The sequence below is a fragment of the Actinosynnema sp. NPDC049800 genome (assembly GCF_040656635.1).
Classification (GTDB): domain Bacteria; phylum Actinomycetota; class Actinomycetes; order Mycobacteriales; family Pseudonocardiaceae; genus Actinosynnema.
On the sequence record NZ_JBFAMT010000067.1, the window covers coordinates 1 to 42,474 of the forward strand.

The following is a 42,474-nucleotide window of genomic DNA, read 5'->3' on the forward strand; positions in this document are numbered from 1 at the left end:
AAGCCGGGCAGGCTTGGCGGACGCTTTTCCCGCCAGGCCTGCCCGGCTTCGGCCTGCCTGGGGTGCCCGTAAGGGCCCCATGTCAAATCGAGCCGGCCCCAACCACCACCCTGAGCGTTCAACACGCGAGGGCCGGTCAGCCGGCCAGGTCTCGCACCGTGCAGCAGAGTTCTTGGGTGCGCACGGCGTCGGCGTAGTCGCACACCAGCAGGCTCGGGTCCTGGTGCCGCACCGCGCTCAGGAACCGTTCATCCGCGATCACCAGCGGGTCGCGGCCGACGGGGAGTTCGTGGCCGCCCTCGGCGTCCTCCCACCTCAACGCCTTGCTCGACAACGTCACCTTCCGCCCCTCGCAGAAGAACTCGATCCCAGCGTCCACAGTGCCGTGCAGGACACAGGTCGCCGTGAACACCCCCACCGCCCCCGAGCCGAACGCGAGCGTCGCCGCGCTCACCGTCGCCACGTCCAACCCGGGCTGGTCCACGAGCTCCGAACGCCGCGCCACCGCGTGCACCACCTCCGCCTCCCCGAGCAGGAAACGCGCCAGGTCGAACAAGTGCGTGGCCTGCTCGACCACCTGCCCACCGCTCTCCGCCTCGACCCGCCACCACGGCGCCGGCGGCACCAGCCCGTGCCACGCGGCCCGCACCAGGTGCGGCGGCGTCTCGGCGAGCATCCGGCGCAGCTCGGGGATCACCTCCATCCCCCGCCAGTAGTAGCCGGCGCAGGCCATCACCCCCCTGTCCCGCAACCCCGCCTCCACCCGACGCGGCCCGACCACGTCCGTCCCGATCGGCTTCTCGACGTAGAACGGCACCCCGGCCTCGATGAGCGCGTGCTCGATCTCCCCGTGGGCCGCCGGCGGAACGCAGATCCACGCCGCGTCCACCTCTTCCCGGGCCAGCAACCCGGCAGTGTCCCGGTACGCCCGACCACCCCACCGCGCCGCCGCCTGCTCAACCCCGGACCGCCCGACGTGACCGACGATCTCAACCCCTAACCCGGCCAACGCCGCCGCGTGCCGACCCGCGATGTACCCGGTCCCGATCAACGCCACCTTCATCACGTCGCCTCCACCCCGCGCCAGACCTCGATCCGACTCCGCCAGTCCTCGGTGTGCCCGGGCGCGGGCGGCGGCGGGAACGCCGAAGGCAGACCCACCGCCATCAACGCCGCCCCGGTCGTCACGAGCCCGTCCCCCGCACGCCGGTAACGCCGCTCGGCGTCCAACCCCCGCAACCGGATCCGACGCGGCCCCTCCCCCACAGCCCCGCGCACCTGGTACACGAACACCACCACCTCACCCCGGTCACGGGACACGTACTGCACCGCGCACGGCCCGGTGTCCGACGGCGGCACGAGCCAGTGCTGGTCACCGTCGTGAATCGTCGGCCGCAGCCGCTTGTACTCGGCGATCAGCCCCGCCGCCCGCGCCCGCTCCTCCTCACCCCACCCCAGGATGTCGCCGGAGATCCCCAACACGCCCTGCATCGCGACGTGGAACCGGAACTCCGCCGGGCTGGTGCGGCCGGTGGTCGGCTCCGGCGCGTCGGCCACCCACCCGACCATCGCCCTCGGCGCGTAGGCACGGCTGAACCCGTACTGCACCCGCAACCGGTCCGACGGGTCGGTGTTGTCGCTGACCTGCGCCAGGTCGGCCACACCGAGGATGCCCAGATCAGCCCGCCCACCCCCGCCCGCGCACGTCTCGACCATCAGGTCGGGGAACTCCGCGCGCAACCGCCCGATCACCTCGTAGACACCCCGGACGTGACGCACCCACACCTCGCGCCGCCGCGCCACCGGCGCCTGGGGCCAGCCCACCTCCGTGTACGGCCGGTTGTGGTCCCACTTGACGAAGTCGATCCGGTGTTCGCCCAACAGCGCGCGCACCCTCTCGAACACGCCCTCCCTCACGTCGTCCCGAGCGCAGTTGAGCACGAGTTGGTTGCGGGACAACGTGGTCTCGCGGTCCGGCAGGTGCAGCACCCAGTCCGGGTGGGCGCGGTGGAGGTCGCTGTCCGGGTTGACCATCTCGGGTTCCAACCAGATCCCGAACTTCATCCCCAGCCCGTGCACCTCGTCGATCAACTCGCCCAAGCCCTCGGGGAACTTCACCGGGTCGACCACCCAGTCACCGAGCCCGGCGTGGTCGTCGGTCCGCCCCGCGAACCAGCCGTCGTCCACGACGAACAACTCGACCCCGAGCTCGGCCGCCCGCCTGGCGAGCCGGACCTGGTGACCCACCTCCACGTCGAACGACGTCGCCAGCCAGGTGTTGTAGTGCACGGGCGGCGGCGTGTCGCGGTGCCGTGCGGGCAGCACGTGGTCGCGCTGGTAGCGGTGCATCAGCCGGGCGGCCCCGTCGAGACCGCCGTCGCTGTGCCCGCACACCAGCGACGGGGTGCGGAAGCCCTCGCCCGGTTCGAGGTGCCAGGCGGAGTCGAACGGGTTCACGCCCGCGACCACGTGCAGCGCGTCGTTGCGCTCGGTCTCGAACACGATCGACCAGTTGCCGCTCCACGCCAACGCCCCGAACCAGACCGGCCCCTCCTCCCCCACCCTGCCGAGCGCGAACCAGGGGTTGGCTTCGTGGCTGGTGAACCCACGCCGGCTCTCGGCCACCACCTTGCCCGGCGTCAGCTCGCGTCGGGTCAGCTGGTACTCGTCACCCCACCGGCCGTGCAGCGTCCACGACTCGTAGCGCGCGGGAGGCAGGCCGAGCACGGCGCTGGCGATGCGCTCCACCCGCAACGGCGCCGCGCCCCGGTTCTCCACCCGCACGTCACGCACCACGACGCCGTGCTCGACCACCGCCTCGAACCGGTGCTCCACCACGAGACCCGAACCCGGGTCCTCGAACACGAGCCGCAGCACGTCGTCCTCGACGTGGTCCTCGCGCAACGACAGCCGCGACACCGACGACCCGTCCTCCCGGACCACCACCAGACCCGGCTCCTTGAACGCCCGGTCGCCGTGCACCGAGTACGCCAGCGGCACGCCGTCGAGGAAGTGGGCCTGCGACGGCCGGTTCCACGGCGTGTGCGGCAGGTACGAATCACCACCCAGACCACCGCCGTCGCCGCCCCAGTGGTCGAGCACCAACGCCCCACCGTCCGCGACGGACAGCAGCATCGCGTTCCACGCCGTGCGCACCAACCAGGCCGGTCGCCCGGCGCAGGTGGTCCGACTGATAGCAGGCATCGCTCTCCCTCGATCTCGAGAAATCGCCCGGCTTTCGACGTACCGGGCCCTCGTCGGCCTTCAGCCACGAGCCGCAGCAGCGCTCCGCCCGAGCCCCGGTCGGCGGCGCCGGCCGCGGTCAGCCCTCCGGCGCGAGCCGCGCGTCGACCGCCTCGGCCGAGAAGACCTGGTCGATCACCATGTGCCGCGCCCCGTGCACACCCGCCCGGTCGCCGAGCCGGCTCTGCACGACCGCCAAGCTGCTGGTCAACGCCGACACGGTCCGCTCGTACAGCCGCTCGCGCACCGCGATGAGGAGGTGCTCGCGGGTGAGCGCGAGGTCGCCGCCGATCACCACGACGGTCGGGTTGAGCAGCGCCACCGCCGTCGCCAGCACCTCGCCCAGCAGCAGGCCCGCGTCCCGGACCAACGTGATCGCGTCCGCGTTGCCCTCCAGCACGAGGCGCACGACGTCACGGCTGGTCCGCGCCTCGATCCCCCGTTCGGCGAGCTGACGGGCCAGCGCCGCCCCGCTCGCGTGCGCGGCCAGGCAACCGGTCGCGCCGCACCGGCACCGCGCGCCGTCCACCGGCCGGGCGATCCGGATGTGGCCGATGTCCCCGCCCTGGCCGGTCGAGCCCCGCTCGGGCCGCCCGCCGAGGATCACCCCGGCCCCGATCCCGGTGCCCACCTTCACGAACAGCAGGTTGTCCACGTCCGGGTAGTGCTCGCGGACCTCGCCCAGCCCCAGCAGGTTGGCGTCGTTGTCCACGAACGCCGGGCACCCCAGGGCGTCGGCGAGCGTCTTCGCCACCGCGGTCCCGTGCCAGCCGGGCATGATCGGCGGCTGCACGGGCCGCCCGGTCCGGAAGTGGACGGGCGCGGGCAGCCCCACGCCGACCCCGGCGAGCGTGGCCCGATCCCGGCCGGCGCTCTTCAGCAGCTCGCGGCACCGCCGGATCACGAGCTTCAGCACCACGTCGGGGTCCTGGCCGATCAGCAGGTCCTCGGTGCGCTCGCCCAGCATCCGCCCGCCCGCGTCGGTCAACGCGAACCGCGCGTGCGTCGCGCCGAGATCGGCCGCCAGCACCAGCTTGTCGCTCTCCTCGAACGACAGCACCTCGGCCGGCCGGCCCGCCGTGCCGCGCCGCTGCTCGACCGCCCGGATGTACCCGGCGGAGATGAGCTGGCTGAGCCGCAGCGCGACCGTGGAGCGCGACAGGCCGGTGAGTTCCTGCAGGTCCTTGCGGGTCTTCACCCGACCGGACCGGACCAGCGCGAGGATCTCGCCCGGTGACGCCGTGAACCCGCTGCGCCCCACCCGGGATTCCCTCCTCGCCAGAGGTGTCGGACCCGCTGCCACCACCGCGTTCAGCCCTTCTCCGCGCCGCTGGTCAGCCCTTGTGAGAGTAGCCGTTCGGTCAGGAAGAACAGCAGCACCACCGGCACCGTGATCACGACCGACCCGGCCATGAGCACGGTGGTGGGGATCTCGATGCTGCCCGACAGCTGCGCGAGCCCGAGCGAGACGGTCCAGCTGTCGCGCCGTTCGACCAGGAAGAGCAGGGCGAACAGGAACTCGTTCCAGGCGATCATGAACACGAAGATGCCGGTCGCGATCACCGACGGCAGGGCCAGCGGCAGGCTGATCCGCCGGATGACGCCGACCCGGCTCAGGCCGTCGACCAGACCCGCCTCCTCGACGCTCGCCGGGATCGTGTCGAAGTAGTTCTTGAGCATGTAGATCGCCACGGGCACGGTCTGCGCGATGTAGACCAGCACCAGTCCGACCAGCGAGCCGCGCAGCTGCATCCGGGTGAGCAGCACGAACAGCGGGATCGCCAGCACGATGCCGGGGAACAGGTACACCGCCAGGAACAGCGAGCTGACGTGCCGCCTGCCGAAGAACTCCAGCCTGCTCACCGCGTACGCGCCGGGGATCGCGATCGCCAGCGCCAGCGCCACCGACGCCGTGGCCACGACGGCGCTGTTGCCCAGCAGGCTCAGGAACCCCTGACCGCCCCGCGCCACGGGCCGCAGCACGTCGACGTACGTGGCCAGGGTCAGCTCGCCGAGGTCGGGCAGCAGCGAGTCCGGCCGCCGCACCAGGTCCTCGATCGGCCGCACCGACAGCACCAGCATGGCGTAGAACGGCAGCAGCGTGGCGATCAGGAGGCACCCGATCACCACCGGCCGCAGCACGGCGATCACCGCCCGTTCGAACCGGTCGCGGGTCATGCGCCCGCCCCTTCCCGCCGCCGCAGCAGCCACAGGTAGGCGCCCAGCAGCACGGCCAGCACCAACGCCAGCAGCACGGACTGGGCGGCCGCGGCGCCGACGTTGCGCTGCACGGTCAGCAGCTCGTACACCCGCACGCTCACCACCTCCGTGCCCGCCGCGCCGCCGGTGAGCAGGAAGACGTCGTCGAACTCGTTGAACGTCCAGATGGTCCGCAGCACCACGAGCACCGCGATCACCGGCATCAGCTGCGGCAGCACGATGTGCCGGAACCGCTGCGTCGGCGTCGCGCCGTCCACGGTCGCGGCCTCCTCCTGCTCGCTCGGCAGCGCCGACAACCTGGCCAGCAGGAACAGGAACGCGAACGGGAAGTAGCGCCAGCCCTCGAACGCGATCACGGTGAGCAGCGCCGTGGGCACCGGCACGTCGAGGCCGAACAGGGTGATCTCGCCGCGTGCCCGCGACAGGAACGCGATCGGGTCGTCCCACCCGAACAGCCGCCTGCCCCAGCCGTTGACGAAGCCGAACTCCGGGTTGAGCAGCACCCGCCAGACGAACGTGACCGCCACGACCGGCGCCACGTAAGGGATGAGCATCGCGGCGCGCACGAACGACCGGCCGGGGAACGGTCGCCGCACCGCCAGTGCCGCGACCAGCCCCAACGCCACGGCGGCGAACGTCGAGCCGGCCGTGTAGACCACCGTCGTCCGCAGGCTGTCCCACAGCACGTCCGACGCGAGCACGCGGGCGAAGTTGTCCAGCGTGAGCTTCTCGAACAGCCCCGTGCGGCCCACGTCGATCAGCCGCACGCGCTGGAACGCGATCAGCACCGACCAGGCCAGCGGCACGAGCACGACCGCGAGCACGATCAGGAGCGTCGGGGTGAGCAGCAGCAACCCGGTGCGGGCGTCGTGCCGCCTCAGCGTGCGCGCCACCGCGGGCCCGCTACTCGCCGAGTTCCCGGGCGAGGGTGGCGGCCTGCTCGCTCGCCTTGCGCGCCGCCGCGGGCGCGTCTCCACCGCCGTTCACGGCCTCGGCCAACGCCTTGGGCACGACCAGTTGCCCGGCGACCGCGCCCGCGAGTTCCGCTTTGCCCTGGGGGAAGCCCCACCGGCTGAAGCTGCGCGGGCTCTCCTGCACCACCCGCAACGTCTCCTCGTCGTAGAACTTCGACAGCGGCGCCTTGGTGTCGACGCCGACGTCGAGCGCGCGCCACGCCTCGACGTACTGCCGCGGGTTGTCCTTGGTGCCCGCGCGGACGGGCACCTTGCCCTCGGGCGCGATGGCCAGCCAGTCCCGGTACCCGTCGGTCATCAGGTGCTCGACGAGCTTCTTCGCGTCGTCCGTGGCGGCGTCCTTGAACACCGCGAACGACGCCGTCTCGCCGAAGGTGGTCGGCTCGCCGCCGTCGGGCCCGCTCAGCGCGGCCACCACGCCGGTGTTCCTCGCCAGGAACGTCGGGTCCGCCTGGCACTGCGGGCACGTGGGCAGCGCGTCGTTGCGCAGGCCGGCGAGCTCGTCGAGCAGGTACGACGACCAGATCACCATCGCCGACCGGCCCGCGAAGTACGTGGCGCGCGTGGTGTCGACGTCCTGGTTGCCCGCCACCGAGTGCCGGGTGATCAGGTCGGTGTAGAACTGGAACGCGCCGACGCACTCGGGGCTGTGCAGCGCCACCTGCCCGTCGTCCCCGACGAGCCCGCAGCCGTTGGCGAGCGCGAGGTGCTCGAACGTCTGGTGGGTGAACACGTCGGCGGGCGAGGTGGCGGCGGTGATCCCGGCGACGTCGCCCTGATCGAGCCGTTCGGCGGCCTGCCGGATCGCGTCGTAGCTGGTCGGCGGGCGCAACCCGGCCGCGGCGAACAGGTCCTTGCGGTAGAACAGGAGTTGGGCCCACCCGTCGCTGGGCACGACGAGCTGCGCGTCGCCCTCGCGGGTCAGCTCCAGCGACTGCGGCGCGAACGTGTCCGCGCCGAGGCCGTCCACGATCTGCTTGGCCGCGTCGGTGTCGAGCAGGTCGTCGGTGCGCAACCGGCTCATGATCGGCAGGGAGATCGACCCGATCACGTCGGGCAGCTCGCCGGACGCGGCGGCCGAGGTCAGCACGGTGGTGAGCTGGTTCTCGGCGATCGCGACCACCTCGGTCTCGATGCCGGTCCGCTCGGTGAACCGCGCCAGCAGGCGTTCCTGGGCGCGCACGCGGTCGGCGGTGTCCTCGATGGTCCAGAAGACCAGCGGTCCGTCCGCCCCGCCACCGGGATCGCCGCTGCCGCAGGCCGACAGCACGAGGGCGACGGGCGCCGCGGCGGCGAGCAGGCGCAGTCCACGTCGGGTCATGGTTGCTCCCTTCCGGCGGTCCGCGACCTCTCACGGGCCGGGGCCGGGTGTTCGGTGGCGCCACTGAACACCCCGGTTTGTCCCGTGACAACCGCCAATCCGGACGTGACTTCGGGCCCGCACCCGGGGTGTTGGCAAGCCGTTCGCCGATCGGGCCGCACCGGGATCGGGATGCCGCATTGTCGTTTTGACTGATGACGGGATTAATGTCGGCCATGCCGCAGTGGAAGATCGCCTGTCAGGAGCAGCTGCTCCCGGGCGCCTCGATCGAGCAGAAGTGGGAGTTCGCGCAGTCGGCGGGTTTCGCCGGCATCGCGCTGCGCACGCGGGGCGGCGAGGCGTTCGCGAGCAGACTGGCCGGGCTGGAGCGCGCGGCCGGCAACGGTGTCGTGATGCCTTCCGTGCGCCTGGACGTGCCGCCCCACGTCGGTGACGTCGATCGGCAGGTGTCCTCCATCGCGGCGCTGGGTGCGCTGGCCGTGGTGGTGCCGGTGTCCGACGCGCGCCGGGTGCCGCTGCCACGTTCGTCCACACAGGACAGCCCGGATCACGGCGCGCCGGCGCACGGCCTGCTGACCGACGGCCTGCGCCGCCTCGCCGAGCGGACCGCGCGGGAGGGCTTGTCGCTGTGCCTGCTGCCGGTCAACCGCTACGAGGGCCAGCCCGTCAACACGCTCGACCAGGCGGCGGAGCTGTGCCGCGCGGTGGGGTCCGCGCGGGTCGCGGCGGGCACGTTCCACATGAACATCGAGGAAGCCGACCCCGCCGGCGCGCTGCTGGCCGCCGGGCCGTGGCTCGGGCACGTCGAGCTCGCCGACTCCAACGGGCTCGAACCCGGCGCGGGTCACCTCGACTGGCCGTCGCTCTTCGCGGCGCTCGACGCCGCCGGGTACGAGGGGTGGGCGAGCGTCGCGTGCCGGCTGTCCGGTCCGGCCGACTCGGCGTTACCGGCGGCGGTCGGCGTGCTGCGCCAGGCGGGCGGATGAGGTGGTGACCATCGGGACGACACCGGAGCCACGCGCGCCGGACCTCGCCGACCTGCGGCGCAAGGCCGCCGCGACCCTGCTGCGGAACTGGCGCGGGTCGGCCACCGTGCCGACGAGCGCGCTCTACCCGCACCAGTGGAGCTGGGACTCGGCGTTCATCGCCATCGGCCAGGCGCACCTGAGCCCGCGGCGGGCGTTCGCGGAGCTGACCGCGTTGCACGGCGCGCAGTGGGGTGACGGGCGGGTGCCGCAGATCGTGTTCAACCCCGCCGTGCCGGAGGACGCCTACTTCCCCGGTCCGGCGTTCTGGCGACCGCTGCCGCGGCACGGGCCACCGGCCGGTGTGCCGACCACGGGCCTGGTCCAGCCGCCGGTGCACGCCGCCGCCGTGCTCGCCGTCGCCGAACGCCACCCCGGTCAGGCCACCGACGCGGCCGTCCGGCGCCTGTACCCGCGGCTCGCGCGCTCGCACGACTACCTGTTCGAGCGGCGACGCGTGGCGTCCGGGCTGGTCGGCATCGTGCACCCGTGGGAGTCGGGGCTGGACAACAGCCCGGCGTGGGACGAGCCGCTCGGCGCGGTCGACCCCGGCCTGGCCGACGACATCACGGTCCTGCGGCGCGACCTGCGCCACGCCGACGCCGGGCACCGGCCGACGGACGACGACTACGCGCGTTACATGGGCATCGTCGCCGCCTACCGCGACCGCGGTTACGCCGACGACGACCTGCTCAGCCTGCCGTTCTGCGCCGTGGACCCGTTGTTCTGCGCGGTGCTCGCCTGGTCGGAGCACGCGTTGGCGACGCTCGCCCGGCGCGTCGGCGTCGACCCGGGCCGGCACGTCGAGCGGGCGCGGGAGTTGGCGCACCAGCTCCACACCCGGCTGTTCGACCCGGTGCTGGGGTGCTACGTGGCGCTCGACGCGCGCACCGGGCGCCGGCTCGCCAAGCGCACGGTGTCCGGCCTCGTGCCGCTGCTGCTGCCCGGCGGGCACCGGTCGGCGCTGCTGGCGACGCTCACCGGGCCGGCGTTCGCGGCTCCGGGCGTGCGCGGCGTGCCCAGCTACGACCTCACCGCGCCCGACGCCGACCCGCGCCGGTACTGGCGCGGACCGACGTGGCTGAACACCACGTGGTTGTTGTGGCGGGCGCTGCTCGCGCACGGCGAGACCCGCCACGCCGAACGGCTGGCGTCCGACATGGTCGGCCTGGTCTCCGGCGCCGGGTTCCGGGAGTACTTCCACCCGGTGACCGGCGAAGGTCTCGGCTCCGACCACTTCAGCTGGACGGCGGCGCTCCTGCTGGACGTCCTCGCGCGTGAACCGGAAGGGCGGCGATGGGAACGGTAGTGCGGCTGGACGCGCCCGGATGCGTCTCGATCACGGAGGAACCCGACCCGCCGCTGCACGCGACCGGCGTCCGCCTGCGCACGCTGTACTCGGGGATCTCGGCGGGCACGGAGCTGACCCAGTACCGCGGCACCAACGCGCACCTGGTGAAGACGTGGGATCCCGACACGCGCCTGTTCGTGCCGGGTCGGCCGGCGGTCGCGTACCCGACCGTGGTGGGCTACGAGGAGGTCGGCGAGGTGGTCGAGGTCGGCGGCGAGGTCACCGCGGTCCGGCCCGGCCAGGTCGTGTGGGGCGTGTGGGGGCACCGCTCGGGCACCGTGGTGGAGGAGGGGTACGCGGCGGCACGGGTGCTCGACCCGGCGGCGGACCCGGTGCTGGGGATCTTCAGCCACATCGGCTCGGTCGCGCTCAACGTCGTGCTGGACGCCGACATCCACGTCGGCGAGACGGTCGTGGTGTTCGGCCTCGGCGTGGTGGGGCAGATCGTCGCGCAACTCGCCCGGCGCAACGGCGCGCGGGTGATCGGCGTCGACCCGCTCCCGGACCGGCTGGAGCTCGCCCGGGCGCTGGGCGCGGACGTGGCGCTGGACGCCCGCGAGGGCGGGATCGCCGAGCAGGTCCGCGCGTTGACGTCCGGTCGCGGCGCGGACGTCGCCCTGGAGGTGAGCGGCAACCCCAAGGCGCTGCACGAGGCCGTCCGCACGGTCGCCTACAACGCGCGCGTCGTCACGGGCGGCTTCCACCAGGGCGAGGCGCGCGGCCTGTTCCTCGGCGAGGAGTTCCACCACAACCGGGTCGACCTGGTCTGCTCGCAGATCTCCGGCGTCGCGCCCGGTCTCGCGCACCGGTGGGACCGCGAGCGGCTCAACGCCACCGTCATCGACCTGGCGGTGGCGCAAGACGTGCTGCTGCGGCCGTTGGTGTCGCACGTAGTGCCGTTCACCGACGCCGCGTGGGCCTACGACCTGCTCGACTCCCGGCCGGACCAGGTGACGCAGGTGGTGCTGGAGTTCCCGGCGCCGGATGGGTACGACCACCGGCGCGGCGACGCCTAGCGCCCCGCCCCCTCGGCGGTGGCGTCGGCGGGACATCGGTGGTTCCGCCTGTCCCCCACGTCCTCGCTGGCCGCGGGTGGGTCCGGTGCGCCAGATTCCGATTGCGCCGCACCAAATCCACCTACGCCACCGATGGAGAAACCCATGCGATTGCGCAGTGCGATTCTCACCGTCCTCGCCCTGGCCGGGGTGCTGACCGCGACGAGCGCCGGCCCGGTCGGCGCAGCGGCCGAAACCGGGGCGCCGCCCTCCGTCATGGGCGGGTCCGGCCCCTACTCCGCGGGCTACGAGACGACCCTGAGGTTGACCAACCACACGATCTACCGGCCCAACACCCTGCCGACGGGCGTCAAGCTGCCCATCGTCGCGTGGGGCAACGGCGCGTGCCGCGCGGACGGGACGTGGTTCCAGAACATCCTGACCGAGTGGGCCTCGCACGGCTTCCTGGTCATCGCGAACGGCCGGCCGGGCGGCAGCGGCTCCACCGACTCGGACATGCTCGTCGACTCCATCGACTGGGCGATCGCCGAGAACTCCCGGCGCACCAGCAAGTACTACGGCCGGATCGACACCACCAAGATCGCCGTGATGGGCCAGTCGTGCGGCGGCATCGAGACCTACGAGGTGGCCGCCGACCCGCGGCTGACCACGACGGTGCTGTGGAACAGCGGCATGCTCAACGACTCGCAGAACTACCTGTTGCAGCGGCTGCGCGTGCCGATCGCCTACTTCATCGGCGGACCGACCGACATCGCCTACGAGAACGCGATGGACGACTGGCGACGGCTGCCCGCCGGGCTGCCCGCGTTCATGGGCAACCTCGACGTCGGGCACTTCGGCACGTTCGACCAGCCCAACGGCGGCGAGTTCGGCCGGGTCGGCGGGCACTGGCTCAAGTGGCACCTCAAGGGCGACCAGGCGAGCAAGGCGCAGTTCGTCGGCCCGAACTGCGGCCTGTGCGCCACCGAGTGGGACGTGATGCAGAAGAACCTGGTCTGACCTGCCCGAACGCCCCGTTGCCCGCTGCGGTCGTCGCGGCGGGCAGCGGTCACGCCTGTGGTACGAACGGACCACAGCGCACAGGGCCGGGTGCGGCTACGGTCGGGGCCGTGCGGTCGAGGCGACTTCGGCCGCGTCCCCCTGTCACGCACGCGCACGCCGGCGCCGTTCGGCTTCGAGGAGATTCACCCATGCACGTCAATCGCACGCTGGTCGCTTCCGTGGGCGCGCTCGCGCTCCTGCTGTCGGCCTGCGGTGACGCCACCACGGGCACCGCCGCGCCCGCCGCCACCACCGAGGCGACGACGGAGGAGACCACGTCGAGCGCCGCGACGAAGAGCTCGGCCACCACCACCGCCGACGCGCCGGCCGGCGACGTCACCGCCCCCGGCGCCAAGCTCAAGGTCGGCGAGCGCGCGGTGGTCCCGTTCAAGTACGGCTCGGACAAGAACGGCACGGTCGCCATCACCGTCACGGCGATCGACCAGGGCGCCAACGCCGACCTGGCCGCGTTCGGCGAGAAGGCCAAGGGCATCACCCCGTTCTACATCAGGGTCACCGTGGAGAACGTCGGCGGCACCGACCTGTCCTACAGCTCGCTGAGCCTGCGTGCGCTCGGCGCGGACGGCAAGGGCACCGGCGTGATCATCAGCGGTGACACGAAGCAGTGCGAGTCGGAGACGGCGAAGAAGGACTTCACCACGGCGGGCGCGAAGTACGAGACGTGCGTGCTCCAGGGAGCCCGCGAGGGCGCGACCGTCGCGGGCGCGAGCTACGCCAACGGCGACGGCTACGAGGACTCCCCGATCACCTGGTCGAAGTGACCTCAGGTCACCGGCTCACGGGCAGCTCGCAGACGCGGTAGCCGAGCCCGGCGCGCTTGACCGGGATCCGCTCGAAGTCCGCCGCGAGCCGCAGGTCCGGCAGCCGTCGGCGCGGGGTGCGGTAGGCGGTCTCCGGCTCCGGCCACGCCCTGCGTCAGGTCGGCGGCGGGTCGGAGAGGCGCCCCGCCGCCTCGGGCAGGGGTAGCTCGGCGGGCTCCGCGGTCATGGTCGTGCTCCCGGGGCGAGGACCTGGCCGAGCAGGCTCTGCCGGAGCCGTCGCGCTTGTTTGGGCATGTTCCAGCCGAGGACGCCGACGGGTTCGCCGGCCTGCTCGTAGAGCGCGACGAACCGCCGCGCGGTGACGTCACCGTCCACGACGGACACCTCCGCGTCGACCGGCAACCGGCCGAAGACCTGGAGCTTGGCGTCGAACTGGTCGGTCCAGAAGTAGGGCACGGGTGTGTACGCGCGGTCCGCGCCCAGGATGTTGTCGGCCACGACCGCGGCCTGCTCGGCGGCGTTGGTCCGGTTCTCCAGGCGCAGCAAGGCGCCCAGGTGCTCGTGGTGCCACCGCGCCACGTCGCCGACCGCGTAGACGCCGTCCGCGGCACGGCACCTCGCGTCGCACACGACGCCGTTGTCGAGCCGGAGTCCGCTGTCGAGCAGCCAGTCGGTGTTGGGGACGGCGCCCAGCGCGACCACGACCACGTCGGCCGGCAGGACGTCGCCAGTGGCCGACCGCACGCCGGTCACGCGCCCGTCCCGCCCGGTCAGGCCGAGCACGGCGGCCCCGAGCCGCAGCCGCACGCCGTTCCCCGCGTGCAGGTCGGCGAGCAGGCCGGACGCGAGCGGTCCCAGCTGGGCGGCCAGGGGTGCGGCCTGCGGCCCGGCGAGGGTGACGTCCAGGCCGAGGCCGCGCGCCGTGGCGGCGACCTCCGCGCCGAGCACGCCGTCGCCGACGACCACGAGCCGTTCGGCGGCGAGCAGGTCGGCCCGCAACGCCACCGCGTCGTCCACGGTGCGCAGCACGTGCACACCGCCCAACCCGCCCTGGTCGGGCAGGGTCCTCGGCCGCACGCCGGTGGCGACGACCACGGCGTCGGCCCGCAGCACGGCCCCGGACGCGGTGCGGACGGCGCGCGTGGCCGGGTCCAAGGACACCGCCGGGTCGCCCGGCAGGTGCGTCGCGCCCAACTCCTCGAACAAGTCCGGGCCGCGCAGCTGGGCGCGTTCGGGCTCCCAGGCGCCGGCGAGGACCTGCTTGGACAGCGGCGGCCGATCGTACGGCGGGTGCGCCTCGTCGCCGAGCAGGGTCAACCCGCCGGTGAAACCCTTGCGGCGCAAAGCTTCCGCAGTGGCCAGGCCGGCCGCCGAGGCGCCGACGACGAGCACGTCGGACACCTCAGTCACGCCCGGTCACCCAGCAGGATCGCCGCCGCCGGGCACACGTCGGCCGCCTCGCGGACCGCGGCGTGCAGGTGCTCGGCGGGTTCGGGGTCGAGCAGCACGACCACGCCGTCCTCGTCCCGCTGGTCGAACACGTCGGGCGCGGCCAGCACGCACGAGCCCGCCCCGCAGCACTTGTCCTCGTCCACGGAGACCTTCATCGGTCGCACTCCTTCGGTTCGTCGGTCCGTCACCAGCGGACGGGCAGTTCCTGGAGCCCGCCGACGACCAGGCCGTCGACGCGCGCCAGCCCGGTCGCGGGCACGGCCAGTTCCAGCGTCGGCAGGCGGCGCAGCAGCACGTCCAGCACGGCCTGGAGCTCGGTGCGGGCCAACGACTGCCCGAGGCACGAGTGCGCGCCCGCGCCGAACGCCAGGTGCGCGTTCGGGGTGCGGGCCAGGTCGAGCCCGTCGGCGTCGGCGAAGGCGTGCTCGTCCCGGTTGGCCGCGGCCAGGTTGCACACGACGGTCGTGCCGCGCGGGATGACGGCGCCGCCGACCTCGGCGTCCTCGGTGATGTAGCGCGGGATGCCGAACCCGGGGTTGGCGTCGGCGCGCAACGCCTCCTCCACCGCCGTGCGCACCAGGGTGGGGTCGGCCAGCAGCGCCTCCCACCGCGTCCGGTCGGCCAGGAGCATCCCGACCATCTTGCCGATCATGTTGGCCGTGGTCTCGTGCCCGGCCACCAGCAGGCCCTGCGAGGTGGCCAGCAGGGCCTCGTCCGGCATGACGTGCCCGGCGTCGACCGCGGCGGCGATCAGCTCGCTGATCAGGTCGTCACCGGGGTCCGCCCTGGTCGCGGCGATGTGGGCGCTCATGTAGGCGGCGAACTCGGCCTGCGCGGCGTCGATCTCGGCCTGCGTGTAGCGGGTGAGGCTGAGCAGCGTGTTCGACCAGTAGGCGAACTTGTCCCGGTCGCTCTCCGGCACGCCGAGCATGTCGCAGATGACCCACACCGGCAGCGGGAAGCCGAGCGCCGACTTCAGGTCGGCGGGCGCGCCGTCCGCCACCATCTCGTCGATCAACCGCTCGGCCATCGCCTCGATGCCGGGCCGCAGCGCCGTCATGCGCTTGGCGGTGAACCACTTGCCGACCATGCGCCGCCACTGCTGGTGGTACTCCTCGGGCAGGGCGTTGCCCAGGCCGCTGTTGAACACGCCGCCGGACTCGTTCGCCGAGATCCGGGCCGCGTCGGGCGCGTCGAGGTTGCGGGTGAACCTCGGGTCGGACAGCACCTGCTTGACGTCGTCGTAGCGGGTCAGCAGCGACGCCCGGTCGCCGCTGGGCAGCCGGACGTGCGCGACCGGGCACCCCTGCCGCAGCTCGGCCCACTCCGCGGGCGGCTCCAGCGCGGCCGGACTCGGGATCGGGTAGTCCAGCACGTGGTCGGTGTCCCCGAGCGCCACGGCAACCGCCTCCTTCAGACTTGAGTCAATCAACTGACTTAAGACTGCCGGCGATCGGGGCGCGACGCAACGTGATGGGTCGAACGCGCAGCGGGAAGGCCTGCTACCCGCGACGTTCGGGGCCGGCGGTGTACGGGGCCGTCCACAGGCCGGTGATCGCGTCGATCAGGCCGGTCGCGGCCTCGTCCCAGGTGGACCTCGGCGTCGCGGTCCCCTCGGCGAGGGCGCGCTCGCGCTCGGCGCACACGTGCACGATCAGGTGCCGGACCATGGCGGCGCGGTCCTCGCGCACGTCGGCGGGCATGTCGGGCAGCAGGCCGATCAGGTTGTCCACCACGTGCCGCAACGAGTCCTCGGCCAGCGCCTCCTCCGCCAGGACCACCCGGAACACGGGGTCGGTCATGACCTGGGCGCTGAACCGGGCGAACCAGGTCGGGCCGCCCGCCGAGGCCAGGTAGGTGGTCACCGGGCGGACCAGGCAGGCCACCCAGTCCCGCACCTCGCGCGACCCGGCGACGGCGGCCACCGCGTCGTGGCGCAACGACTCGATGCGGGACGTGTGCCGGAGCATGATCGCCCGGACGAGGTCGGCCTTCGCGCCGAAGTGGTAGCCGACGGCGGTGTTGTTCCCCTGCCCCGCGGCGGCGCTGATCTGCCGGTTGGACACCGCGTACAGGCCCTGCTCGGCGAACAGCCGCTCCGCGGTGGTGAGGATCTGCTGCCGCGTAGCTCCGACCTGCTCCGCCCGAGGGGTCCTGCCGACGTCCGCCACCACGGTCGACACCGTACCCGGACGGACGCGACCGGACCCGTCGCCGCCGGGGGTTCGGCGCCGACGCGATCACGCGCCGACACCGGACCCCGCTCGCCGGCGCCGGTCAGGGCCGCTCCCGGCGGCTACTCGGCGTAGTGCTGGTCCGCTCCCCTGGCGCTGTGGGCGACGCTCCAGACGTAGCCGTCCGGGTCCGCGAAGGTGCCGCCGTACCCACCCCACGGCAGGGCGCCGGCAGGCTTGAGGATCGTGGCGCCCGCCTGCTCGGCCTCCGCGATGACCTCGTCGACCCGCGACTGGGCGCGGACCACGTACGTGAGGACGACCCCGCTGAAGCCGGTGCCCTCCGGGCTCGTGCCGACCTGCTCGGCCAGGCCCTCGCGCCGGTAGAAGCCGACGAGCGAGCTGCCGTCCGACTCGTAGAACACCGAGACGCCGTAGTCGTCCTTGACCTCCCAACCGAGCCCTTCCCCGTAGAACCTCTTGGACCGGTCCAGGTCCCCGACGCCGAGGAGGATCGCGGTGACGTGCGCTTGCATGCTTGTCTCCAGGTGGTTGCGCTGTGTCCGCTGCTCGGACCGGCGGGCTCGCCGCCCCGGGCCCGGCCCGGGTGTCACATCGGCGCTGCTCCGCCGGTCAACCGGTATGACAGGTCGAGAGCGGGGAGTGTGACGAATGGTCGAGCGGGACTGGCTGAGCGAGCGGTTCGCCGAGCACCAGGGCCGCCTGCGGGCGATCGCCAACCGGATGCTCGGCTCACCGGGCGAGGCCGAGGACGCGGTGCAGGAGGCGTGGCTGCGGGTCAGCCGCGCCGACACCAGCCGGGTGGAGAACCTCGGCGGGTGGCTGACCACGGTCGTCGCCCGGGTCTGCCTGAACGTGCTCGAAGCACGCCGGTCCCGGCCCGAGGACTCGGCCGGCGCGCTGCCGCCGGAGCCCGAGACGCCGCACGCGGCCGACCGGGCAGGCCCCGAGGAGGAGGCGGTGCTCGCCGATTCGGTCGGTGTCGCGCTGACGGTCGTGCTGGACACCCTGACGCCGGTCGAGCGGCTCGCGTTCGTCCTGCACGACGTCTTCGCCGTGCCGTTCGGCGAGATCGGCCCGATCATCGACCGCTCGCCGGCCGCCGCCCGGCAGCTCGCCAGCCGGGCCCGGCGCCGGGTCCAGGGCACGGCCGAGACCTCCGCCGCCGCGCGGTCGGGGAAGCGGGAGATCGTCGCCGCGTTCCTCGCCGCCTCCCGGAACGGGGACTTCGCCGCCCTGCTCGCCCTGCTCGACCCCGACGCCGTCGCGGTCGACGACCTCCGCGGGGCCGAGGCGGTGGCGGCGTTCTTCGCCGGCCGGGCCCAGGCCGCCCGCCTCGCGCTGGTCGAGGGCGAGCCGGGGGCCGTCTGGTCGCACCACGGCAGTCCGAGGGCCGTCTTCGCCTTCACCACCGAGAACGGGAAGATCACCCGCATCGCCATCGACACCGACCCGGACCGACTGCGCGACCTGGACGTCGTCTACCTGGCCACCGGCCGCGAGGAGCGGCCGTGACCGGTGTCGACCTCAGGCTCGCGTCCTTCGCCCTCGCCGTTCGCGACCTCGACGAGGCGCTCCGCTTCTACCGCGACGTGCTCGGGTTCGAGGTGCGCGACGGCGCCGGAGGGGTGCGCCGGGTCGCCGTCGGCCCGCCGTCGCAGCCGGACGTGCGGATCGTCCTGCTCGAATCGCCGGGTGACGAGCGGACCGGCGAGGGCTGCCTGGTCTTCGTGACCGACGACTGCGACGCCACCTTCGAGCACGTCGAGGCAGCGGACGCGGAGGTGCTGCAGGAACCGATCAGCAGGCCCGGCGGCGTCCGCGACTGCGCCTTCCTCGATCCGTCCGGCAACCTGCTTCGCTTCACCCAGTCGTGACGGCACCTCCCGTGGCACGTGCCCGGCTACGCTGCCGAAGTGCAGCCGGACCACCCCCTCGTGCGCGACGTCCACCCCGGGCTCGTCGACGAGTTGACCGCCCTCCTGGAGGCCGCGGGGGAACACGACCTGGCCGTCCGCGTCCGGGACGTCCGCCTGGTCTCGCGGTGCGACTGCGGTGACGACTTCTGCCAGAGCATCCGCACCGCCGACCACCCCGCGGGGCAGCCGTACGGCGAGGGGCACCGGTGCGTGCCGCTCCTGCCCGCGACCGGCATGCTGAACCTGGACGTCGTGGTGGACCGGATCATGTACATCGAGGTGCTCGACCGGCCGCCCCTCCGGGTGAGCTGACGTCCCGCTGGGAGGAGAACTCGATGGTCCCGGTTTCGGTCGTGACGGGCGCCGGTTCGGGTGTGGGGCGCGCGGTCGCCCGCGCGCTGCTCGACGCCGGTCACCGGGTCGCGCTCGCCGGACGACGTGCCGACCGGCTGGCCGAGACCGCCGACCGGTCGCCCGCCGGGCAGGTGCTGGTCGTGCCGACCGACGTCACGGTGGAGGCGTCGGTGGACGCGCTCTTCGCCACCGTGCGCGACCGGTGGGGGCGGGTCGACGTGCTGTTCAACAACGCCGGGACGAACGTGCCGCCGACGCCGTTGGAGGACTTCACCGTCGAGCAGTGGTCGACGGTGGTCGGCACGAACCTGACCGGCGCGTTCCTGTGCGCCCGCGCCGCGTTCCGGGTGATGCGCGAGCAGGACCCGCAGGGCGGCCGGATCATCAACAACGGCTCGGTCTCCGCCCACACCCCGCGCCCCGACGCCGTGGCCTACAACGCGAGCAAGCACGCCATCACCGGGCTGACCAAGTCGATCTCGCTGGAGGGCCGCCGCCACCGCATCGCCTGCGGCCAGATCGACATCGGCAACGCCGCGACGCCGTTGACCGGGCGGATGGCCGAGGGCGTCCGGCAAGCCGACGACTCGATCGCGGCCGAGCCGACCATGGACGTCGGGCACGTCGCCGACGCGGTCCGCTACATGGCCGGCCTGCCGCTGGACGCCAACGTGCAGTTCATGACGGTCATGGCGACCACGATGCCGTTCATCGGGCGCGGCTGACCCGCCCGGTCAGCCCCTCACCGCCGCGGCCACGTCCCGGATCGTGCCCGGACCGACCTGGCAGCAGCCGCCGACCAACCGCGCGCCGCCCGCCACCCAGCCGGCCACGCGCGCGGGCTCGAAGGCCGGTGCGCCGGTCCAGCTCCGGGCGGTGGCGTCCCAGCCCTGACCGCTGTTCGGGTACACCACGACGGGCTTGCCGGTGACCCGCCGCGCGATGGCCACGGCCTCGTCGACGTCGGCCGGGTCGCAGCAGTTGACGCCGACGGCGACCACCTCGGCCACGCCCCGCACGGCCTCGAACGCCTCCGCCAGCGGCTGACCGGCGCACGTCCGCGTGCCCCGCGCGCTGTAGGACAGCCACAGCGGGACGCCCGACCCGGCGACCACCCTCAGCACCGCCTCGGCCTCCTCGACGTCGGGGATCGTCTCGACCGCGAGCAGGTCCGCCCCCGCCTCGGCGAGCACCTCGACCCGGGGCCGGTGGAACGACTCCAGCGCGCCCGGCGCGAGGCCGTACCGGCCGCGGTACTCCGAGCCGTCGGCGAGCATCGCGCCGTACGGGCCGACCGACGCCGCCACCCACCGCGGTCCGTCCACTTCGGACGCGGCACGGCGGGCGAGGGTCACGCTGTCGCGCAGCAGGCCGGCCGTGTCCGCCGCGGTGAGGCCACGCCGGGCGAAGCCCTCGAACGTGGCCTGGTAGCTGGACGTGATCGCGACCTCGGCGCCGGCCCGGTAGTACGCCAGGTGCGCGGCCGTGATCGCGTCCGGGTCGGTGAGCAGCAGGCGGGCCGACCACAGCGAGTCGGACAGGTCGTGCCCGGCGGCCGTGAGCGCCGTCGACAAGCCGCCGTCCAGCACCACGACCCGGCGGGCCAGCACGTCGGACAACCGTTCCTCGGGCACGGCCACGACCCTACAGAGTTGACACTTGTCAATTTCATGACAGGTGTCATACTCGGTGCGTGGACCAGGCGGCACGCGGCACGGATCGGAGGGTCCGCCGCTCGCGGTCCGCCCTCCTGGGGGCGGCCGTGGCACTGGTCTCCGAACGCGGCACGACGAACATCCCGATCTCCGACCTCGCCGAGGCCGCGGACGTCAGCCGGCAGCTCGTGTACCAGCAGTTCGGCGACCGCGACGCGCTGCTGACGGCCGCCGCGCTCGACCTCGTGGAGAGCGGGTTGCTGCCGGACGTCACGGGGGCCGCGGACCCGTCCGACGAGCACGCCCGGGCGTTGATCGCGGCCCGGCACTTCGCGCGGCACCGGCCGTTCTACCGGGCGATGCTGACCGGACCGTGCGCCTACCGGCTGAACGTGGCGTTGAGCGGCCTGCTCAGCCCGTTCGACCGGGAGCTCGTGCGGCGGATGCCCGGCGTGCCGCAGGCGCCGGACGTGCTCGACGACCTCACCGCGTTCGTGACCGGTGGGTGGGCTGCGGTGGTCAACACGTGGGTGGTCGAGGGGCCGGAGCCGCTCGACCCGGAGGCGTTCGCCGAACGCCTGATGCAGGTGTTCTCGGTGATCACCGGGGGCGTCCGGACCGAGGAGGACGATCGGTGAACCTGAGCAGCCACCGCATCCAGCGCCTGCTGGGCCTGGACCCGCCGATCACCCGGGACCTCGTCGTCCAACGCGACCTGCGCACGCCCATGCCCGACGGCGTCGAGTTGCTCGCGGACCGCTGGGCGCCGCGGGTCGGCGGCGAGTCGTCGCCGACCGCGCTGCTCCGCGGCCCGTACGGGCGGCGTGGCGCGATCGGGACGGCCCTGGCGCGGCCGTTGGCCGAACGCGGGTTCCAGGTGCTGGTGCAGAGCGCGCGCGGCACGTTCGGCTCGGGCGGCGCGTTCGACCCGATGCGGCACGAGCGCGAGGACGGCCTGGCCACGCTGGCGTGGCTGGTGGAGCAGCCGTGGTTCGGCGGCTCGATCGTGCTGGTGGGCGCGAGCTACCTCGGGCACGTGCAGTGGGCCGTGGCCGACAGCCTGCCGCCGCAGGTCAAGGCGATGATCCCGCAGGTTGTCGAGTCGGCGTCGACGCTGGAGTTCCTGCGCGCGGACGGGTTCTCGTTGGAGGCGCCGTTCGCGTGGGCGGTCGCGGTCGCGGGCCAGGAGCGCCGCTTCGCCCGGCTGCGCAACGTGCTCCAGGGCCGCAGGACCCGCCGCGCGCTGACCACGCTCCCGCTCGGTCGCGCCGACGTGGCCGCCACTGGACGCCGCTCGGACTACTTCCAGGACGTCCTGGCCCGCGACGCGGACGACGAGCGGTGGGTCGCGATGGACCACCGGCGCCGGGTGGCGCGAACGACGGTGCCGGTCAGCTCGATCGCCGGCTGGTACGACATCTTCCTGCCCGGCCAGCTGCGCGACTTCCGGGTCCTGCGGGAAGCCGGACGTCCGGCGCGGCTCACCGTCGGGCCCTGGACGCACATGTCCCAGACCGACACCGCGATCCGGGAGGCCCTGGGGTTCGGTCTCGCCCTGGCACGCGGCGAGGAGCCGCCCGAGCGCGCTCCGGTGCGGCTGTACGTGACGGGCGAGGAAGCCTGGCGCGACTTCGACTCCTGGCCGCCGCACGGCTACGAGCCCCGGCGCTTCCACCTCCGGCCCGGCGGCGGGCTGGGCGAGCAGCCTCCCGTCGAGTCGACGCCCGACCGGTACCGGTACGACCCGGCCGACCCGACGCCTGCCGTGGGCGGTGTGCGGCTGGTGTCCGACAGCGGTCCGGTCGACAACACCGCGCTGGAGGCCCGGCCGGACGTGCTCACCTACACCACCGAGCCGCTGGCCGAGGACGTCGAGGTGATCGGCGACGTGACGGCCGAGGTCTGGTTCCGCTCCAGCCTGCCGCACGCCGACGTGTTCGTCCGGCTGTGCGACGTCGACCCGCGCGGCCGTTCGGTGAACGTCTGCGACGGCCTGGTGACCCTGTCCGGCGCGGACGCGACGACCCGCGCCGAGGTCACGCTGTGGCCGACCGCCCACCGCTTCCGGCGGGGGCACCGGGTCCGGGTGCAGGTGTCCAGCGGCGCGTTCCCCCGGTACGCCCGGAACACCGGCACCGGCGAACCGCACGCCACCGCGACCCGGCTCCTGGTCGCCGAGCAGTCCGTCCACCACGACCCGGACCACCCGTCGGCCATCGTCCTGCCCGTCCGGCGGCCGTCGGGCGATTAGCGGTCAGGCGGGCGGCAGCGGGCGGCAGCGGGCGGTCAGGCGGGCGGCGGTCAGGCGGCACGGGCGGCGACGACGAACTCCCGCATGAGCCCGTGGTCCTTGACCCCGCGGCTCGCCTCGATGCCGCTCGACACGTCCACACCCCACGGCCGGGCGCGGCGGACGGCTTCGGCGACGTTGTCCACCCCGAGGCCGCCCGCCAGCAGCCAGTCGCCGTCCGGCCGGGCGCCGTCGAGCGCGGCGAGGTCCCACTGGTGGCCGGAGCCGGCCTGGGGCGAGTCGAGCAGGAGCATCCGCTCGCCGTACGCGCCGACCCGCACGTCGGTGTCCGCCGTCAGCGCGACCGCCCGGACCAGCGGCACCCCGGCCGCCGCCACCTCGTCGAACGCCGCACGCGGGTAGTCGCCGTGCAGCTGCACCGCGCCGATACCGGTCTCCTCGGCGAGCCGCCGCACGTCCGCCGCCGCCACCCCGCGGAACACGCCGATGGACAGCACGTGCGGCGGCACCTCGCGCACCAGCCGCCGCGCGGTCTCGGGATCGACCTGCCGGACGCTCGCGCTGAGCACGAAACCGACCGCGTCGGCGCCCGCGTCCACGGCGGCGGCGACGTCGGCCGCCGTGCGCAGCCCGCACAACTTCACGTACATGCCGCAGACCTTAGCGACGAGCCTCCCGTGCCATCGGAGCCAGGCCAGGTGCCACCGCCGTCCTCACGGCGCGGGGATCAGGCCCTCGTGCCGCACCGTCCACCCGTCGGCGGGGAAGCCGGGGTTCGGCGGGCCGCCCTCCCAGCCCGCCGCCATCAGGGCGACCGCCGCCAGCAACCCGCCGTTGCCCGGCAGGTACACCGGGAGCCACTCGGACTGCCGGTTGTGCCCGTTGGCCAGGTAGCCGTTCTTCGGCGTGTCCATGAGCAGCACGTCCAGCGCGGTCCGGGGCTCGCCCAGGCGGGTCGCGGTCATGGCCATCGCCGGGTAGTCCCAGCCCCACGTGCTCGACCAGTCCCAATCGGACAGCACGTCGTGCAACGTGGCCCGCATGACCCCGTGGTCGACCACACCGGTCTCGGGCACGAGACCCAGCGCGCACAGCATCGACGGGTGGTCCTCGCGCACCGTCCACGGCGGCGTGCCGATCGCGGCGTACCGGCCGGCGCGCACGGTCGGCGGCACGAGGCCGTCCGCCACCGCCGTCCACGACGGCTCCTCCGCCAACCCCGACCACACCCGCCACCGCTGCGCCACCCGCAACGCCCACGCCCAGTACGCCAGCTCGAACGTCGGGTTCACGACCGCCGCCCGGTCGCGGTAGTACGACTCCTGGGCGGGCACGAGCGGCGGCCCGAGCGCGTAGCCACCGCCCGTGGCCACCGCGAAGTCCGCCATGAACGCCGCCGTCTCCAGCACGCACTCGCCGTAACGCGCCACCGCACCGCGATCACCCGACCGGCGCACCAGCTCGGCCAGGTGGATCAGGTGCGGCTGCTGCCACACCAGGAACGCCCCGATCGGGCTGGGGCTCTCCCGCCCGTCCGGCCCGACCTGCTTCGGCCACCGCGCGCCCCGACAACCCTGGCCACGCGCCGTGGCGCGGGCGACGCCCAGGCTGCGCGAGTACCAGCCGAGGCTCCTGGCCAGCAGCGCAGCCCTGCCCCACAACGGGAAGTGCGCGCCGTGCCACCAGTGCATCTCCAGGTGGAACCGGCCGCGCCAGCTGTTCGCCGTCAGCCCGGTCTCGGCCGGCGGCAGCGAACCCGCGCACTGGATGGCCGCGAGGTACTGCGACAGCACGATCCGCCGCTGCAACTCCGGCGCGCGTTCGTCCGCGCTGGAGTCGAGCTCGACCACGCCGCCGGACGACCAGAACCGCGGCCACCAGCGCTCGCTCGCGATCAACGCCTCGGTGAACGCCACCGGCTCGGCGCCGCCGCCGAACCGCACCCCGAGTTCCAGCACGTCGCCGTCGGTCGCCACCACGAACTCGTGCGGCCCGGTCCGCCGCACCGCCGCACCCGCGTTGGCATGGACGCGCACCGAGAACCGGGTCGAGTCGAGCCTGCGGTCGATCCGGACGCCGTCCGCGAGCACGTGCGGCACGCTGTCGTGCCGGTCGGGGCGCTCCCAGTCGGCGGCGTCGTGCCACGACTCCGAGCCGTACGGGAACGCGATCCGCACGGCCAGCCGACCGCCCGCGAGCCCCGGTGACGCGACCCGCACCCCGAGCGCGTCGAGCTCCGGGTGGCAGCACGTGGTCACCCGCACCGGCATCCCCGCCAGCAGGAACGCGCTGGTGATCGTCCCCGTCCACAGGTCGAGCCGTTGCCTCGGCTCGTGCAAGTCGACCGGATCGGGCGACGTCCCGTCGACGACCAGCCCGATCCGGGCCAGGTCCAACCGGTGCGGGTTGGCGCGCAGCCACCGCTGGCCGGGTGTGGCCGCGTCGAAGTCGGCGAGGTCGGCGTACGGCACCCGGCCGCGCGGCGTGTCGTACGAGCGGACGCTGTCGGCGAGGTCCGGCACGTGGCCGGGCGCCGGCACGCTGTGCCAGCCCCACTGCGCCATCGTGCCGAGCAGCGTGCCGCCGTCACCCGCGTACACCTGCGGGAACGTCTGCAACCCGGTCACGTCGACCGTGGCGCACAGCTCGCCGTTGCCCACCGACAGCGGCGACCGCGGGTCGACCCCGGTCACCTCCACGGCGTACCGGTCCACCAGCGCCCTGCGGTCGATCGGGGTCATCAGCCGATCGCCGCGGCGACCTCGTCCACGAACCGCCGTGCCGCGTCCGGCGGGCCGAGCCGGTCGAACAGCACGTCCGAGTTCACCCGCTGGAGGATCTGCACCGTGTCCGTGGACCCGACCGGGCCCGGCACCAGCTCCTCGGTGACCTTGCCGCCGACCTCGTCGATGAACGCCACCTCGACCTCCTGGTGCTCGTCGAGCGAACCGGCGATGCGCTCGCGGATGGCCTCGTTCGCCGGGATGCCGCGGTCCGTGCCGATGGCCGCGCCCGCCGCCGGGTCGTTGACCAGGAACGAGATCAGCTTCGCCGCCGCCTCGGGGTGCTCGGTGGCGGCGTTGACCGTGTAGAGCTGCGAGGCCTGCAACCACATGCCCGGCTGCCCGGCCGTCGACTCACCCGGCGCGCGCAGCATCACCAGCGGCTGGGCGGACGCGGTGCGCAGCGCGGTCAGCCGGTTGCTCCAGTCGAACCGCATCCCCGCGACGCCGCGGCCCATGAGGGTCTGCTCGGGCGCGGACAGGGCCGCCTGCTCGATGGTCACGGTGGCCTGCGGCGTGCTGCCTGCGTCACGCAGCCGTGTCGTCATCCGGAACCACTCCTCGACGCTGCCGGTGCTGATGCCGACCTTGCCGTCGGGAGTGTAGAGCCCTTCGCCGCGTTGCTTGGAGAAGATCTCCAACGTCTCCGGCGCGGTCGGGTCCTCCACGCCGACCGTGCCCTCCGGGGCCTTGTCGGCGAGCTCGCCCGCGATCCGCTCGAAGTCCGCCCACGTCCACTTGTCGTCGTCGGGCAGCGGCACCCCGGCGGCCTGGAAGACCGCCGGGTTGACCACGATCCCGTAGGTGTTCACGCCGGTCGGCACGCCGTACTGGACGCCGTCGAACCTGCCGTTGGCCACCGCGGGCCCGTCCAGCCCGCCCAGGTCGAGCGAGCCGCCCACCTCGGCCAGGTCGAGCAGCGCGCCGCGGCCGCCGTACTCGCGCGGGTACACGCCGCCCATCGTGATCACGTCCGGCGCGTCGTCCGCCGCGACCTGGGTGGCGATCCGGTCGAAGTAGGCGTTGAAGTCGGCGTACTCGCCCTTCACCGCGATGCCGGGGTTCGCGGCCTCGAAGGCGTCGATCGCCTTCTCCGTGGCCTGGGCGCGCTGCTCGTTGCCCCACCACGAGAACCGCAGCTCCACCGGTCCCCCGGCCTCGTCCGGGCCGGACGAGCAGCCCGCCAACGCCAGCGCCGCGACACCGACCAGGCACAGCACCAGTCTCGTCATGACCGCCTCCTCACTTGATGCCCGTCGTCGCGATCCCCTGGGTCAGGTAGCGCTGCCCGGCCAGGAAGAAGCCGAAGATCGGCACCAGCCCGACCACCGACATGGCGAACAGCGGCCCCCACGAGCTGCGGCCCTGACCGTCCACGAAGGTGCGCAGCGCCACCGGGACGGTGTGCAGGTCCTGGTCGGTCAGGAAGATCAGTTGGCTGAAGAAGTCGTTCCAGGTCCAGATGAACGTGAACACGGCCGTGGTGGCCAGCACCGGCGTGCACAGCGGCATCACGATCCGCCAGAAGATCCGCCAGTGGCCGCAGCCGTCGATGCGGGCCGCCTCGTCCAGCTCCGTCGGCAGCGACCGGATGAACTGCACCATCAGGAAGACGAAGAACGCGTCGGTGGCCAGGAACTTCGGCACGACCAGCGGCAGGTAGGTGTTGATCCAGCCCAGCTCGGAGAACAGCACGTACCGGGGCACGATCAGCACGTGGATCGGCAGCATGATCGTGGCCAGCATCATCGCGAACATGACCTTCTTGCCGCGGAACTCCAGCCGGGCGAACGCGTACGCGGCCATCGAGCACGACAGCAGGTTGCCCACCACCGAGGTCACCGCGATGATCGCGGAGTTGGTCAGGTACCGCTGGAACGGCGCACCGAGCGCGGTCCAGCCCTCGACGTAGTTGGCCAGCGAGAACTCGCTCGGCCACGGCGACGGGTCGCGGAAGATCGCGTCGGTCGGCTTGAACGAGCTGGACACCAGCCACAGCAACGGGTGCAGCATCACCACGCCGAGCACGACCAGCAGGCCGTGGCGCAGCGGCGCCGGCAGTCGGCGTTCGCTCCGGAACGGGTCAGTCACCGTAGAACACCCATCGCTTGGCCAGCAGGAAGTTCACCGCGGTCAGCGCCGCGACGATCACCAGCAACAACCAGGCCAGCGCCGAGGCGTAGCCCATCTGGAACGAGCCGAAGCCGCGTTGGTAGAGGTACAGCGTGTAGAAGAGCGTCTTGTCGGACGGACCGCCCGTGCCGCCGCTGACCACGAACGCCTGCGTGAACGCCTGGAACGCGCCGATCAGCTGCAGCACCAGGTTGAAGAAGATGATCGGGGTCAGCAACGGCACCGTGACGTGCCGGAACCTGGCCCACCGGCCCGCACCGTCCACTGTGGCCGCCTCGTAGTACATGGCCGGTATCTGGCGCAGGCCGGCCAGGAAGATCACCATCGGCGCGCCGAACGTCCACACGTTGAGCAGCACCAGGGTGCCCAGCGCGAAGTCCGGGTGCGCGATCCAGCCGACGCCGTGGACCCCGACCAGGGCCAGCAGGTCGTTGACCAGGCCGTCGGTGCCGAACATCTGCCGCCACAGGATGGCGATCGACACGCTGCCCGCCAGCAGCGACGGCAGGTAGTAGACCGAGCGGTAGAACGCCAGGCCGCGCAGGCCCCGGTCGAGCAGCAGGGCGAGGCCCAGTGCCACGGCCAGTTGCAGCGGCACGGAGACGAACACGTACCGGAACGTCACGCCGAGCGAGTTCAGCAGGCGTTCGTCGCCGACCATCCGGGTGTAGTTGGCCAGGCCCGTCCACTTCGGCGGGCGCAGCAGCGAGTAGTTCGTGAACGAGAGGTAGAGCGAGGCCAGGATCGGACCGATGGTGATCGTGACCATCCCGATGATCCACGGCGCCAGGAACGAGTAGGCCGCCCGGCCGTCGCGGCGGCGCAGGTTGCCCTTGGTCCGGGAGTCGGCCATGCGTCCTCCTCGGCGAGGTCGCGCGCCGAGGCGGCCCGGCGCCACAGTCGGGAAACCGCTTTCTTCCGCGAGGACCTGTCTACCATCCAGCGCGCATTCCCTTGCCCAGCTTCGATAATTTGCGCAATGTTCAGAAAAGGAGGCGTTGGCGTTGCGGGCTCGGCGGCTGGATCAAAATGGAGAACTTCACCACCGGCTACCCGGCCAGGGAATCGTTGCAGCGCGCGGGTTGCGGTCGGCGTTGGGCGAGGAGGGGTACCGCCGCTTCTCCGACCGGTTCCTGGACGACTTCTTCGGGCCCGAGGACGCGCGCGACCGGCTCATCGGGCGGTGCGCGGAGCAGGGCATCTACACGATCCTGGACCTGCACGCGTTGCCCGGCGCGCAGAACCAGCACTGGCACAGCGACAACCCGATGCACCGAGCGCAGTTCTGGGTGCACCGGCCCTTCCAGGACCGGGTCGTGCACCTGTGAGAGGCGATCGCCGCCCGTTACGCGAACCGGCCGGAGGTGGCGGGCTACAACCCCGTCAACGAGCCGGCCGACCCGACCGGCGAGGTGGTCGGCCCGTTCTACCGGAGGTCGGAGCGGGCGATCCGGGCGGTGGACTCGCGGCACGTGCTGTTCCTCGACGGCCACCGCTGCTCGACCGATTTCCCGGTGATCGACGAGCCCTTCGCCGACGCGGTGTACAGCGCGCACGACTACGCCCTGCCCGGGATCGCGCGGGACGGCCGGTACCCGGGCACGACGCGTGGCGAGTTCTTCGACCGGGGTGTCGTGGAGCAGACTTTCCTGCGGCGCACGGAGTTCATGCGGTGCACCGGCACACCGAGCTGGATCGGCGAGTTCGGCCCGGTACTACACCGGGGACGAGTCGATCGACGCGTCACCCGGCCCGATTGCGCCTACCTGCGCCGCGTCGCGCCGGTGTTGGCGAAGAAGGCCCGGCTGGGCGCGGACGTGTGGAGTGGCGACGACCGCGGCGTCCGCCACGTCCTCGGACCGCTCGAGGAGCTGTTCGACCGGGAGTTCCCCACCTTCGACCCGTACCCGTGGGGCCGACGGCCGTGGGTGAACACGCTGGTGCGCAACATCCTCTTCGCCGAACCCCAGGTCGACGACTTCGGCCGCTGCTTCGCCGAGACCTCTGTCCCCTGATCGTTTGCCTTGGACCCCCATCCACCTCCCTTCACCGTGACCGGCACTACTGCGGGTCGCCGCGATGCCGTCCCAATCGCGATACTGGACCCGTGACCGCGAGAGAGCCCCGCCTGGAGATCGAGTACTGCACGCAGTGCCGGTGGCTGCTGCGCGCCGGGTGGACCGCGCAAGAGCTGCTGACCACCTTCACCACCGAGCTGGGCGAGGTCGCCCTCGTCCCCGGCACGGGCGGTGTTTTCGACGTCCGGATCGACGGCGAGACCCTGTGGTCCCGCAAGGCCCAGAACGGCTTCCCCGACTTGGCCGTGCTGAAGCAGCTCGTCCGCGACCGAATCGCCCCCGACCGCAACCTCGGACACACCGACCGCCACCGGAAAGCGCCACCCCAGTAGGTCAGGGCTCGACGGGGCGGCGGCGGTGCGGTGAGTCGGCGGCGGTGCGGCAGGTCAGCGGTTGCGGTCGGCGGTTGCGATGGGTCAGCAGGTCAGGAGGTCGGCAGCTCTGCGGGCCCAAGTCCCACACCTCAGACTCGCCACCCGGTCGGCCCCACGACCGATCAGGCCGCGAGCCGGTCGGACACACCACGGTGAGACCCGCCATCCGTCATGCCCCGCCGCTCAGGCCCGCGACACAGCAGGCACACCACCGGCCCCGCCCGCGACCGAGCAGGCACATCGCCCGCCAGGCTGCCACGCGGTGAGACCCGCCACCCCGCCAGGCGCGCCACTCGTCAGGTGCGCCGCCGGTCGGCCCCACCGCCGAGCAGGCGCGCCGCCGGCCAGGACCGAACCCGCCCGGCACGCCACCGGTCGCCCGTGACCGGTCAGGCGCATGACCGGTCAGGCGCGTGAACGGTCAGGGGGTGGTAAGTAGGCGGCGACCTCGGCCAAGGCGTCCAGCGTCTCCGGTTCGAGGTGGCCGGCCGCCGGTTCGGCTTCGGCGATGGTGATGGTGCTGCCATCGGTGTCGGTGCCGTAGTGGTGGCCGGTGAACGCGATGTCGGCCAACCCGAGCAACGACGCCCCGAGCGGCCGGATGTCGCCGCTGCCATGGCGGTCCTCGATCCGCTTGAACGCCCGCACGTCACGCGCGCTCCGGAAACCGACCCAGGCCACCGACACCACCGCGTTGTTGCCGCTCCCATCCCCGACCGCGATCACCATCCGGTCCAGCGAAGTGCACGGCGTGCGGGTGAAGAACTCCCGGACCTCACCGTGTGACGCCGACAGGCACTCCACCTGCTGCCGCACCCTGTCGTCCAACCTCCGCATCCCCATCCGCTGCCACGCGCCGTCACGATCACCCCGCTTCGCCGCCCTCTGCCCGTCCACCTTGCGCGCGGCCACGCCGGGCGACCCCGCCGAACTGCCCGCGCTCGACCCCAGCAGTCCGCCCCCGCCGGCCACGCCCGCGGAACCGACCAGGCCCAGCACCAGCACCCCGGCCGCCACCACGGCCCCCGCACCCCCCTTCTTGCCGTTGATCGGCCTGACCCGGCCCTGCCCGTCGGTGTAGAAACCCGGTGCCATCACTCGCTCCCCCGCTCGGTCGGTATCCCCGATCGGCAAGCTATCGACGGGCACCGACAATTCCGGCCCCTTCTCCGACCTGGTCACCCGATCGAGCGACACAGAAAACGGGGCCCCGCGCGCGAACGCGGGGCCCCGTCCTCAGTGGAGCGTGGTTCAGCTGGTCGGGAAGTTGTCCGTCGTGCTGATCCGGCTCTTGAGCAACGCGCCGGACTCGGTGAGCACACCGCTGCTGGAGTAGTCACCGCCGTTGCACGTGCCCGGGCGCAGCGCGGCGCTGCTCTCGTTCGCGTCCGAGTACGTCCAGTTCGCGTAACCGATCTTGAGCTGGTCCAGCAGGTCCAGCCAGGCGACGGTGCTCGCCCGGTCGAACGTGCCGCCACCGGTGGCCAGCACCGTGCCGAACTCCGTCACGAAGAGCGGCAGCCGCTGCGCGGCACGGCTGACCGCGGCGCGGTAGTTGTCCTTGTGGCTCGCGGCGTAGAAGTGGAACGCGTACATGATGTTCGTGGCGTTGACCGGGTTGTTGATGACCTCGGTCTCGCTGGAGCCCTCCGACACGCCCAGCGACGACCAGGCGCGCGTGCCGACGATGACGACGGCGTCCGGGTCGGCCGCGCGGATCACCGGGATGACCTGCTCGGCGTAGCTCTTGATCGACGCCCAGCTCACGCCGTTCGGCTCGTTCGCGATCTCGTAGATCACGTTCTTCTTGCTCGCGTTGCGCTGCGCGACGGCGGCGAAGAAGGTCTTGGCCCGCTCCAGGTTGAAGTTGGGGTCACCCGGGGTGAGGATGTGGAAGTCGATCATCGCGTATATCCCGCGCGCCTCGGCCATGTCGACCAGGCTGTTGACGCGGCTGGTGAACCCGGACGGGTTGGTCTCGTAGCCCTGTTCCTGCACGTACATCGCGATGCGGAACAGGTCGGACTTCCAGTCGGTCGCCAGCGCGTTGAGCGAGTTGTTGTTGTAGCACTTGTCGAACCACTGGATGCCGTGCGTGCTCATGCCGCGCAGCTGGATCGGCCGGTTGTACTGGTTGCACAGGTTGACGCCGCAGACCCGCAGCTGGCCGTTGATCTCGACGGGGGTGCGGCCGACCGGCGGGTTCGTGGTCGACGTCGTCGTGGTGGTCGTCGTGGTCGTGCCCGTGGTCGAACCGGTGCAGGCGACGCCGTTGAGCGCGAACGACGTGGGCGTCGGGTTGCTGCCCGAGTACGCGCCGACGAACCCGAGGTCGGTCGACGCGCCGGTGGACAGCGTCCGGTTCCAGTCGACGTTGGTCGCGGTGGCCGTGGAGCCCGACTGGGTCCACGTGGCGTTCCAGCCCTGGGTGACCCGCTGGGAGCTGTTCGGGAACGCGACGGTCAGCGACCAGCCGCTGACGGGGTCGCCGAGGTTGGTGACCTTGACGCTGGCCTGGAAGCCGCCGGACCACTGGCTCGTCACGGCGTAGTCGACCTTGCAGCCCTGGGCGGCGGCCGCGGCGTTCGGCAACATCGTCGCCGCTGAGCCGAGGGCCACCGCGCAAGCGGCAAGCACTGCGGTGGAGCGCTTCACTGAGCCCCTCCTCATCTCGAAGGATGTCTGGGAGCGCTCCCAGACCCGCCGGGAACGTACACCCGGATGGGTGCGCGCGTACAGAGGGCGTCTCACACAATGACATCCCGCCGTGACGCTCCGTGTCGCCGACTCGCCGCTCGGCCACCGCCGACCAGCGGGATCAAGGCCGGGGAAGCGCCCCCCGGAGGCAGGCCACCCGGAGCGCGGTGGCGAGGTCGGCGGTGGCCGGTCGGCAGGCCAGGCGAGGGGGCAGGTCCACGGTCACCGCACCCCCTCCACCGCCTGAGCGCACCGACGGCACTCGCGGGCCGACGCCGCGACCGTGCCGTGCGCCGCGGTGGCCAGCACGCCGGCGATCGCGGTCAGCGGCCAGTCGGTCGACAGCGCCGCGGTGACGCCCAGCGCGACGGCGGCGAGCGCCATGCCCACCGCGGCGGCGGACGCCGTCCACGCCACGGCCAGCGGCAGCCGGTGCGGCGTGGGCAGCATGCGGGTGAGCGGACCGGTGGCCACCAACGCCGTCACCGCGAGCAGGCCGGCGGCGGTGGCCAGCGCGGCCAGGTGGACGGCGAGCGCGCCCAGTCGCCAGTCGCCGGCGGCGCCCACGAGCAGTTGGCACACCACGAGGACCGGCACGGTGACGGCGGCGGCGCGGGCGGTGCGGCGGGTCTGGGCGATGGTGAGCTCGCGCTGGAACGACGGCGCGATCTCGTCCGCCGCGCCGAAGTCGCGCACCGCCTGACGGGCCGCCTGGTCCTGCGGCACGCCGAAGCGGGTCTGCGCCTCCACCGCGTCGACCAGGCCGTCGCGCACCTCGCGCATCATCGCGGCCTTCGCCCGCGCCGGGCCGTGCAGGGACGCGGCCAACGCCTCCAGGTAGTCCTCGACCGGCTGCGCGGCGCTCACGTGGCGTGCCCCGTCGACGGGGTCAGGTCGAGCACGGCGCCGATCGTGGCGGTGAAGTCCCGCCACGTCGACCGCGCGTCGGCCAGGCCGCGCCGACCGGCGTCGGTGAGCTCGTAGCAGCGCCGGGGCCGGTCGGCCACGGGCTGCCAGCGGCTGCGCAGCAAACCCAGCCGTTCCAACCGGTTCAACGCCGGGTAGACGGTGCCGGTGCGCAGTTCGAGCGCACCGCCGCTGCGCCGCTGGACCGCGGTGATGACCGCGTAGCCGTGCAGCGGTCCCGGTTCGAGCACCGCGAGCAACATCGCGTCCAGGTGCCCGCGCACCGCGTCCGCCTTCATGGGTTGGCAGCCTACACACCATCTAGGTAGGTGTGGTACCTATTGGCAGCCGACGTATGTTGTCTGTCTACGTACCAAGGAGCCCTGGTGACCAAGCTGCTGCTCTCGGTCCACGTGATCGCCGCGATCCTCGCCGTCGGGCCGATCGCCGTGGCCGCCTCGCTGTTCCCCCGCTTCGCGCGCGAGTCGCCGACCGGCGTCGCCGCGTTCCTGCACCGGACGTGCCGCACCTACACCGTCGTCGGCGTCGCCGTGCCGGTCTTCGGCGTCGCCACCGGCGCGAGCCTCGGCGTGCTCGGTGACGCGTGGCTGCTGGTGTCCGTGCTGCTGACGGCGGTCGCGGCGGGCCTGCTGGCGTTGGCGATCCTGCCCGCGCAGCGGCGGGTGCTCGACGGCGCGACCGGTGCGGCGAAGCGGCTCGCCATGACGACCGGCGTGTTCAACCTGCTGTGGGCGGTCGTGGTCGTGCTGATGATCGTGCGCCCCGGCTCCACGACGGGGGCGTGACGTGCGATGGAAAAGCCCGGTGCGGTGGCCGGGTGGGCCACCGCACCGGGCTGTCCGCTACGCGATCAGCTCGCGGCGCAGGTCGGCGTGATGCCCGACGCCGAACCGGTGCCCTGGAAGCCGAACTCGGTCGACATCCCGGCCGGGACGCTGCCGTTGTAGCTGACGTTGCGCCACTGGACGGTGCCCGTGTTGCCGCTGCGATCGGCGCTCCACGCGTTGGTGACCGACACGCCGGACGGCAGGTTGGTCGTGACCGTCCACCCGTTGATCGCCGACGATCCGGCGGTGACCTTCACCGTGGCGACGAACCCACCGTTCCAGGAGTTCAGCGACACCGAAGCGGTGCAGCCACCCGGGCCGGGGATCGTGGTGGTGGTCGTCGTCGTGGTGGTCGTGGTGGTGGTGTCGGTCGTGGTCGTCGTCGTCGACGTGGGCACGGTGGTGCCGCCGCTGTTGAGGGCGTTGAGGGTGGAGGTGTAGGCGGGCTTCTTGTTGCCGGAGCCGTCGAACAGCAACGGGGTGCCCGAGGCGCGCCACGAGTCGGTGTCGCGGATGCCCCACACGGTGATGCCGGTGCAGCGGGCGACCGCGAGGCACGCCTTCACGACGCGCTCGTAGTTGGAGGCCTGCGCGGAGCCGGAGCCCTCGATGTCGAGCTCGGTGATCTGCACGTCCACGCCGAGGTTGGCGAAGTTCTGCAGCGTGGTCTGGTAGTTGCTCGGCACCGGGCTCTGGCTGTTGAAGTGCGACTGCAACCCGACGCAGTCGATCGGCACGCCGCGGGACTTGAAGTCCTGGACCATCCGGTAGACGGCCTGGGTCTTGGCGTGGGTCCAGTCGTCGGTGTTGTAGTCGTTGTAGCAGAGCTTCGCGCCCGGGTCCGCCGCCCGCGCCGCCCGGAACGAGGCCTCGATCCAGTCGTTGCCGGTGCGCTGGAGGTTGGAGTCACGACGCGCACCCGAACTACCGTCCTGGAACGCCTCGTTCACCACGTCCCACGCGTAGATCTTGCCGCGGTAGTAGGTGGCGACCTGGGTGACGTGGTTGAGCAACGCGGACCGCAGCGCACTGCCCGACATGCTCTGCATCCACCCCGGCTGCTGCGAGTGCCACGCCAGGGCGTGGCCACGCACCCGCATGCCCTGACTGCGTGCGTGGTTGACGATCCGGTCCCCGTTGGTGTAACTGAACCTGTTCTGCTGCGGCTCAGTCGCGTCCATCTTCATCTCGTTCTCGGCCGTCACCATGTTGAACTCACGGTTCAGGATCCCCATGTACGTGGAGTCGCCCATCCTGCCCGCGGCGACAGCCGTGCCGAAGTAGCGGCCCGACTCGGCCGCGGAGGCGCCGAGAGTGGTCCCGGCGCTGGCCGACGTCGCCAGGAGCACCGCGGCACCCGTGGTGGCGGTGACCAACGTCGACACGAGTGCCGCTCGCAACACTGACCTCGATGTCAGCTTCATGTTTGCACCTTCTGGGAGCACCTGCGGGTTCGGCAGGTGGTGGTTGGGTTGCTCGGGCGACCCGGACCGCCGGAGCGGGGTGATCCGGATCCGCACACTTGGCGAGGGAGGGCCCGGTGCCACGGGATTCCTCCACGCCAACGACAGTTCGTTGAGTTCGGTCCTCCAGAGCGTGCGCGGCGCAGGCCGGAACCGTCGGGGGCGGCACCCGACCGCGTCCGGCCTGAAACTTTTAGAAGTATTAACCGAAACAGATAGGTCTGGCAAGCACCGAAAATCGGCAGCCTTTCGGGCCTGCGCAGGCTCCGACCTGGCCGTCGACCAGGTCATCAGGCACCCGAACTCAGCCGAAACGGTTCACCGCAGCCCGACCTCCTGGCCCATAAACCCTGTTGAGACACCATATGGCGGCCCTCTGAACCGATACCGGCCGCCGCCATCCGACACCGGGTGCCATATTCGGCCAACTTCGAAACTGTTCGAAAGAAGATTCGCAACTTTATCGGTCCGCGTGGTCCGATTACCGGCAGTCGGATTACGCCGATCGCACCTGTGCCGACCCGTTCGGCCGCACCGCTACAGCGGCCAACCCGTGTACGCCTCGGCGAGATGCGTGGCGGCGGCCGTGCTGGAGGTGACCAGTTCCAACTCGCCCAGCTGCCGCTTCACGTCGAACGGCGAGCCGGCCGGGTCCGTGTGCAGCATCGACGTCATCCACCACGAGAAGTGCTGCGCCCGCCACACCCGGCGCGCCGCGGTCGGGCCGTAGGCGTCCAACGACTCGGTGGACCCGGCGCCGAAGTACTCCTCCAACGCGCGGGCGAGCACGACGACGTCCGCCACCGCGAGGTTGAGTCCTTTCGCGCCGGTGGGCGGCACGACGTGCGCGGCGTCCCCCGCCAGGAACAGCCGGCCGTGCCGCATCGGCTCGCACACGTAGCTGCGCATCGGGATCACGCCCCGGTCGAAGATGCGGCCCTCCGCCAGGCCGAACCCGTCGCCCGCGACCCGCGCGTTCAGCTCGGCCCAGATCCGGTCGTCGCTCCAGTCCTCGGCGCGCTCGTCGGGGTCGCACTGGAAGTACATCCGCTGCACCTGCGGCGTCCGCGTGCTGATCAGCGCGAACCCGCGTTCGGAGTGGGCGTAGACGAGCTCCTTCGAGGACGGTGGCGCCTCGGCCAGGATGCCGAACCACCCGAACGGGTAGGCGCGGAAGTAGTCGGTGCGCTCGCCGTCCGGGATGGAGCGCCTGCTGACGCCCGACGAGCCGTCGCACCCGGCGATCACGTCGCAGCGCAGCTCCACCGGCGTGCCGTCGGCGTCGGTGAAGGAGATGACCGGCTCGTCGGACGTGACGCCGTGCAGCGCGACGTCGCTCGCCTCGAACCGGATGTCGGCCCCGGCCGCGAGCCGTGCCGCGATCAGGTCCTTGAGCACTTCGTGCTGCGGGTAGAGCCACACCGCCCGGCCGGTGAGCCCGGCGAAGTCGATCCTGTGGCCCTGGCCGCCGAACCGCAGCTCGATCCCCTCGTGCCGCGCGCCCTCGGCCAACGCACGCGCGCCGACACCCATGGCGGACAGCAGCTCCACCGTGCCCTGCTCCAGCACGCCGGCGCGGATCGTCTGCTCGATCGCCGCACGGCTGCGCGTCTCGACGACCACGGAGTCGATGCCGCGCTCGGCCAGCAGGTGGGACAGCACCAGGCCGGCGGGGCCCGCGCCGACGATTCCGACTCTTGTTCGCATGGGTCAACCCAAGGGCGGCGTGCGACCGTTCGCCAGGATCGACTTCCACTGGGTGAAAGTCGCGGCGATTCCGCGCCGGCCGGGCGGATACGTTCGGTGTCCGGCGTTCGAAGGAGGACCTGCATGGCGGTCAACCGCGACGCGCCCCGGCGCTCGATGGCCGGGCGGGCGCTGGCGCTGCTCGGCGTGTTCGACGCCGAGCACCCGCGGCTCACGCTGACCGAGCTCGCGCGGCGCGCGGACCTGCCGTTGGCGACGGTGCACCGGTTGGCCCGCGAGCTGGTGTCGTGGGGCGCGCTGGAACGTGACGCGGACGGGGGCTACAGCATCGGCCTGCGCCTGTGGGAGGCGGCGACGTTGGCGCCGGTGGCCGGTCGGCTGCGGGAGGTCGCGCTGCCGTTCATGCAGGACCTCTACGAGGCGACGCGCGAGAACATCCACCTCGCCGTGCACGACGGCTTCGACGCGCTGTACGTGGAGAAGCTCTCCGGCCACCGCTCCGTGCCCATCATCTCCCGGATCGGCGCCCGGCTGCCGCTGCACGCGACGGGCGTCGGCAAGGCCCTGCTCGCCCGCGCAGACCCGGAGTTCGTGCGCCGCTACCTCGCCCGGCCGCTGCGCCGCCACACCCGGTACACGATCACCGAGCGGGCGCGGCTGGCGCGCGACCTGCGTGCCACGGCGGAACGCGGGTACGCGCTGACCAACGAGGAGATGACGCTCGGCTCGTGCTCGGTCGCCGTCGCCATCCCGGCGGACGGCCACGAGCCGCCCGGCGCGCTGGGCATCGTGGTCCGCTCGGTGCGCACCGACCTGCACCGCCTCGTGCCGGACCTGCGTGCGGCGGCGGACGCGATCGCACGGCGGCTGGACGACCTGGCGCAACGCGGGGTGTGGACGTAGGACGCGCGGGGTCAGGGGACGGCGACCGAGCTGAGGTCGCGGGTGCCGGTCTCCTTCAACGCCAGCACGCACACCACGGTCAGCAGGCAGAACGCGGCGATGGTCGACGAGATGAGCGTCAACCCCTGCCCATCGGTCGCCCGCTGGATCTCGGCGAACAACAGCGGCGCGATCCCCGCGCCCAGCCCGGCGACCTGGTAGCCCAGGGACGCGCCCGTGTACCGGTTCTCCGTGCTGAACAGCTCGCTGTAGAGAGCCGCGAGCGGCCCGTACATCATCGGGTGGATCACGCCCTGGCCCAGCACCAGCGCCACGGTCAGCAGCACCGTGTCACCGCTGTCCACCAACGGGAACAGCACGAACGCGTACACCGCCATCGCGATCGCGCCCGCCACCACGACCGGCCGCCGGCCGAACCGGTCCGACGCCGCCGCGAACCCGAGGATGCCCACGACGGCGCAGGCGGAGGACAGCGTGAGCGCGTTGAGCACGGTCTGCCGCGCGTGACCGGCCGCCACGCCGTGTGCCAGGACGAACGTCGTCAACGTCGACTGCGCCACGAACGCGGCCAGCCCCACACCGATGCCCAGCAGCAGCACGCGCGGGTGGTTGCGCAGCACCTCGACCACGGGCGCCCGCCGCTTGACGCCCGCGTCCAGCACCGCCTGGAACGCCGGTGTCTCGTCGACCCGGTGCCGCACGAACAACCCGACGCCGAGCAGCACGATGCTGAGCAGGAACGGGATCCGCCAGCCCCAGTCCAGGAACGCCCGTTCGCCCACCAGCGCGGCGGTCGCCGTCAGCGCCAACGTCGACAGCACCATCCCGCACGGCGCGCCGGCGTTGGTGAACCCGGCCCACAGCCCGCGCCTGCGGGTGGCGTGCTCGGCGGACATCAGCACCGCGCCGCCCCACTCGCCGCCGACCGCGATGCCCTGCACCACGCGCAGCGCGACCAGGCCGACCGGCGCGAGCCAACCCACCTGGGCGTAGGTGGGCAGCAGTCCGATGAGGAAGCTGGCCACGCCCATCAACGTCATGGTCAGCACGAGCATCCGCTTGCGGCCCAACAGGTCGCCGAAGTGTCCGAACAGGACCCCGCCGAGCGGGCGGGCCAGGTAGCCGGTGGCGAACGTGCCGAAGCTCGCGATGGTGGCCACGAGCGGGTCGAGGGAGGAGAAGAAGACCTTGTTGAACACCACGGCGGACGCGGTGGCGTAGAGCAGGAAGTCGTAGTACTCGATCACGCTGCCGACGAAGCTCGACGCGACGGCGCGGCGGAGTTGGACGTTGGGTGCGTTCGGCGTGGTCGACATGGTGGTGGCCCCCTCAGGGGTAGTGCCGGTACACGGCGCGCGCGACGCACGCCGGCTTGTCCGAGCCGTCGATCTCGACGGTGAAGTCCAGCACCAGCTGGACGCCGTCGCCCGCGACCTCGTCCGCCGAAGCGACGCGGCCCGCGAGCCTGATCTTGTCCCCGACGCGCACCGGGCTGGGGAAGCGCACCTTGTCCAGCCCGTAGTTGACGCTCATCCGGACGCCGTCGACCGCCAGCAACTCCCCGAACATAGGGATGATCAGCGACAACGTGAGGTAGCCGTGCGCGATGGTCGTGCCGAACGGTCCCGCGGCCGCCCGCTCGGGGTCGACGTGGATCCACTGGTGGTCGTCGGCGGCGTCGGCGAAGGCGTCGACCCGGTCCTGGGTGATCTCGCGCCACCCGGTGTGCCCGAGGTCGTGCCCGGCCAGCGCGAGGAGTTCCGACGCTCCGGTGACGGTGGTGGTCATGTGCGCTCCGAGTCCGTGGTGTCGAGGCCGAGCAGCCTGGCCGCGTTGTGCTTGAGGATCTTGGGGCGGACGGCGGGCTTGAGGTCGAGCGCCTCCAAGTCCGCCAGCCAGCGGTCCGGCGTGATCACCGGGTAGTCCGAGCCGAAGAGCACCTTGTCCTGCAGGAGTGAGTTCGCGTAGCGGACGAGCTGCGGCGGGAAGTACTTGGGCGACCACCCGGACAGGTCGATGTGCACGTGCGGCTTGTGCGTGGCCACCGCCAACGCCTCGTCCTGCCACGGGAACGACGGGTGCGCCAGGATGATCCGCAGCTCCGGGAAGTCCACGGCCACGTCGTCCACCAGCACGGGGTTCGAGTGCTTCAGGCGGATGCCGCCACCACCGGGCAGGCCCGCGCCGATCCCGGTCTGCCCGGTGTGGAACAGGGCGGGCACGCCGAGTTCCTCCATGACCTCGTACAACGGGTACGCCATGGGGTCGTTCGGCGCGAAGCCCTGGAGGCTGGGGTGGAACTTGAAACCGCGCACACCGTGCCGCTCGACCAGCGCGCGCACCTCCCGCGCGCCCGCGCGGCCCTTCCACGGGTCGACGCTCCCGAACGGGATCAGCACGTCGGAGTGCTCGGCGCAGTTCTCCGCGACCTCCTCGTTCGAGATGCGCGGGTGGCCGGTGGCGTGCTCGGCGTCGACGGTGAAGACGACCGCCGCCATCCGCCGTTCCCGGTAGTACGCCGCGGTCTCGTCGACGGTCGGTTGGCGGTGGCCGTGCGCGCCGAAGTACGTGGCCGAGGCGGCCAGCAGTTCGGGGCTCAACGAGGGGTGGCCGTCCCTCGACACCTCGGCGTGCGTGTGCACGTCGATGGCCACGAGCTCGTCCAGGGCGAGGACCACGTCAGGCCTCCGGCGGTGTCGGCGCCGGGATGCCGAAGGTCTCCGGTTCCGCGCCGACGCCGCTCGCCCACGACTCGGCGATGGCGTCCGCGGTCCACCCGCCGTCGGCGAGCGCCACCGCCTTCTCGCGGGGGTGCGCCCAGAGGGTGAGCCGGTCGCCGCCGATGCCGATGGCCTGGCCCGTGATCCGCCGTGCCGCGTCGGAGGCCAGGAAGACGATCAACGACGCGACGTCCTCCACCGTGCCGAGGCCCTCGTCGCGGCGCAGCCAGTCCGGGAACGGCACGCCGGTGCGCTCGGCCTCCTCGATGACGGGCGCGAACGCCGGGATGGTCCGGGTCATCTCGGTCGCGGCGACCGGCACCACGGCGTTGACCGCGATGTCCGCGCGGGCCAGCTCCAGCGCCCACGTGCGGGCCATCGCGACGATGCCCGCCTTCGCCGCCGCGTAGTTGGTCTGCCCGAAGTTGCCGCGCTGACCGGCGGGCGAGGAGATCAGCACCAGGCTGCCGCCCCGACCCTGCTCCCGAAGATGGATCGCGGCCGCGCGGGCGCAGGTGAACGTGCCGCGCAGGTGCACGTCGACCACCGCGTCGAAGTCGTCGTCGGACATCTTCCACAGCACGCGGTCGCGCAGGATGCCGGCGTTGGCGACCAGGACGTCGAGCCCGCCGAACTCCTCGACGGCGGTCGCGACCAGCCGGTCCGCGGTCGAGGTCGGACCGACCGGCGCGACCACGGCGACCGCGCGTCCTCCGTCGGCCGCGATCGTCTTCACCACCGCGTCCGCGGCCTCCGCGTCCACGTCGTTGACCACGACCGCCGCGCCCGCCCGCGCCAAGGCTTCCGCGTACGCCCGGCCCAGACCACGGCCACTGCCGGTGACCACCGCGACCTTTCCCAGCAACTCCATGCCGGCGAACATACGGCACTTTTGTGACGGCGGTCCAGAGTCTGCCCAACATTGGGGTGTGGAGGTGGGGTGGGATCGGTGTGGCGGCGCGGCGGCGCGGGGTGAGTTCGGCTCGATTTGACATGGGGCCCTTACGGGCACTCCAGGCAGGCCAAAGCCGGCAGGCCCGGCGGGGAAAAGCGTCCCGCCGGG

General features: G+C 72.5%; 43 protein-coding genes. 16 read left to right on the top strand and 27 right to left on the bottom strand.

Annotated features, from left to right (window positions below; translation table 11 throughout):
* Positions 1-136: 136 nt before the first annotated feature.
* The 6 genes from AB0I91_RS39435 to AB0I91_RS39460 all read right to left on the bottom strand — a co-directional run bounded on the left by AB0I91_RS39435 (position 137) and on the right by AB0I91_RS39460 (position 7,758).
* Entirely contained in the window at positions 137-1,063 is a 927-nt protein-coding gene (locus tag AB0I91_RS39435; protein WP_499617420.1) for a Gfo/Idh/MocA family protein, read from the bottom strand.
* Positions 1,063-3,204 carry an alpha-galactosidase gene (locus tag AB0I91_RS39440; protein WP_499641439.1) on the bottom strand — a complete coding sequence of 714 codons (2,142 nt, stop codon included), beginning with the start codon at positions 3,202-3,204 and terminating at the stop codon, positions 1,063-1,065. Before AB0I91_RS39440 ends, AB0I91_RS39435 begins: the two co-directional genes overlap by 1 nt.
* 118 nt (positions 3,205-3,322) lie before the next feature.
* On the bottom strand, positions 3,323-4,504 hold the full coding sequence (locus AB0I91_RS39445) for an ROK family protein (RefSeq protein ID WP_499641441.1): 1,182 nt from the start codon (positions 4,502-4,504) through the stop codon (positions 3,323-3,325).
* 50 nt (positions 4,505-4,554) lie between these two features.
* Entirely contained in the window at positions 4,555-5,421 is an 867-nt protein-coding gene (locus AB0I91_RS39450) for a carbohydrate ABC transporter permease (protein WP_499617430.1), read from the bottom strand.
* Positions 5,418-6,356, bottom strand: a complete 939-nt coding sequence (locus AB0I91_RS39455) for a carbohydrate ABC transporter permease (RefSeq protein WP_499617432.1) — start codon at positions 6,354-6,356, stop codon at positions 5,418-5,420. The genes AB0I91_RS39450 and AB0I91_RS39455 overlap by 4 nt, the downstream gene beginning before the upstream one ends.
* 10 nt (positions 6,357-6,366) lie before the next feature.
* A complete protein-coding gene (locus AB0I91_RS39460) occupies positions 6,367-7,758 on the bottom strand; it encodes an ABC transporter substrate-binding protein (RefSeq protein WP_499641443.1) in 1,392 nt (463 codons plus the stop codon).
* Between the two features lie 194 nt (positions 7,759-7,952).
* Between AB0I91_RS39460 and AB0I91_RS39465 the strand changes: the two genes are divergently transcribed.
* From AB0I91_RS39465 to AB0I91_RS39485, 5 genes are all read left to right on the top strand, one after another.
* Positions 7,953-8,744, top strand: coding sequence for a TIM barrel protein (locus tag AB0I91_RS39465; RefSeq protein WP_499641445.1), 792 nt, complete (start codon positions 7,953-7,955; stop codon positions 8,742-8,744).
* Positions 8,745-8,748: 4 nt separating this feature from the next.
* On the top strand, positions 8,749-10,092 hold the full coding sequence (locus AB0I91_RS39470; protein ID WP_499641447.1) for an MGH1-like glycoside hydrolase domain-containing protein: 1,344 nt from the start codon (positions 8,749-8,751) through the stop codon (positions 10,090-10,092).
* Positions 10,080-11,150 (top strand): zinc-dependent alcohol dehydrogenase, encoded by a 1,071-nt coding sequence (locus tag AB0I91_RS39475; RefSeq protein WP_498778443.1) that lies wholly within the window; start codon positions 10,080-10,082, stop codon positions 11,148-11,150. Before AB0I91_RS39470 ends, AB0I91_RS39475 begins: the two co-directional genes overlap by 13 nt.
* A gap of 144 nt (positions 11,151-11,294) precedes the next feature.
* On the top strand, positions 11,295-12,149 hold the full coding sequence (locus AB0I91_RS39480; RefSeq protein ID WP_498778444.1) for a poly(ethylene terephthalate) hydrolase family protein: 855 nt from the start codon (positions 11,295-11,297) through the stop codon (positions 12,147-12,149).
* 191 nt (positions 12,150-12,340) lie between these two features.
* A complete protein-coding gene (locus AB0I91_RS39485) occupies positions 12,341-12,973 on the top strand; it encodes a hypothetical protein (RefSeq protein ID WP_499641449.1) in 633 nt (210 codons plus the stop codon).
* A 222-nt stretch (positions 12,974-13,195) separates the two neighbouring features.
* On the opposite strand, the gene AB0I91_RS39490 is transcribed toward AB0I91_RS39485, so the two are convergent.
* The 5 genes from AB0I91_RS39490 to AB0I91_RS39510 form a co-directional block, all read right to left on the bottom strand.
* Entirely contained in the window at positions 13,196-14,383 is a 1,188-nt protein-coding gene (locus AB0I91_RS39490) for an NAD(P)/FAD-dependent oxidoreductase (protein ID WP_498778446.1), read from the bottom strand.
* A complete protein-coding gene (locus AB0I91_RS39495; protein WP_053719766.1) occupies positions 14,380-14,580 on the bottom strand; it encodes a ferredoxin in 201 nt (66 codons plus the stop codon). Before AB0I91_RS39495 ends, AB0I91_RS39490 begins: the two co-directional genes overlap by 4 nt.
* A gap of 29 nt (positions 14,581-14,609) precedes the next feature.
* Positions 14,610-15,824 carry a cytochrome P450 gene (locus AB0I91_RS39500; RefSeq protein ID WP_499617448.1) on the bottom strand — a complete coding sequence of 405 codons (1,215 nt, stop codon included), beginning with the start codon at positions 15,822-15,824 and terminating at the stop codon, positions 14,610-14,612.
* Positions 15,825-15,927: 103 nt separating this feature from the next.
* Positions 15,928-16,608 carry a TetR/AcrR family transcriptional regulator gene (locus tag AB0I91_RS39505; protein WP_498778448.1) on the bottom strand — a complete coding sequence of 227 codons (681 nt, stop codon included), beginning with the start codon at positions 16,606-16,608 and terminating at the stop codon, positions 15,928-15,930.
* A 113-nt stretch (positions 16,609-16,721) separates the two neighbouring features.
* A complete protein-coding gene (locus AB0I91_RS39510; protein ID WP_498778449.1) occupies positions 16,722-17,135 on the bottom strand; it encodes a VOC family protein in 414 nt (137 codons plus the stop codon).
* 136 nt (positions 17,136-17,271) lie between these two features.
* On the opposite strand from AB0I91_RS39510, the gene AB0I91_RS39515 reads away from it, so the two are divergent.
* Genes AB0I91_RS39515 through AB0I91_RS39530 form a run of 4 tightly spaced genes read left to right on the top strand, consistent with a single transcriptional unit; the run spans position 17,272 to position 19,618 of the window.
* Entirely contained in the window at positions 17,272-18,135 is an 864-nt protein-coding gene (locus AB0I91_RS39515) for a sigma-70 family RNA polymerase sigma factor (protein WP_498778450.1), read from the top strand.
* Positions 18,132-18,497 carry a VOC family protein gene (locus AB0I91_RS39520; protein WP_498778451.1) on the top strand — a complete coding sequence of 122 codons (366 nt, stop codon included), beginning with the start codon at positions 18,132-18,134 and terminating at the stop codon, positions 18,495-18,497. Before AB0I91_RS39515 ends, AB0I91_RS39520 begins: the two co-directional genes overlap by 4 nt.
* A 39-nt stretch (positions 18,498-18,536) precedes the next feature.
* Entirely contained in the window at positions 18,537-18,851 is a 315-nt protein-coding gene (locus AB0I91_RS39525) for a hypothetical protein (RefSeq protein ID WP_498778452.1), read from the top strand.
* Positions 18,852-18,874: 23 nt separating this feature from the next.
* A complete protein-coding gene (locus AB0I91_RS39530) occupies positions 18,875-19,618 on the top strand; it encodes an SDR family oxidoreductase (protein ID WP_498778453.1) in 744 nt (247 codons plus the stop codon).
* A 9-nt stretch (positions 19,619-19,627) separates the two neighbouring features.
* Here the strand turns inward: AB0I91_RS39530 and mmuM are convergent, their stop codons facing one another.
* Complete coding sequence (gene mmuM, locus AB0I91_RS39535) at positions 19,628-20,527, bottom strand: homocysteine S-methyltransferase (protein WP_499641452.1); 900 nt, start codon at positions 20,525-20,527, stop codon at positions 19,628-19,630.
* 59 nt (positions 20,528-20,586) lie between these two features.
* Here mmuM and AB0I91_RS39540 point away from each other — a divergent pair, with 59 nt between their 5' ends.
* Both AB0I91_RS39540 and AB0I91_RS39545 read left to right on the top strand, forming a co-directional pair.
* Positions 20,587-21,186: a TetR/AcrR family transcriptional regulator gene (locus tag AB0I91_RS39540; protein ID WP_499641454.1), complete on the top strand. Its 600-nt coding sequence runs from the start codon at positions 20,587-20,589 to the stop codon at positions 21,184-21,186.
* Positions 21,183-22,799, top strand: coding sequence for a CocE/NonD family hydrolase (locus AB0I91_RS39545; protein ID WP_499641456.1), 1,617 nt, complete (start codon positions 21,183-21,185; stop codon positions 22,797-22,799). Before AB0I91_RS39540 ends, AB0I91_RS39545 begins: the two co-directional genes overlap by 4 nt.
* 50 nt (positions 22,800-22,849) lie before the next feature.
* On the opposite strand, the gene AB0I91_RS39550 is transcribed toward AB0I91_RS39545, so the two are convergent.
* From AB0I91_RS39550 to AB0I91_RS39570, 5 genes are all read right to left on the bottom strand, one after another.
* Positions 22,850-23,449, bottom strand: a complete 600-nt coding sequence (locus AB0I91_RS39550) for a phosphoribosylanthranilate isomerase (RefSeq protein WP_498778457.1) — start codon at positions 23,447-23,449, stop codon at positions 22,850-22,852.
* 63 nt (positions 23,450-23,512) lie between these two features.
* Entirely contained in the window at positions 23,513-25,540 is a 2,028-nt protein-coding gene (locus AB0I91_RS39555) for a hypothetical protein (RefSeq protein WP_499641458.1), read from the bottom strand.
* The gene (locus AB0I91_RS39560; RefSeq protein WP_499641460.1) at positions 25,540-26,814 is read right to left on the bottom strand and encodes an ABC transporter substrate-binding protein; all 1,275 of its coding nucleotides are present in this window, start codon (positions 26,812-26,814) and stop codon (positions 25,540-25,542) included. Before AB0I91_RS39560 ends, AB0I91_RS39555 begins: the two co-directional genes overlap by 1 nt.
* Positions 26,815-26,824: 10 nt before the next feature.
* Positions 26,825-27,673: a carbohydrate ABC transporter permease gene (locus tag AB0I91_RS39565; protein ID WP_499641462.1), complete on the bottom strand. Its 849-nt coding sequence runs from the start codon at positions 27,671-27,673 to the stop codon at positions 26,825-26,827.
* On the bottom strand, positions 27,666-28,568 hold the full coding sequence (locus AB0I91_RS39570) for a carbohydrate ABC transporter permease (protein ID WP_499641464.1): 903 nt from the start codon (positions 28,566-28,568) through the stop codon (positions 27,666-27,668). The genes AB0I91_RS39565 and AB0I91_RS39570 overlap by 8 nt, the downstream gene beginning before the upstream one ends.
* Before the next feature lie 241 nt (positions 28,569-28,809).
* Here AB0I91_RS39570 and AB0I91_RS39575 point away from each other — a divergent pair, with 241 nt between their 5' ends.
* The 3 genes from AB0I91_RS39575 (at position 28,810) to AB0I91_RS39585 (ending at position 30,125) form a co-directional block, all read left to right on the top strand.
* Complete coding sequence (locus tag AB0I91_RS39575; protein ID WP_499641466.1) at positions 28,810-29,043, top strand: hypothetical protein; 234 nt, start codon at positions 28,810-28,812, stop codon at positions 29,041-29,043.
* A 6-nt stretch (positions 29,044-29,049) separates the two neighbouring features.
* Complete coding sequence (locus AB0I91_RS39580; RefSeq protein WP_499641480.1) at positions 29,050-29,730, top strand: glycoside hydrolase family 5 protein; 681 nt, start codon at positions 29,050-29,052, stop codon at positions 29,728-29,730.
* Positions 29,731-29,822: 92 nt separating this feature from the next.
* Positions 29,823-30,125 carry an Rdx family protein gene (locus AB0I91_RS39585; RefSeq protein WP_499641468.1) on the top strand — a complete coding sequence of 101 codons (303 nt, stop codon included), beginning with the start codon at positions 29,823-29,825 and terminating at the stop codon, positions 30,123-30,125.
* 447 nt (positions 30,126-30,572) lie between these two features.
* Here AB0I91_RS39585 and AB0I91_RS39590 read toward each other — a convergent pair whose 3' ends face one another.
* The 4 genes from AB0I91_RS39590 to AB0I91_RS39605 form a co-directional block, all read right to left on the bottom strand.
* On the bottom strand, positions 30,573-31,262 hold the full coding sequence (locus AB0I91_RS39590) for a hypothetical protein (RefSeq protein ID WP_499641470.1): 690 nt from the start codon (positions 31,260-31,262) through the stop codon (positions 30,573-30,575).
* 156 nt (positions 31,263-31,418) lie between these two features.
* The gene (locus tag AB0I91_RS39595; RefSeq protein WP_499641471.1) at positions 31,419-32,822 is read right to left on the bottom strand and encodes a cellulase family glycosylhydrolase; all 1,404 of its coding nucleotides are present in this window, start codon (positions 32,820-32,822) and stop codon (positions 31,419-31,421) included.
* Positions 32,823-33,086: 264 nt separating this feature from the next.
* The gene (locus AB0I91_RS39600) at positions 33,087-33,731 is read right to left on the bottom strand and encodes a permease prefix domain 1-containing protein (RefSeq protein WP_499641473.1); all 645 of its coding nucleotides are present in this window, start codon (positions 33,729-33,731) and stop codon (positions 33,087-33,089) included.
* Positions 33,728-34,069: a PadR family transcriptional regulator gene (locus AB0I91_RS39605; RefSeq protein WP_499641475.1), complete on the bottom strand. Its 342-nt coding sequence runs from the start codon at positions 34,067-34,069 to the stop codon at positions 33,728-33,730. The genes AB0I91_RS39600 and AB0I91_RS39605 overlap by 4 nt, the downstream gene beginning before the upstream one ends.
* An 87-nt stretch (positions 34,070-34,156) precedes the next feature.
* Here AB0I91_RS39605 and AB0I91_RS39610 point away from each other — a divergent pair, with 87 nt between their 5' ends.
* Positions 34,157-34,576 carry a hypothetical protein gene (locus AB0I91_RS39610; protein WP_498778469.1) on the top strand — a complete coding sequence of 140 codons (420 nt, stop codon included), beginning with the start codon at positions 34,157-34,159 and terminating at the stop codon, positions 34,574-34,576.
* A 65-nt stretch (positions 34,577-34,641) separates the two neighbouring features.
* On the opposite strand, the gene AB0I91_RS39615 is transcribed toward AB0I91_RS39610, so the two are convergent.
* The gene (locus AB0I91_RS39615; protein ID WP_498778470.1) at positions 34,642-36,042 is read right to left on the bottom strand and encodes an endo-1,4-beta-xylanase; all 1,401 of its coding nucleotides are present in this window, start codon (positions 36,040-36,042) and stop codon (positions 34,642-34,644) included.
* A 576-nt stretch (positions 36,043-36,618) separates the two neighbouring features.
* On the bottom strand, positions 36,619-37,788 hold the full coding sequence (locus tag AB0I91_RS39620; protein WP_499617477.1) for a 4-hydroxybenzoate 3-monooxygenase: 1,170 nt from the start codon (positions 37,786-37,788) through the stop codon (positions 36,619-36,621).
* A gap of 123 nt (positions 37,789-37,911) precedes the next feature.
* Here AB0I91_RS39620 and AB0I91_RS39625 point away from each other — a divergent pair, with 123 nt between their 5' ends.
* Positions 37,912-38,691: an IclR family transcriptional regulator gene (locus tag AB0I91_RS39625; RefSeq protein ID WP_498778472.1), complete on the top strand. Its 780-nt coding sequence runs from the start codon at positions 37,912-37,914 to the stop codon at positions 38,689-38,691.
* Between the two features lie 11 nt (positions 38,692-38,702).
* On the opposite strand, the gene AB0I91_RS39630 is transcribed toward AB0I91_RS39625, so the two are convergent.
* Genes AB0I91_RS39630 through AB0I91_RS39645 form a run of 4 tightly spaced genes read right to left on the bottom strand, consistent with a single transcriptional unit; the run spans position 38,703 to position 42,282 of the window.
* Positions 38,703-40,007: an MFS transporter gene (locus AB0I91_RS39630; RefSeq protein WP_499617480.1), complete on the bottom strand. Its 1,305-nt coding sequence runs from the start codon at positions 40,005-40,007 to the stop codon at positions 38,703-38,705.
* Positions 40,008-40,020: 13 nt separating this feature from the next.
* Positions 40,021-40,479 carry a MaoC family dehydratase gene (locus AB0I91_RS39635; RefSeq protein WP_498778474.1) on the bottom strand — a complete coding sequence of 153 codons (459 nt, stop codon included), beginning with the start codon at positions 40,477-40,479 and terminating at the stop codon, positions 40,021-40,023.
* Complete coding sequence (locus AB0I91_RS39640; protein ID WP_499641476.1) at positions 40,476-41,369, bottom strand: amidohydrolase family protein; 894 nt, start codon at positions 41,367-41,369, stop codon at positions 40,476-40,478. The genes AB0I91_RS39635 and AB0I91_RS39640 overlap by 4 nt, the downstream gene beginning before the upstream one ends.
* Before the next feature lies 1 nt (position 41,370).
* A complete protein-coding gene (locus AB0I91_RS39645; protein WP_499641478.1) occupies positions 41,371-42,282 on the bottom strand; it encodes an SDR family oxidoreductase in 912 nt (303 codons plus the stop codon).
* Positions 42,283-42,474 lie beyond the last annotated feature (192 nt).

Bases quoted from the DNA above. Each gene is read 5' to 3' on its own strand.
- AB0I91_RS39435 (WP_499617420.1), bottom strand. From the start codon at position 1,063: ATGAAGGTGGCGTTGATCGGGACCGGGTACATCGCGGGTCGGCACGCG.
- AB0I91_RS39440 (WP_499641439.1), bottom strand. From the start codon at position 3,204: ATGCCTGCTATCAGTCGGACCACCTGCGCCGGGCGACCGGCCTGGTTG.
- AB0I91_RS39450 (WP_499617430.1), bottom strand. From the start codon at position 5,421: ATGACCCGCGACCGGTTCGAACGGGCGGTGATCGCCGTGCTGCGGCCG.
- AB0I91_RS39460 (WP_499641443.1), bottom strand. From the start codon at position 7,758: ATGACCCGACGTGGACTGCGCCTGCTCGCCGCCGCGGCGCCCGTCGCC.
- AB0I91_RS39465 (WP_499641445.1), top strand. From the start codon at position 7,953: ATGACGGGATTAATGTCGGCCATGCCGCAGTGGAAGATCGCCTGTCAG.
- AB0I91_RS39475 (WP_498778443.1), top strand. From the start codon at position 10,080: ATGGGAACGGTAGTGCGGCTGGACGCGCCCGGATGCGTCTCGATCACG.
- AB0I91_RS39480 (WP_498778444.1), top strand. From the start codon at position 11,295: ATGCGATTGCGCAGTGCGATTCTCACCGTCCTCGCCCTGGCCGGGGTG.
- AB0I91_RS39485 (WP_499641449.1), top strand. From the start codon at position 12,341: ATGCACGTCAATCGCACGCTGGTCGCTTCCGTGGGCGCGCTCGCGCTC.
- AB0I91_RS39495 (WP_053719766.1), bottom strand. From the start codon at position 14,580: ATGAAGGTCTCCGTGGACGAGGACAAGTGCTGCGGGGCGGGCTCGTGC.
- AB0I91_RS39510 (WP_498778449.1), bottom strand. From the start codon at position 17,135: ATGCAAGCGCACGTCACCGCGATCCTCCTCGGCGTCGGGGACCTGGAC.
- AB0I91_RS39515 (WP_498778450.1), top strand. From the start codon at position 17,272: ATGGTCGAGCGGGACTGGCTGAGCGAGCGGTTCGCCGAGCACCAGGGC.
- AB0I91_RS39530 (WP_498778453.1), top strand. From the start codon at position 18,875: ATGGTCCCGGTTTCGGTCGTGACGGGCGCCGGTTCGGGTGTGGGGCGC.
- AB0I91_RS39550 (WP_498778457.1), bottom strand. From the start codon at position 23,449: ATGTACGTGAAGTTGTGCGGGCTGCGCACGGCGGCCGACGTCGCCGCC.
- AB0I91_RS39555 (WP_499641458.1), bottom strand. From the start codon at position 25,540: ATGACCCCGATCGACCGCAGGGCGCTGGTGGACCGGTACGCCGTGGAG.
- AB0I91_RS39560 (WP_499641460.1), bottom strand. From the start codon at position 26,814: ATGACGAGACTGGTGCTGTGCCTGGTCGGTGTCGCGGCGCTGGCGTTG.
- AB0I91_RS39570 (WP_499641464.1), bottom strand. From the start codon at position 28,568: ATGGCCGACTCCCGGACCAAGGGCAACCTGCGCCGCCGCGACGGCCGG.
- AB0I91_RS39590 (WP_499641470.1), bottom strand. From the start codon at position 31,262: ATGGCACCGGGTTTCTACACCGACGGGCAGGGCCGGGTCAGGCCGATC.
- AB0I91_RS39605 (WP_499641475.1), bottom strand. From the start codon at position 34,069: ATGAAGGCGGACGCGGTGCGCGGGCACCTGGACGCGATGTTGCTCGCG.
- AB0I91_RS39615 (WP_498778470.1), bottom strand. From the start codon at position 36,042: ATGAAGCTGACATCGAGGTCAGTGTTGCGAGCGGCACTCGTGTCGACG.
- AB0I91_RS39620 (WP_499617477.1), bottom strand. From the start codon at position 37,788: ATGCGAACAAGAGTCGGAATCGTCGGCGCGGGCCCCGCCGGCCTGGTG.
- AB0I91_RS39625 (WP_498778472.1), top strand. From the start codon at position 37,912: ATGGCGGTCAACCGCGACGCGCCCCGGCGCTCGATGGCCGGGCGGGCG.
- AB0I91_RS39630 (WP_499617480.1), bottom strand. From the start codon at position 40,007: ATGTCGACCACGCCGAACGCACCCAACGTCCAACTCCGCCGCGCCGTC.
- AB0I91_RS39635 (WP_498778474.1), bottom strand. From the start codon at position 40,479: ATGACCACCACCGTCACCGGAGCGTCGGAACTCCTCGCGCTGGCCGGG.
- AB0I91_RS39645 (WP_499641478.1), bottom strand. From the start codon at position 42,282: ATGGAGTTGCTGGGAAAGGTCGCGGTGGTCACCGGCAGTGGCCGTGGT.